Genomic DNA, 53,935 nt, shown 5'->3' with positions numbered 1-53,935 from the left:
CATCAGGCTCCACAATCAGCGCGCGCGCCAGCAAAACCCGTTGCATCTGCCCGCCCGAAAGCCCCTCAAGACTGCGCCCCTTGAGAGCCCTCACACCAACACGCTCCAAAGCCCGCTCCGCCGCGGCCTCACTGACACGCCGTGGCACATTGAGAAAGCGGCGCACTGTCATCGGCAGGCTCGCCTCAAGCTCAAGTTTTTGCGGCACATAGCCAATCGTCAAGCCTGCCGCATGGCTGACCTCGCCGCCATCAGGCTTCAGAACCCCAGCCAACATGCGCAGTAAGGTCGATTTGCCTGAGCCGTTCGGTCCCACAATGGTCACGATCTCACTGGGATTAATCGCAATGTTCACGCCTTGCAAAACAACATCACCGCCAAAGCTCTTGGCAAGCCCGCGTGCCTCAATCAAGCTCATGCGCCCGCCTCCGGAATACATTTGGGGCAAAGCCCTTCCGCCTCGATCACCAGAGACTCAATCTGAAACCCAGCCTCTCCTGCGCTTTGGCCAAACGGCCCTTGGCTCTCTGTTTCGGCAACGCGCCCACAGTCACGGCAGATCATAAACGCTGCGTCATGCGCTCGTCCGGGGTGGGCACAAGCGACATAGGCGTTGAGCTTTTCAATACGGTGCACAAGCCCTTGCTCAACCCAAAAGCCAAGCGCACGATACGCCACAGGCGGCTTTGAGCCAAGGCCTTCCGCCGCCAGCCTTGCAAGAACATCATAAGCGCCCATCGCCTCATGCGCCTCAAGCAAGATCTCCAAGACCCGCTTGCGCACAGGCGTCAGTTGCAGCTTGCGCGCAGCACAAAGAGCCTCTGCCGCCGTCATCGAGGCCGCTTTACAACGGGTATGATCATGCGTGCCAAAGCCCATCAGAGGGGCGCGCGGCGCCTTTTTGGAATTCATATCTTGACTCATGTTGTTATGTTATAACATATCTCCACTAACGTCTACTCAAGTTTTTGGAGTCCCTATGCTAAAATATCTGATCACCACAACCGCCCTTTTCGCAACACCCCTCACCGCAGATGCCTTGCGCGTTGTCGCTGACATCCCACCCTTGCATAGCCTCACCGCCCAAGTCATGGGCGATCTCGGCACACCTGAACTCCTCACACCAGCAGGAACATCTCCCCATAATCACGCCCTGCGCCCCTCCGAGGCCGCTCGGCTGCAAAATGCTGATCTTCTGGTCTGGGTAGGCCCGCTCATGTCGCCATGGCTCGGCAACGCCAAAGCAGAAATGGCCCCCGATGCAGCCAGTATCGCGCTGATGGAAACCCCGGGCACACTGCGCCTCGACAAACGCGGCGCACATGATCACGATCACGACCATAGCGAAGAAGAGCAAACAGAAACCAAAGACAGCCACGATCATGATCATGCCGATCAGGCAGAGCATGCCGATCACGATGACCACGCAGATCATGAAAATCACGGCGATGATCACGCAGAAATGGAAACAGACAAAGTCCGAAAAGACGCCCACGTCTGGCTCAGCCCCGACAACGCCATGGCCTGGCTGCCGATCCTTGCAAAAGAGCTCGCAAAACTCGATCCAGCCAATGCAGAAACCTACCGCGCCAATGCAGCAACAGCCGTCGACGCGCTCAAGCAACAAGTCGCCACGACTGAGGCCCGCCTTGCGCCCCTTTCAGGTGGTGAATTCCTCACAGCCCATGACGCCTATCAGTATTTTCAGGCCCGCTTTGGCCTCACGTCCCACGCTGCTGTCTCAGACGCCGATGATCAGGATGCAGGTCCAGCCCATTTGCGTGCGCTGCTCACAGAAGCGCCAGATCTTGGCTGCTTTGTGATTGAACCCAGCACCCCGAAAGCAAGTGTCACATTGGTGACCGAAACATTGAATATCCCTGCCGTCACCATCGATGGCCTTGGCGCTGCTCTGCCCCTTGGCGCCGACCATTACAGCGCGTTGATGGAGCACCTCACATCAGGGTTCGAAAGCTGCCTCACACGCTGATCAGCCTTCTTCTTTTCAGAAATATCCCGGGGGAGAGGTTTCAAAAGCCCCTTGGTTTTTGAAACCGAGGGGGCAGAGCCCCCTCGCCTCAGTCGGATTTTCGCAAAGCGGAAATCCGACCCCCTCAGCCACGGCCCGCCGCGATCTGGCAGAGCATTTCAAACATGATCGACACACCGAGAAACGCCGTGCCGCCGCTTGCATCAAACGGCGGCGACACTTCAACAAGATCCGCCCCGACAATGTTCACGCCGCTCAGACCACGCACCACCTGTAACGCTTGATAGGAGTTCGGGCCGCCCACTTCGGGCGTGCCTGTTCCAGGCGCAAAGGTCGGGTCGACAAAGTCGATATCATAGCTCAAATAGGTCGCACCCGTTCCTGCAATCTCGCGCGCTTCGACCATAACGTCCTCAGGCCCACGCGCATGAAACTCCTCGATCGGGACAATCCGAATGCCCTCGGCCTTGGCAAAATCACGGTCCTCGGAGTCATACTGCGTCCCACGTATCCCAATCTGGATCACGCGCTTGGGGTCAAGCAACCCCTCCTCACAGGCCCGCCGAAATGGCGTGCCATGGGTATACATCGTCCCATCAAAATAAGAGTGAAAGAGATCGGTGTGGCTGTCAAAATGGATCATCCCGACAGGTGCTTTTTCCGCCACCGCCCGCAAGATCGGCAAGGATGAAAGATGATCTCCGCCCGCGGTCAACGGCAAGATACCAGCCGCAATCACATCCTTATAAAACGCGGTGATCCGCTGCATCGAGTCCTGAATATCCGCAGGGTTCGGCCCGACATCACCAAGATCAGCGCAGTTCATCGCCTCAAACGGACGCACTCCGCTCACGCCATGCTCCGCGCGGATCATTGTCGAAGCATCGCGCAACTGGCGCGGCCCGTGGCGTGGGCCGGGGCGGTTCGTTGTTCCGCTGTCCCAAGGCACCCCGATGATGCCCACATCGACATCCGCCCAGCGCGCGTCACCGCGCGGCAGATGCGGCAACCGCATAAATGTCGGAATGCCCGCAAAGCGTGGCAGGTCCATCCCCGACACTGGCTGAAAAAAATGATCGTTCATGTTCGCTCCTTAAGTCTCTTGCGCGCGGTCACTGCCCCGTCGCCCTGTTCTTCTATCCGCTCGATTGCGGCCAAGATCGGCTCATAAGCCACAGCCATATGATACGCATTCGCGTGCAAAAGCGTCTCGCTGTCCACAACCCAAGCGACATGCCCTTTCCAAAACAGCAAATCTCCCCGCCGAAGCGCGGCATCCTCGGCAAGCGTCTCGCCCAGCGCGGCTTGTTGCATGTCGCTGTCCCCGCCACAAGCGATCCCGCAGGCGGTGCACCCCGCCTGCACCAGACCCGAGCAATCTATCCCGAAGGACGAGTTCCCCCCCCAGAGGTAAGGCGTCCCGAGCAATCGCTCCGCCACAGTCACAGGGTCGTTCTCAGGCTCCATACCGCTCAAGTGCACCAGAGGCACAAACCCTTCAGGCACCTTCGCAAAGCCTTCCTGCTCGCGCAAAACGCGAAGACGGCTGCCCATGCTCAGGCTGGCGCGATCCGCACTTTTCATATCGGCTTGCGTATAAATATGCGTCGCCCGCGCGCTCACCACATGTGTCGCGTCACGCACTGCGCCAAGGCTCGCTTCACGCACATATCCGACATAGCCATCAAGCGCGCTCACGATATAAGCCCAGCCATCAAGCTCCTCCAAGACAGTCACAGCCTGCCCCGCCAGAAGCTGACGGTCCCGCTTGCCGTCTGGCGCACGCAACAGATCCACCACAGGCAACATCACTTGCCTGGCCTGCCCTTCTACAAATTTCTCCGCCTCGACTTGCCCCTGCAAGTGCGCAGCAGCGACTCGACCGTTGTTTGGCGTGGTGCGGCGGTCGCTCATAGCTTCAGCATCACAGGCAGCGCCTCAAGCAAGGCGCGCGCCGCCATGCCCACGCCCCCCTTGGGCCGCGCTGGCTTGGCTGCAGGGTTCCAGCCATACACATCAAAATGCGCGTAGTTTATCTCACCCGCAAAGCGCCGCAAAAAGAGCGCCGCCGTAATACAGCCCGCAAACCCCCCGCTTGGCGCATTGTCCAGATCCGCAATCCCGGGTTCAATCATCGCCTCGTAAGGCTCCCAAAACGGCAGCCGCCAAACAGGGTCTTGCGCGCGGGCGGCGCCTGCCTCCAAAGCGCTCACAAACGCGGAATCGTCGGAAAAATACGGCGCCAGATCAGGCCCGACAGCCACCCGTGCCGCGCCTGTCAACGTCGCCATAGAGATCATCAAATCTGGCGTATCCTCTGCACCAAAGCTTAGCGCATCCGCCAGCACAAGCCGCCCCTCGGCATCTGTGTTGTTGATCTCAACGGTTAGCCCCTGACGGCTCGTCAGAATGTCACCAGGTCGGAAAGCATTGCTGCTGACAGCGTTTTCCACCGCAGGAATCAACACCCGCAACTGAACCTTCAGCCCCAGCGCCATAATCATCTCAGCCAGCCCCATAACAGTGGCCGCGCCGCCCATGTCCTTTTTCATCAAGGCCATGGAGGCCCCCGGCTTGAGATTCAGCCCGCCAGTATCAAAGCATACCCCCTTGCCCACAAGCGTCAGCTTCGGGCCTATCTCTCCCCAACGCATATCAATCAGCCGTGGCGCTTGGTCGCTCGCGCGGCCCACCGTATGAATCAACGGAAAGTTTTCGTCGAGCAATGCTTCGCCGCGGATGACGTGAAACTGCGCCCCATGGGCTTGCGCCAAAGCACTCGCCGCCGCTTCAAGCGCAACAGGCCCCATGTCATTGGCTGGTGTATTGATCAGATCGCGGGTCAGCGCTTCGCCCTTGGCAATTGCCTCGATGCGCGCGGCGTCCACACCCTCAGGCGCCACAAGCTGCGCTGCAGGGGCTTTCGCCTCAGCATATCGGTCAAAAATATATTGCCCCAAAAGCCAGCCAAGCGCCTCTGTTTCAAGCTGTGCTCCCGCAAGGTCACTCACCAGCTTGTATGTCCCCCGAGGCAGCTTGGCCGCAGCCCCCGCCAAACCAAATCGCGTCCGCTTGCGTGCCGCCGCTGTCCCGTAACCCGCGATCGCGCAGAGCATACTTCCATCCGTGGCTGGGACGGTTAGCGCCTCGCCAAGTGCCGCCTCAAAGCCTGACTGCAACACCCAAGCTTTGGCCGGCGCACTCTGGCGCGCAAGCCAGCCGTCAAATGCCTCGACCTCCAAAAGATAAAGCGGAATCGCGTCGGCATCGGCTGGGGCAAATTTCAAATCCACGGGTGAGTATCCTTTGGCTGGTTTCTGACGCCAGCCTAGAGCAACTCACAAAGAAGAGCGAACCACATTCTTATATCTCAGATCGAAAGATCTTGTAACTGCCAGATTTGGGTGAGTGAGCTCTCTCCCATCCGCATCAGCCGCTGAAGCACGGCCGCCAGCGCCGTGCCATCATTGGCATCAACACAAGCCAAAACATCCCCCGCGACGCGTGCCAGCGTGCCCATTCCGATCTGCCCGGCAATCGCGCCCATAGAGCGCACAGTCTTACGCATCTCGGCAATTTGCCCACTCCGATAGAGCCTGTCTGTCTGCGCGAGTTTCACAGCCAGCTCTTCCATCGCGCGACAGACCACATCTTCAGCCGCAGAATCGCCAAGCTCCTCATAGAGCTGCTCTAGTTTCTCCGCATCAAGCTGAGCAGGCTCGCTCATCGCAAGCATCGTTACCTGTTTCATTGTCTCACCCTTTGGTTCTTGCCCCACGGCAAGCGTCAATATGGCAGGCAATCCCTCGCAATTGGTTTATCGCCAAGCGCCTTTTCTCTCGAATTCTTTGACAATGCAGACTATTCAGGACTCCAAGACAGCCCAAACGCAACGGACAAGACGATCATGCACACAACAAAACCACTGCCCCAGTATCTCGTTCAGCGTTTCCAAGGCTGGAAAGCCACCACCTATACAGAAAATGAAAGCTGGTATCGCCGCCTCGCCGATGACGGCCAGCACCCGCGCGCCATGTTGATCACATGTTGCGACAGCCGCGTGCACGCCACCTCGATCTTTGGCGCGGAGCAGGGCGAATTCTTCTTGCACCGTAACATTGCAAATCTCGTGCCGCCCTATAAGCCCGATGGCGCCCAGCACGGCACCTCCGCCGCGATCGAATACGCCGTAACCGTGCTCAAAGTCGCTCATATCATCATCATGGGTCACTCAAACTGCGGTGGCGTCGCGGGCTGCCTTGATATGTGCGCAGGCCGTGCGCCCGAACTTGATCAAAAAGAGAGCTTCGTTGGCCGCTGGATGGATATCCTGCGCCCGGGCTACGAGCGCATCAAGGACCTTCCTGAAGAAGACCAGGCCATTGCCCTCGAAAAAGAGGCTGTTCTCGTCTCTCTGCAAAATCTCAAGACCTTCCCATTCGTCGCCAACGACGTGGAAAGCGGTAAGATTTCAATTCACGGCCTCTGGCACAATATCGGCGAAGGCTCGATTGAAGAGTTTCTGTTCAAGGAAGGCAAATTCTGCAAAATCTGATTTCAAAATCAGCCCCTCGGGCAGTCACCTGACAAAAAAACTCAAGAAAACTCTTCCCTGAGCCGTTTTTTCGCTTATCTAGTTAAAAATTTGTGAAAAACGAGGGATACTATGGCCGAAATCCTAAGCTTGGCAGCCAACAATCTGCTGTCGCCCATTGTTCTATGCTTTGTCCTTGGCGTCGCCGCCTCGCTCGCAAAGTCTGATCTCTCCGTCCCTGAGGCCGCCGCCAAGGCGCTCTCGATCTACCTTCTCTTCGCCATCGGCTTTAAAGGCGGTGTCAGCGTTGCAGCCCACGGCGTCGATATGACCCTCGGCCTCAGCCTCGTCGCAGGCGTCATTCTCTCAGCGCTCCTGCCACTCCTTGCCTTCGCGCTCCTGCGCGCACTCTCAGGGCTCGACAGGCTCAACGCCGCAGCCGTGGCTGGCCACTATGGCTCGATCTCAATCGTGACATTCGTCGCAGCCACCTCGGTACTCGAAAGCAGCGGGATCGCCTCCGAAGGCTATATGGTCGCCGTCGCCGCCGCGATGGAGGCCCCCGCTATTCTCTCCGCCCTCTGGCTCATCTCGCGCGGCGAAAGTGGCCGCATGGACGCAAGCCTTTGGCGCGAAATCATGCTCAACGGCTCCATCGTGCTCTTGGTCGGCGCATTCTTCATCGGCATGATCACTGGTCAGGAAGGCTTGGATGAAATCTCAAGCTTCGTTGTCTCGCCCTTCAAAGGCGTACTCTGCCTCTTCCTGCTTGATATGGGTCTCGTCGCGGGCCGCGGCCTTGCCAAAGGCGGCAAGCTTCTCGGCTGGGGCAGTATCGCCTTCGGCGTCATCATGCCCCCCATCGGCGCAGCCCTTGGCCTGATTGCCGCGCTGATGCTCGGCCTCTCGCTTGGCGGAACAGTGCTCCTCATGACCCTCTCGGCCTCGGCAAGCTATATCGCCGTGCCCGCCGCGATGCGCGTGGCCCTGCCAGAAGCCAACCCGTCGATCTACCTCACGCTCTCTCTCGGCGTCACCTTCCCGTTCAACCTCGTGCTCGGCATCCCGCTCTATCTCGCGGTCGCCAGCTTTGTCTTCGGAGCCTGATCCATGCAAACCCACAAAGCCAAACGTGTCGAAATCACCATTGAAAAAATCATGCAGTCTCGCCTGTCGGACGCGCTGGTCAAAGCCGATGTCCACGGCTTCACAATCCTCCCCGTATATGGTGGCTCAGGCCGCTCAGGCCTCTGGGATCGCACAGGCCAAGTCGGCCGCGCCGAAGGTATGGTGCAATTCATCTGCATCGTGCGTGAAGAGCGTCTCGACGCCCTGCTCACCGCTGCCTTCAAAGTCGTGGAAAAGCACATCGGCGTTGTCAACATCACCGATTGCGAAGTCCTGCGCGCCGAGCGCTTCTAGGGGCGAGGCGTCTCTAAGCATCGGTCGGATTTGGCACAGCCAAATTCGACCGCCCTATCGCAAGACTTTCCCCTCTGGCCACTCAAGCTGATACTTTAGCGTCACAGATTGCTTGCTGCCCGCGCCCAGTTCAAACGCCCACGCCAGCACACCTTGCCTGTTGTCATAATTCTGCTCGCTCGGACGTGGGCTTGCCTGCCAGTCAATCGCAAGCTCCTCCTGCTCTGAGTAAGGCACACGGTCAAACAGCTTCACAGGCCAGCTCTGCCCCGTCAGGTTTTCCACTTCAAGGACAACCTCTTCGCTCAACTCAGTCGAGCGGCTAATCATCCCGCGATCCCCCTCGTTGCGCGTCACACTCCGCATCAAGCGCAAGCCGTCAATCGCTCCAAAGGGGATATCCGCCTCCGCGCCAGCAGGGACAACCTCATTCAAACTGCTCTGGCCCATAAAGCGCCCGTCGAGATAGAGGTTCATATAGGGCGTTGGAAAAATAAGCTCGCCCGTGTCGTTGGTGATACCCGCCATCATAAAGCCCGTGGCGTCATAGAGCGGCGCTGCAAAAGCCAGCACCTCTGCGTCTGTCTCCACAGTGCCAAGCGTAATACGCAAGCTGTCGGCGCGATTGGCCACACTTACGGGCTCTGGGTAGTCATAAGTCACAGCCAGCCCGTCATAGCTCGGCGTCGCCACAGCTGCCTCCGCCACAACCATCGGCTCCCCCGCCGCGTCCTCTTCCATGCGCGCAAGACTGTTCAGCTCGATCTGCTTGCTCTGGCGCGGCATGGCCACAGGCGGTTCCATCACCCCGCGCTGCCAGCCAAAAACCTGGTTCGGCTCGATCTGTTCGCTTGGCCGCACCGTCGAAAGCGTCAAGTTCACATCGGCCCAGTCTTCCCCCGTGCCTTGACGGATCATCGCGCCCCGCTCGATCGCCAACCGCCCCTCTTGCTTATTCAGGCGCATGTCATAGGTCGGCATCCAGCCGGCGTCATAATGCGTATAGGAAATGGTGATCACACCTTCCGCCGCACTCTCTGAACTGGCCGCAATGCTGAGCTGAACAGTCCCCTCGTCTTCGGTCTGCAGCGCTGCCAGCACCTGCTCTGCCGTCGCCAGAGCCTCACGCGCCCCCCTCAAGGACCGCTCTGCTTCATCGGCGCGAAACTTCGCATCAAAGCTCGCCTGCCGCGCCGCCAAACTCTCCTCACCGATCATCACAGCCAAGTCGCGCAGCGCGCCCGCATCCATGCCAGCGGTCTTTTCGCCCTCGCCCAGTCCCCGCAGAAAAGACACCCGCGCGTCGGCAGCCTCGCTCTCCAACCGGATCATCAAGACATCAGCCTCGCCCTTGCGCAATAGCGCCGAAAGCCGCTCCACCTCGGCCTTCGCCGCCTCGATTTCTTCGCTCACAGAGGCGTCTCGCGGCAGCACATAATCACTGCGCCCCGTGATTGCGCCCATCCGCGCGCCAGTCATTTCAACACGCACACGCGACAGGTCGGTCGAGCGCGGCAAATCCGTCAAGATAAGCTCATGCCCCCCTGCAGGCATCACATAAGGAACCCGTCGCACAATGGTAGCCCCCTGCGGATAAAGCGTGACGTCAGAGACATCACTTGTGAGCGGGATGATATCGGCCATAACAACCGAAGGAAAAAGAGACAAAACAAGAGCCGTAGCGCGCATGGGAACCTCCTAAATACCGCCCCACAAGACGCCAACACAGCCCGAGGCGCAAGCCCGGCCCCTCCATCACCTCCAAGCAGACAGCTTTCTAAGCAAGCCTCCGCCGACCGAATGTCTTTTTCTTTCCCAAAATATCCCAGGGGGTCTGGGGGACTGGTCCCCCAGCCAACTCGCGGTCTGTAGGAGCGCCCCCGCGAGCCGCTAAAAAGCGTTAAAGGGCATACCCCAAAAGGAGAAGGGCCAGCCTCTCAGCCAGCCCTCCCAAATCTCGTCTCAAAGCGCTTTTAGCCCTTTTTGAGAACCTCACGGCCCAACAGCTCGGCAATCTGAACCGCATTCAAAGCCGCGCCCTTGCGTAAGTTGTCTGACACACACCAAAGGTTCAGCCCGTTATCAATCGTGCTGTCTTGGCGAATGCGGCTGATAAAGGTCGCAAAGTCGCCGACACATTCCACAGGGCTGACATAGCCACCGTCTTCGCGTTTATCGATCACCATCACACCGGGCGATTCCCGCAAAATATCGCGCGCCTCGTCTTCGTCAAGGAAGTCCTCAAATTCGATATTGATCGCTTCGGAGTGCCCGACAAAAACAGGCACACGCACACAGGTCGCCGTCACTTTGATCGACTTATCGATGATCTTCTTGGTCTCTGCGACCATCTTCCACTCTTCTTTGGTGGAGCCGTCTTCCATAAACACATCAATGTGCGGAATGACGTTAAACGCGATCTGCTTGGTGAATTTCCTCGGCGGCTTATTGTCCGTCGGATTGTAGATGCTCTTGGTCTGGTCCCAAAGCTCGTCAATGCCTTCCTTGCCCGCACCCGAAACAGACTGATAGGTGCTCACAACAACCCGCTTGATGCGCGCGCGATCGTGCAAAGGCTTCAGCGCCACAACCATCTGCGCGGTCGAGCAGTTCGGGTTGGCGATGATGTTCTTCTTGGCATAGTCATGGATCGCCTCTGGGTTCACCTCAGGCACAATCAACGGGATCTCAGAATCATAGCGATAAAGCGAGGAGTTATCGATCACCACACAACCGGCCTTCGCAGCCTTGGGCGCATAGGTCTTTGTCGCTTCCGAGCCGACAGCAAACAATGCCATGTCCCAGCCCGCAAAATCAAACGTGTCCAGATCCGTCGTCTTCAGGGTCTTGTCGCCAAAGCTCACGTCCGTCCCGATAGAACGGCGGCTCGCCAAAACGGCGATCTTATCCACGGGAAAATGGCGCTCCGCGAGGATGTTCAGCATTTCACGACCCACATTGCCAGTGGCGCCGACGACAACAACGTTATAGCCCATCAAAAAGACTCCTTATGTCTAGGACATGGCCCCATAGCCCAGTGTGCGCCCAGAATAAAGAGCCTTAACGCGTTTCAAGCAAAACGTGCGCGCTCTGGAAGCCGATAGGCCGCCTTGGATTGTTTTTAGGCCTCAACTCTCCTGCGAAGCGCCTTAGTCGGTTCGATCCTGCGCAAAGACGTAAATAAAGAGCCCAAGTGCCACAAGGGCGCCATAAAAGACAAAAAGCGCCTGATAAGGCTCGGCAGGGCTAACAGCCCCCTCGGCCACACGCGTATAAAGCCGTCCCGTCAACATCTGCATCACACCGACCCCACCAATGGCAAAAAGGTTCATCAACGTGACCCCGCGGCCCACAAGGTGCGGCGGGAAAAACGCACGCCCATGCGCCATCATCATAGGAAAAGACGCGCCAAAAAATCCGATCATTGCAAAGATACCAACCGCGAGCCAAAGACTCTGCACCGAGACAAGCCCAAGCCAGAAACACCCCACCATCGACAGGATGTTCCCACCAAAAATCACCCATTTACGCGTGCCCAACAGGCGGTCAAGCGGCCCGTACGCAAAAGTCCCCGCAATCATCGCCGCACCCATCAAAAGCGTAACATTGCCGACAAGCCCGTCCCCTGCGCCAAAAACATCGCGGAAAAATGGCCCGATCCAAAGCCCTCGCGCCCCCGCCGCGGGCGCATATTGAAACGCCATCAGAGGAAAGACGAGCCAAAGCGCAGGCATCTTGAGCAAATCAAAAAGCGAGCCCGTCACATCGGACTGCGCCGCTTCCGGATCGCGGACAATAAAGAAAAGCCCCAGTGCTGTGAGCACGCTCACAACAGCCGTGCCGGCCACAACGGCCCGCCAGCCGAAGGCCTCTACCGCCAGCGTGGTTGGCAAAGCCGACGCAAGGTTGCCCACAGAACCAACACCCAGAATAACCGCCGCCAATGTGGCAAACACAGCCGCAGGATAGGTGCGCGCAAAGATATAGTAAGACGCCATCAAGACAGGCGAACACCCGACGCCAATCAAAAGCATCGCAATCGAGATATGCACAGGCGCACTCGCCAGAGCAAACACAGCCGCGCCGCCCCCGCCCCCGATCAACAACAAAACAGACGCTGTGCGCCGCGGCCCAACCTTGTCCAAAGCCCATCCCACAGGAATCTGCATCGCTGCAAAGGCCAAAAACCAAAGCCCCGAAGCCGTCGCCAGATCCTCAGGGCTCGCGCCGACATCGCGCTCCAGAACCTCAGTCAAAACTGCCAGAAACGCCCGATAAAACTGGCTCAACACATAAGCAAAACACAGCAAAATCAAATCAACGCGCATATCTCATGCCTTTCTAGCCCTTTTTCTTTCTAAAAATATCCCGGGGGTGTGGGGGCAGCGCCCCCACTTTGGTCGGATTCTCCGAAGGAGAATTCGAACTCAAATACACCGCCCGCCATCCACTTCCATACAGACCCCTGTGATCATGCTCGCCTCATCCGAGCACATAAAACAGGCCGCATTGCCGAGGTCTTCAGGCGTCGAAAATCGCCCAATTGGAATGGTCGAAATAAATTTTGCGCGCATCTCGGGCGTGTCCTCGCCCATGAAGCTTGCCAAGAGCGGCGTCTCCCCTGCAACAGGGTTGAGCGCATTGACCCGCACGCCATGCGGCGCCAATTCCACAGCCATCGCCTTTGTCGCCGTATTCATCCAGCCCTTGGAGGCGTTGTACCAGTTCAGGTTGGGGCGTGGGCTCACACCCGCAGTCGAGGCGATGTTCAAAATCGCCCCCGCGCGACGCTGCTTCATAAAGGGCGCAAGCTCATGCGCAAAAAGATAGACCGATTTGCAATTCACAGCAAAAACACGGTCAAACTCTTCCTCGCTCACCTCTTCCATCGGCTTGGGCAAATGGGTGACGCCAGCATTGTTCACAAGAATATCCACCTCACCAAAGACTTGTCGCGCGGTCGCGACAGTCGCAGCAACATCAGCCGACACAGCCACATTCGCCACATGTCCAAAAGACCCCTCCCCAAGCTCTTCGGCCATGCCCATGGCTCCATCGTGGTTGATATCCACAATCATCACCTGCGCGCCCTCTGCCGCAAACTTTCGCGCAATCCCTGCGCCAAAGCCGCTCGCGCCGCCCGTGACAATCGCTGTTTTTCCCTCAAGTCGCATCGCGTCTTCTCCCTATTCGCTCACCGACAAGACCAAGAGCGCCCCATGGCGCGCCTTGGGCTCCATCTTCATCACAACATCTAAAAAGAACTTACCCGCAGCACAGGCCTGCGCATTGCTGACCCTCTCAAGCCGCTCAAACGCCGCAAGCGCAGCCTTCGCCGTCGGGTCCGCCTCTGCCGCTGCGCTCAAAGCCGCTGCAATCTCCTCACTCACACGTTCCTGCATGGCTGGCGAAAGCTGCTTTGGCGCGCGCGTGGCACCCAGCTTGGCTGCCTTATACTGGATACGGTAGTATTCTTTCAAAGCAGGTGTATTGAGCCGCCCCGCCGTCTCTGCTGTCCGCCGCGCCACTTCGTTGGCAGGCAAGCGATTTTTAAAGATAAGGCCACAGTCCCGCCTGCCAAGCGCCTCGACCACAACTTGCTCGACCTTAAAGAAATAAACCAGCTCGCTGGGCGCAAGATGTCCCATCCCAAGGTCCAAAAGCGGCTGGAGCAGCCCCTGCGCCGCCTGAGCATTTTGCCAGTCGCCACGCCCTGCCGCCAATATGCGCTCTGCAATATGGTTAGCAATCTGACGGTCGCCCAGCATTCGCTTCATCTGCGCCATCGCCAAATCAAGGTTTTCCCCGGCATAGCCGCTCTGCTCAATAGACTCGCGCATCCCTGGCAAAGTTGGAATTTCACCCAAAATACGCACAATCTCTGCCTTGCTTGGCCCCTCTTGGGCAAAGCCTGTTTGCGCAACGAGCCCAAAGGCAAAAATCAGAGAAGCCAAAAACCTGCGCATCACACGCCCCATGTTATAAGGGTTTGATCATTGCCCGCCTGCGTGCCAATGGAAAGCACCAATTCAGCCATGAAACGCAGCGACAGTTTTCAGCGTGGTGAAGCCATACAGCGCTTCAAAGCCCTTCTCGCGCCCATGGCCTGACTTGCCCACACCGCCAAAGGGCAGCTCCACACCACCGCCCGCGCCGTAATTGTTGAGAAAGACCTGCCCTGCCCGAATGGCCTTCGCCAGCCGCATCTGCCGCGCGCCATTCTCCGTCCAGACAGAGGCAACAAGCCCATACTCCGTCCCGTTGGCAATCGCGACAGCCTCCGCCTCGTCCTCAAACGGGATGATCACTTGCACAGGCCCGAATATCTCGTCGCGCGCCAGCGCATGGCTGGCGTTTACCCCCGCAAACAAAGTCGGCGCAACAAAGTTTCCGCCCTCGGGTGCGTCGCTCAAAACACCTTGCGCCGCCGTCTCAAGATCCGCGCCCTGCGCCAGAAAACCGCTCACAATCCCCTTCTGCTTGGCCGAAATGAGCGGCCCCACATCCAGATCGGACATCGCCTGCCCAACCTTAAGCGCACCGTAGCGCTCGGCCATCCGCGCCGTCACCTCGTCATAAATCTTGCGCTGCACCAAAATGCGTGAAGAGGCCGAGCAGGTCTGTCCCGCGTTCTGTATCCCGGCGTTCACCAAAAACGGCAGCGCCGCGTCCAAGTCCGCGTCCTCAAAGACAAGCTGGGGACTCTTCCCGCCCAACTCCAGCGTCACTGGCTTCACATACCGCGCCGCCGCCATCTGGATCATACTCCCCGTGGCGACAGAGCCGGTGAAAGAGATGTGGTCAATCCCGTCATGCCCGCTCAAAGCTGCACCCGCCTCACTGCCAAGGCCCGGAACCACGTTCAAAACCCCGTCAGGCAGCCCCGCTTCCTTGGCGAGGTCCGCAAAGGCAAGCGCCGTAAGGCACGCGTCTTCCGCAGGCTTCAGAACGCAACAGTTCCCCGCCGCCAAAGCCGCGCCAACAGAGCGCCCAATGATCTGCATCGGATAATTCCAAGGCACAATATGCGCCGTCACCCCATGTGGCTCGCGCAGCGTGTAAACGGTGTACCCGTCGAGATAAGGGATGCTTTCCCCCATCAGCTTGTCCGCCGCACCACCATAAAACTCACAGTAGCGCGCCAGCGCCAGCGCATCGGCCCGCGCTTGCTTGAGCGGCTTGCCCACATCAAGCGCCTCAAGCCGCGCCAAAGCCTCGATACGCCCCTCCACAAGCTTGCCCAGCCGCATGAGTATCCGTCCGCGCTCCGCCGCTGGCGTCTTTGCCCAGCCGCCCTCAAAGGCCCGCCGCGCGGCGTCAATGGCTGCATCAACATCGGCCTCTTGCCCCCGCGCAATCTCGCCGATCTGCTCTCCTGTCGAGGGGTTCATCAATGGCAAGGTCTGCCCACCTGCGGGTGCGATCCACGCGCCGCCAATCAAACATTTCGCAGGGTCAAACCCCAAATCCTCAAGGCTCATATCGCTCTCCTCTCAAGCGCTGCGTTTTTTCGGAAGCTGTGGCACGGCAGCAATCAGCTCTTTTGTATAAGGATGCTGCGGACGCTCGAAAACATCCGCTGTCGCGCCCTCTTCCACAATCTCCCCCGCCTGCATAACAAGGCAGCAGTCGGTCACATTTCGCACCACACTCAAGTCATGCGAGATAAAAAGATAAGTCAGCCCGAAGCGCGCCCCGAGATCCGCGAGCAAGTCGAGTATCTGCGCTCGAATGCTCACATCCAAAGCGCTCACAGCCTCATCCAGAATGATCAGCTCAGGATTGATAATCAGCGCCCGCGCAATCGCGATGCGTTGCCTCTGCCCACCAGAAAACTCATGAATGTATTTACCCGCATCCGCCGCACTCAGGCCCACCTTCTCCAGCGCGCTGATAATAGCCATCTCTCGCGCGCGCCCCTGTGGCGCATCATCAAGCAAATGAAACGGCTCACTCACCAAACGCCCGACTTTCCAGCGCGGGTTAAAGCTCCCGTAGGGGTCTTGAAACACCACATGCATCTTGCGGCGCACGGCACGGTTGGGCCGTTTACCCGAGAAAACAGGCTCACCATCAAGCAAAATCTCGCCGCCCTGGACCTCCTCAAGCCCTAGAATGGCCCGCGTCAAAGTGCTCTTGCCGCAGCCACTTTCGCCCACAAGCCCAAGGCTCTCGCCACGCTTGATGTCAAAGCTCACGCCCTTCACCGCGCGAAAATACTGTGCCCCGCCAAAGAGGCCCGCTCGCGGCAAGGCATAATCGCGCACAACGTTCCGCACGCTGAGCAAAGGTGCTTCCAACGCATGCTCTGAGCGCGCGGGCTGATGGTCGGACGCCTCCAAAAGCGCAATCGAATAGGGGTGGCTCATGGTCTCAAAAATAGCAGGGCTTGCCCCGCTCTCCACTATCTCGCCCCGCCGCATAATCACGATCTCATCAGCCATATCAGCCACAACAGCCAAGTCGTGCGTGATCAGCAACAGCCCCATCCCGTCTTCGCGCGCCAGCCGCTTCAAGAGCCGCAAAACCTCCGCCTGCGTCGTCACATCGAGCGCCGTTGTCGGCTCATCCGCGATCAGAAGCTTCGGTTGCAAAGCAATCGCCATAGCAATCACAACCCGCTGCCTCTGCCCGCCCGAAAGCTCATGTGGATAGCGGCTCAAGGGAAAGCGCTCTTCTGGCAGCTCACAGCGGCGCAAAGCCTCGCGCGCACGCTCCATAGCCTCACGGCGGCTCACATTTTCATGGATCAGCACAGTCTCCGCCACCTGCGCGCCGATGGTCTGGATCGGGTTCAGCGCCGTCATCGGCTCCTGAAACACCATGCCAACTTCATTGCCTCTGAGGCCACACAAAGCGCCCTCTTCCAGCGTCAGCATCTCATGCCCACCAAGCGCCACACGCCCCGTCGCCACGGCCCCGTCGGGCAAAAGCTGCATCACAGCCAGCGCAGTCATAGACTTGCCCGACCCGCTCTCGCCGATCACACCCACAATCTGCCCCGCCTCCACAGAGAGCGAAACATCCCGCAAAATCTCGGTCCCGTGGATGCTCACACTCAGGTTCTCAACGCTCAAAAGGCTCATCGCTTCGCCCTCCGCAAGCGCGGGTCAAGCCAGTCGCGCAAGCCGTCGCCCATGAGGTTGAGCCCCAAAACCGTGAGCAAAATGGCAAGGCCCGGAAACACCGCCAGATGCGGCTTGAAGCTGAACATCGTCTGGCTCTCCGCCAGCATCCTGCCCCAGCTCGGCGTCGGCGGCTGCGCCCCAAGCCCGACATAGCTCAGCCCCGCTTCCGCGAGGATCCCGAGCGAAAACTGGATCGTCCCCTGCACAATCAGCAAGTTGGTCACATTCGGCAGAATATGCTCAAAGCTGATCCGCGCCAGACCCTTGCCAGAGACTCGCGCGGCCAAAACGTAATCCCGCGTCCAGAGGCTCAGGGCCGCCCCGCGTACCAGCCGCGCAAAAACAGGGATATTGAATATTCCGATGGCGATAATGGCGTTCAAGGCACTCGCGCCAAACACCGCTGTGATCATGATCGCAATGAGCAGACTCGGAAAGGCAAACACCAGATCATTGCCGCGCATGATCACCTCGTCCAGAAGCGTGCCCGTCCGCGCCGCCGCCGCAAGACCAAGCGGAACGCCAAGCAGAATCCCGATGCCCACAGCCACAACCGCCACAGCAATCGAGGTGCGCGCGCCGACCATAATCATACTGAAAATATCGCGGCCAAAATGGTCCGTGCCGAGCCAATGCGCAGCACTCGGTTCTTTCAGCTTGTTCGGAATATCAAGGCCAAGGACGTCATAAGGCGTCCAAACAAAGCTCACGAGTGCGGCGAGCACAAACACCGCCGAAAGCGCAGCCCCGATGATGAGAGACCGGTTCATGCCCTGACCCTCAAGCGCGGATCGACCACAGCATAGGCCACATCAACGAGAAAGTTCACAACAATCACGGCCAAGACCAGAAGCATCACCACGCTCTCCACCACAATCAAATCCCGCGCAGCGATCGACTGAAAGACAAGCCGCCCCAGGCCTGGCAGGAAGAAGACATTTTCAATGATAATCGCCCCCGCCATAAGAAAGGAAAACTGCAAGCCGATGATCGTCAGCACAGGAATAAGCGCATTGCGCAACGCATGCCGCCAAAGCGCTTGGCGGCGGCTCAGCCCCTTGGCCCGCGCGGTGCGGATGTAATCCTCTCCCAGCGTGTCCAAAAGCGAGCTTCGCATCACCCGCGCGAGGATACTCGCCTGTGGCAAAGCCAGCGCAATCGCAGGCAGCGTCAGGCTCTTCATCGCGGCCCCAAAGCCCGCGTCCCAGCCCGCAAATCCACCCGCGCTAAACCAGCGCAAATTGATCGCAAAGACCAGAACCATCAGCATCGCAAACCAGAAATTCGGGATCGCCACCCCAAGCTGGGTAAAGCCCATCACCAAGATGTCAGCGAGGCTCCCCCGCTTGCTCGCCGCCCAAATCCCCGCAGGAAAGGCAATCAGCGTAGAAAGCGTCAGCGCATAGACAGCCAGCGGTAGACTGATCCACATCCGCTCGCCAATCATCTCGCTCACAGGTGTGCGATAGGTGTAAGACGTGCCAAAATCGCCCCGCAGCATCCCGCCGACCCAGCCCGCATAGCGCTCAAGCAACGTCCCGTTCAGCCCGAGCTGCTCGCGCAGCGCCGCCAGCGTGTCCTCCTGCGCATTCAAGCCCAGCATATAAGCGGCAGGGTCGCCAGGCACGACCTCAACAAAAAGAAAGATCACAATAGAGGCCACAACAAGCGAAATGATGAGCGAAATCAAGCGCTTTGCCACAAATCTCAGCATGCGCCCCGCCCGCTCATTCGCGCCTCACCCTGTCTTTCTGTTCGCTCTAGATATCCAAATCCAGCGCCCGCAAAATACACAGGCGCTGGATATGATTGGCTCACTCAGCCCAAGACACGGCTGTCATGTCGTTGGCCTGCGTCGGCGCATTCTCCCAAAGCCCCTGAACACCCGCCTTAGCAATCGTTGGGATCGCAAGCTGGAAGAGATAGCCGTTTACATAATCTCCCGAAATCTTGCGCTGCATCTGCTCCAGAAGGGCCGAACGCTTGGCGGGGTCTGCCTCGGCCTCAAGCGCGGTGTTCATCGCTTGGAAATCCGCATCATCATACTGGAAGTAATAGTCAGGCCGCGCGTAAATCCCGATATCCATCGGCTCCGTGTGGCTCACAATCGTCAGGCCGAAGTCCTTGCCCTTGAACACCTCTTCAAGCCACTGCGCCCATTCCAGATTGGTGATCTCGGTCTGAATCCCCACCTCTCTGAGCTGCGCCGCGATGATCTCTCCGCCGCGACGTGCATATGAGGGCGGTGGCAGTTTCAGGGTTGTCGTGAAGCCTTCGGCAAAGCCCGCCTCAGCCAAAAGCGCCTTGGCTTTCTCGGGGTCATACGCGCTCCCTGTAGTCAGATCGACATAGTCAGGATTGTGCGGCGCAAAATGCGTGCCAATCGGCGTGCCAAGGCCAAACATCGCGCCATCAATAATAGCCTGACGGTCAATCGCATGGGCCATCGCCTCACGGACCTTCACGTTGTCAAACGGCGGCATCTTGTTGTTGGTGGAGAGGATCGTCTCGCCCTCGGTATTGCCCACAATCACTTGAAAGCGCGGATCAGCTTCAAACTGTGGCACGTTCTCAGGCGCGGGATAGCCCGCAAACACATCCACATCTTCCGCCATCACAGCCGCAAACGCCGCCGTCGGGTCGGAGATAAACTTGAACGTTACCTTATCAAGCTTCGCAGGCGTGCCCCAGTAGTCAGCATTCTTCTCAAGCGTGATATTGTCGCCCTGAACCCAGTTGGCAAACTTGAACGCGCCTGTGCCGACAGGGGCCTGCTTGATGTTTTCGATGCTCTCTGGCGCGACAATCACAGCGTCACCCCAAGCCAGATTGAACAGAAGCGAGCCATTCGGCGCGCTCAGAGTAATCTTAACAGTGCTCGCGTCGACAGCCTCAACATCAGCAATGCTCGCAAACAGTGCTTTCTGCGCATTGGCGCTGTCTTCAGCACGGGCGCGATCAAGGCTAAACTTGACGTCTTCCGCGTCCATGGTGGTGCCATCATGAAAGGTGACCCCCTCGGCAAGCTTGAACGTATAGGTCATCCCGTCATCCGAAATCACCCAGCTCTGCGCGAGACCCGGAATAATCGAGCCATCAGATGCGAAGCGTGTGAGCCCTTCAAAGACGTTGGAGTACAGGACAGAGTCAATCGCGCCAGCGGCGGCACTCGTCGGGTCGAGATGTGGCGGTTCAAGCTGCATCGCCAGCGTGATATCACTCTTGGCCATTGCGCCAGTGGCCACGATCATAGCCAAAGCGCTCGCCGTCGCAAATTTGAACAGTCCCATCATCTCTCTCCCTTTGGTCAGGCCACTCCATAGCCCATTTGTGCAAGTTTGCCCCCGAACAGGCAGACTCTTCAAGTGCTAACTCCAGAACGCGCGCCCAGAACGGGCAGACAGGCCACCTGCGTTAGCCGTGCGAACGCACCATTAAGTTAACGCTCGTTCATAATTTGCCTGTTTCGGCGGTGCACGCCTTATGCACGCATTGTGCACGCAAAACACCCCCCTAGAATCAGCGCTTTTTAAGGTCGTTAACTATGCGGTACGCCGCGTTAATTTTCTCGCCCGTCCAGCAGGTCCAAAAGGCTCCTCACCATCACCTGCGCGCTCTGTACCATCTCGTCAATTCCGACATATTCATCAGGCTTATGCGCAAGGTCCAGAATGCCGGGCCCATAGGCAATACAGTTCTTCAACCGCCCGATACGGTCAATGTGTTTTTGGTCATAAGTCCCTGGGGAAACAACATAATCTGCCTCTTTCCCCATGATATCACTGATCGCGCGAGCAACAGATTGCACCACAGGCGCGCTCTTTTCAGTCATCGTCGGCAAGACCCGCTGAAGCTCGCGCACATTAAAGGTGAAGTTCTCCCGCTCCGATTGCACATGCCTGAGCAGCCCGTGAATCTCCTCCTGCACCTCGTCGATATCCTCTTCAATCAGGAACCGGCGATCAATCACCATACGGCAGCTATCAGGCACGCAAGGGCTTGGTAAACCGGTATAATCTGGGTCTTGCTCGGCTTCGCCCCCATGGATCGAGTTGATGTTCATCGTGCTCTGCTTCGCCCCTTCAGGGACAACAGGCATATCCGTGCGTTTCAGCGCCAAAGCAGGGAAAAGCGAGCGTTCCATCTCGCTCACAACCGCCCCCATATGGCGCACAGCGCAGTCGCCAAGGAAAGGCATAGAGCCATGCGCAATCTCGCCATAGGTCTCGATTTCCGCCCACCAGACACCCCTGTGACCAAGGCAAATACGGTCATGCCCCAGCGGCTCAGGGATGATCACATGATGCACTTTTTCGGGGTTGAAATAGCCTTTTTCCGCCAAGTAGGCCACGCCCCCAAAGCCGCCAGACTCCTCGTCAGCCGTGCCCGATATTTCGATAGCGCCCGCAAAATCAGGGCAAATCGCGATGAAGGCTTCGGCGGCAATGATGCTCGCCGCCAGCCCGCCCTTCATGTCACAGGCCCCGCGCCCGTAAACCTTGCCGTCGATGACCTCGCCGCCAAACGGATCAGTAGTCCAGCCGCGCCCCACTTCCACGATGTCGATGTGGGAATTGAAGTGCACACATTCCCCGCCGCGCGGCCCCTCTTTGCGGGCCACAATGTTCCAGCGCGGATAGCGATCCGAATCGCCCAAAGCACCCTTGGCGCGGATGAGTTCCGTATGGAAACCATTCTTTAACAATCGCCGATCAAGATAGTCACATATCTCGCGATAGTTTTCCCCCGGCGGATTCAAAGTCGGAATTTTTATGAGGTCCTGACACAGCTCTACAAGGTCATCCCGCCGTGCGGCAATCTCTGCGCTCAATCGGTCAGCAAGGTTCATAGCTCGTCTCCTTAGAGACGTACTATGCGAAGCTCGCTGACCATGTTCAAGAGCCGCCTTAAAGCGCGGCGTTTGCCGCCGCTTTGATCGCGCGGATGTTTTCGCCGTAAACTTCAGGTTGGCTTACAGAGCCACCCCGAAACACAGCAGACCCCGCAACAAGCACATCGGCTCCCGCCACGGCCATCAAAGGCGCAGTCGTCGGGTCCATCCCGCCATCAATCTCGATGTGAATCTCGCGGTCCCCGATCATCTCGCGCAAGCTGCGCACCTTGCCTGTCATGTCGATATACTTCTGCCCGCCAAAGCCGGGGTTCACCGTCATCACACAAATAAGGTCAGTTAAATCAAGCAGATGCGCGACAGCCTCTGCTGGCGTGCCTGGGTTGAGCGCCACACCGGCCTTCATCCCTGCACCCTTGATCGCCTGCAACGTGCGGTGAATATGTGGTCCCGCCTCGATATGCGCGGTCAACACATCAGCACCCGCATCGGCATAAGCGTCGATGTACTGATCCACAGGCGAGATCATGAGGTGAACATCCATCACCGTCTTCACATGCGGGCGAAACGCCTTCACAGCCATCGGCCCAAAGGTGAGGTTCGGCACAAAATGCCCGTCCATCACATCAATATGGACCCAATCCGCTCCTTGCGCCTCAATCGCCTGAATTTCATGGCCAAAGTTGGCAAAATCTGCGCTCAGAATAGACGGGGCAATCTTAATATTACGATCAAACATCAAGTGATCCACTGTCATAGCGTTTCGCCATCGCGTCCATGCTGAGCGGGGTAATCTTGTCCGCATTTCCAGCCGTACCAAAGCGTTCAAAGCGGTCCAGACAGACCTCTTCCATCGCCTCCATCGCAGGGATCATAAACTTGCGCGGGTCAAATTCCTTAGGGCTTTCCTTGGCAATTTTGCGCCATGTGCCCGTGATGGCCATACGATTGTCAGTGTCGATATTGACCTTGCGCACGCCTGACTTGATGCCGCGCTCGATCTCTTCGACAGGCACACCATATGTCTGCGGCATCTCTCCGCCGTATTCGTTGATCAAGTCCTGCAAATATTGCGGTACGCTCGATGATCCATGCATCACAAGATGCACATTCGGGATCTTCGCGTGGATCTCTTCAATCCGCTTGATCGCAAGGGTTTCCCCCGTTGGTTTTTTCGAGAATTTATACGCCCCGTGGCTCGTACCACAAGCAATCGCAAGTGCGTCTACCTGCGTCAGCTTCACAAACTCTGCTGCCTCGTCAGGGTCTGTCAAAAGCTGGTCTTCGCTCAGCTTACCGCTCGCGCCAGAGCCGTCCTCTTCAGCGGCCTCCCCTGTCTCAAGGCTGCCCAAAACGCCGAGTTCGCCTTCTACAGACGCCCCGACCCAATGGGCCATCTGCGCGACTTTCTTGGTGATATCGACGTTATAATCCCAGTCCGCAGGCGTCTTCATATCCGCCTCCAGAGAGCCGTCCATCATCACGCTTGTAAAGCCGTGCTTGATCGCCGAAAGGCAGGTCTGCTCGTTGTTTCCGTGGTCCTGGTGCATGCAAAGCGGAATGGCCGGGTACATCTCGGCAAGCGCTCGGATGATATGCGCAAGCATCACATCACCAGCATAGGCGCGCGCGCCCCGACTCGCCTGCATAATCACTGGCGCATTCGCCTTCTCGGCCGCCTTCATAATAGCGAGCCCTTGCTCCATGTTATTGATGTTGAATGCCGGCACGCCGTAGTCATTTTCAGCAGCATGGTCGAGCAATTGGCGAAGCGTAATAAGAGCCATCAGGAACCTCGTGATGTAAAAAAGCAGATTTGCGCCTGCTTATCACGCCTCCCGCCAAAAGAGCCAGCCCGTTAGCGAAAACAAAACACTCGAAAGCGGTTCAATCCCTGCTCTTTTTCTTTCCCGAAATATCCCGGGGGTTTGGGGGCAGCGCCCCCAACCGGTCGGATGGCCCGAAGGGCCATTCGAATTCAGGCTTCGTAATGCGCCTTCACACTCGTAACCTCATCACTTGAGCCAAAGATAAATGGCGTGCGCGCGTGCAGCTCTGGTGCAGTCTTGTCCAAAATCCGCAGCTCCCCGTCATGCGCGCCCCCCCCCGCCTGCTCAATCAAAAAGGCAATCGGCGCACATTCATAAAGCATGCGCAGGCGTCCGTTTTCATAGCCTTTGCGCGCATCTGCAGGGTAAAGAAACACGCCACCGCGCGTCAGTATACGGTGGGTTTCCGCCACAAGGCTCGCAACCCATCGCATATTCATATTCTTTCCCTTTGCCCCCGTCTCTCCAGCCTCACACTCTTCAATATAAGCCTTCGCACCCTTTACCCAATGACGACGGTTGCTCGCATTGATCGCGTATTCCTTCGTCGCAGCAGGGATTTTTTTGCCGGTCTCGACAAGGACAAACTCGCCCGTCGCGGGGTCCATCGCATAGATCAGAACACCGTCGCCAAAGGTCACAGCCATGCCTGTTTGCGGCCCGAAGACAATATAGCCTCCAGCCACCTGCTCTCGCGCAGGCCGCAAGAAGCTCTCTTCCGCGCCGTCCTTTGCTTCAAAGATCGAGAAGATCGTACCGATAGAGACGTTCACATCAATATTGGAAGACCCATCAAGCGGATCAATCGCCAAAGCATATTTCCCCGCCCCGAGATCAAGCACGCCCTCTTGTTCCTCAGATGCATAAAAGCGCACAGCCGTCTCGCGCAACGCCGCCTCAAACATCTCGTCCGCCATGACATCAAGCGCCTTTTGCCCGTCGCCATCACTGTTCTCACCCACTTCAACACTGAGCGAGTCGCCCAGCGCACCACGTGCAATGATCGCGGCAACGTCACGCCCGACACGGGTCAATGCCTCCATCACAGGCAGCAAATCGGCGGGAATATGATCGGGTGAAAGAGGCATGGACTGATTCCTTTAAACTGTCTGCTCTCCCTATCACAGATTTCTGGCAGGATTTGAATCCCATGTTCCGTCGCAACGTCACGAGCAGAGCCCCCGCGAAACAGGCTTGGAGTTCGCCCTGTCTCACGGTTAGGCTTGCGCAAAACAAACGGGAGGAGGCCCCAATGAAGGGAATGATGATGCAGCAGTCGCTGTTGATCAGTGATATTTTGAACTACGCCGCCGATGCACATGGCGACAGTGAGATCATATCAGTGCGCACCGAAGGCGACCTTCACCGCCAAACCTACCGCGAAACAGCGGCGCGCGTGGCCCAGCTTGCCCATGCGCTCAAAGCGAAAGGCATCAAGACAGGCGATCGTGTGGCGACCCTTGCTTGGAACGGCTACCGCCATTTTGAACTTTACTATGGCGTCTCGGGCCTCGGCGCGGTCGTGCACACAATCAACCCGCGCCTATCTCCCGAACAGCTTATCTATATCGTCAACCATGCCTCCGATAAGATGCTCTTCACCGATGTTACGTTTGTGCCGCTTCTGGAGGCTGTGAAAGATCACCTGCCCCAAGGCCTCACCTACGTGGTCATGACGGACCGCGCGCACATGCCTGAGAATACACTTGGCGCGCTCTGCTATGAAGAGCTTCTCCAAGGGCAGCCAGAGCATATCGACTGGCCGCAGATGGACGAAAATACAGCCGCCGCGCTTTGTTATACCTCCGGCACAACAGGCAACCCGAAAGGCGCGCTTTACTCGCATCGCTCCACAGTGCTGCACGCGCTTTTCGTCACGCTCGTCTTGGGCGCAGGGTATCCACCTGCCTCCAAAATTCTCCCCGTCGTGCCACAGTTTCACGTTAACGCATGGGGTCTGCCCTATGCGGCTCCTCTCATGGGTCACTCCCTTGTCATGCCCGGTGGTGCGCTTGATGGCCCCAGTCTCTTCAAGCTCATGGACAGCGAAAAGGTCTTCTCGGCTTGGGGCGTGCCAACGGTCTGGCAGGGCCTCATGGCCGAGATCAAAGCACAGGGCCGCAAGCCAGAAGGTTTCTCTGAAGTGGTGGTTGGCGGCTCGGCTGCACCTCGCTCTATGATTGAAGGTTTTGAGAAATTAAGCGTCGACGTCGTTCACGCATGGGGCATGACCGAGATGAGCCCAATCGGTACCCACGGCAAAATGCCCGAATGGATTAAGTCGAAAAGCTTTGACGAGCAAATCGATAAAAAGTCTCTGCAAGGCCGCCGTATGTTCGGCGTTGACCTCAAGATCAACGACGAAGACGGCAACCGCCTCCCCCATGATGGCGTCGCTGCTGGCGAGCTCTTCGTGCGTGGCAACGGGATCATCTCGGGCTATTACAACAACGAAGAGGCGAACCAATCCGCCTTTGACGCCGAAGGCTGGTTTGGCACAGGCGATATCGCCAGCATCGATGCGCACGGTTTCCTCAACATTCAGGACCGCGCCAAGGATCTGGTAAAATCAGGGGGCGAGTGGATCAGCTCGATTGATCTTGAAAACACAGCTATCTCTCACCCCGATATCGCCAGCTGCGCCGTCATTGCGATAGCTCACCCCAAATGGGACGAGCGCCCCGTTCTTGTCGCCGTGCCCGCAAGCGAGGCGAGGCCCAGCCTTGAAGAACTGCACGCGCATATGGCCGAGCATTTCGCCAAATGGCAACTGCCTGACGATCTGGTCTGGGTCGAAGCCATGCCACTTACCGCGACAGGCAAGGTGAGCAAACTCACCCTACGAAAACAATTTGAAGATTACACACTTCCGGAGCTGCGCACATGATGACCCCGTCAAACCTCTTTGATCTCACAGGCAAGGTCGCCCTCGTCACTGGTGGCGCCACAGGCATTGGCCGCATGGCCGCCGAGGGCCTTGTCGCAGCAGGTGCGCGGGTGTTTATCGCATCCCGCAAAGCTGAGGCCTGCGAGGCTGTTGCAGCGGAGCTGAACACCAAGGGGTATTCAGGAACAGCCGAGGGCTTTGGCGGTGATGTGGCGACCGAAGAGGGCATCGCCGCTCTCGTGGCCGAGGTGCAGAGCCGCACGGATGCACTTCACATCCTGATGAACAACGCCGGCCGCTCTTGGGGCGCACCGATGGGCCAGCACCCCTATGACGCTTGGGACAAGCTTCTCAAACTCAATGTGCAAGGCATGTTCCACCTGACACAATCACTCCTGCCTCTGCTCCTCAAAGCCGCCCGCTTTGAAGATCCCGCTCGCGTGGTCAATGTCGGCTCCGTGATGGGTGAAGTGCCCAAGGGCACAGCAACTTACTCCTATGCCGTGTCCAAAGGGGCTGTGCACCACATGACCCGCGTACTCTCAAACGACCTTGCACCTGAGTTCATAACCGTGAACGCCATCGCGCCTGGCCCCTTCCCCTCCAAGATGACAGACTTCGCTCTCGGCTCTGAAGAGGGCCGCGCAGAATCCGCCAAAGGCGTGCCACTTGGCCGCGTCGGTACAGCTGAAGACATCGCAGGCGCGCTCCAGTTTCTCTGTTCGCGCGCGGGGGCCTATGTCAGCGGCGCAATCCTGCCACTCTCAGGCGGGATGCAATCTGCCGCCCCCATCTCGATCTTCAACGAGGATCTCTAATGGCAAAGCAACTGACAGTAGAACAAATGCAGGCGCAGCTCGGCCAAGTGGTCGGGGTAAGCCGCTGGTATGAAATGAGCGCTGCACGCATCAAGGCCTTCGCCGATGTGACAGAAGACTGGCAACCCATCCACATTGATGACGCCGCAGGCGCGGCAAGCCCCTTTGGCAGCACAATTGCTCATGGTTTTCTGACGCTCTCGCTGCTCTCTGCCATGGTCTATGAAATGCCCGCTCTGCAAGGGGAAGCGATCGGGGTCAACTACGGCTTTGAGCGCGTGCGCTTCCTCTCGCCAGTGCCCACAGGCGCGCGCGTTCGCGGGCATTTTACATTGGCCGAGATATCCCTGCGGGCCGACGGTGGATATATGCTGACCTATGATGTCAGCGTCGAAATCGACGGGCAGACAAAGCCAGCACTCGCCGCCCGCTGGCTTGGCCTACGCTATCTGGAGCGCGCGTGATGCCCACGCTCATTCTCATTCGCCATGCCCAAGCCAGCTTTGGGGCGGCTGACTATGACGAACTCTCCCCACTCGGCCATGAACAATCTCGCGCGCTCGGGCAAGCGCTCAAAGCACTCGGGATTTCCCCCGATGCCGTCTGCCTTGGTGCGCAAAAACGCCACCGCCAGACCTGGGAAGGGATAAACCAGGCACTCGGGCATATCGTCCCGCCACGCATCCTCCCAGGCTTCAACGAGTTTGACTTTGGCGGTCTGCTTGAGGCGCGCTATGCTGGCCGCGCCCGCCCTGACAACCTGCACACAGAGCGCCGCGCACATTTCAAAGCGCTGCGCGAAACGGTATTAGAGTGGCAGAAAGGTGAAATCAGCGATCCGCCCGAAAGCTACGCCGCCTTCGCCGCCCGCGTGCGCACAGCCCGCACCGAAGCGATGAGCGAAGGTCATGAGACTGTGCTTGTCGTTTCTTCAGGTGGCGCCATCGGCCAGACTGTGGGCGACGTCATGGGCGCGCCCGCCGACGCCATGATCCGGCTGCAACTGCAGATCAAGAACTGCGCCATGGCGCGGCTCATCGTGACGCCCCGTGCCGAACACCTGAGCACGTTCAACGAAACACCCCATATCACCGCCGCCAATGAAGCGCGGCTACTGACCTATAGCTGAGGCCAAAATGACGGACGCAAACACACTTGATACAGAGGCGGTCAGCCAGTGGCTCAGCACTCACCTGGACGACTTTTCAGGCCCGTTGACGGCCGAAAAATTTGCCCAAGGCCAATCCAACCCCACCTATCTGCTCAAAACCCCAACGCGTGATTATGTGCTGCGCCGCAAGCCCGCGGGGGTGCTGCTCAAGTCAGCACACGCCGTAGAGCGCGAGTTTCGCGTGCAAAAGGCGCTGGCAGCCTCCGATGTTCCTGTCGCTCACATGCATGTGCTTTGTGAAGACACAAGCGTGATCGGCTCGGCCTTTTACGTCATGGACGCCATCAAAGGCCGCAGTTTTGGCGAACCGACAATGCCCAGCCTCGCGCCCGCCGAACGCCACGCCGTTATTGATGAGATGAACCGCGTTCTAGCGGCAATCCATGACGTAGATATCACCGCTGCGGGCCTTGCCGACTATGGCCCTGAGGGCAATTATTACGCCCGCCAGATCAGCCGTTGGGCCCAGCAATACGAGGCCAGTCAGACCACCAACATCCCGGATATGACCGCGCTCATAGACTGGCTGCAAAACAACATGCCCGAAGACGACGGCCAGCGCACCCTTGTCCACGGCGACTACCGCATCGATAATCTTCTCTTCGCTCCTGACAGCGCCCAGATCAGCGCTGTGCTTGATTGGGAGCTGTCCACAATAGGTCATCCCTACGCCGATCTTGCCGCTGTGATCATGCAATGGTCCATGCCCCAAGGCGCCGAGGGGCGCGGCCTTCTCGGGGTTGACCGCGCTGCCCACGGCCTGATGTCCGATGAAGAGTTCATCGCAGCCTACTGCGCGCGCCGCGGCCTTTCAGGCATCGACAATTTCGGCTTCTACCTGGCCTTCTCCTACTTCCGAATGGGCGCTATCCTGCAAGGCGTGCTCAAGCGCGCGTTGGATGGCAACGCCTCCTCTCCTGACCAAGCCAAGCGCCTCGGCGCTTACGTTCCCGCCTTCGCCGAAGCGGGTCTCAAAGCCGCAAGGACCGTTACATGACCTCTCTTATCGAAGCTCCATACCCCTTTCAGGAAACCCTCGGGTTTACCGTCACAGATTGGTCGGATGGCGCCTGCACACTAACCCAGCCGCTCCATGATCATCTCGGCAATCGCTATCACATCCTCCATGGCGGGGTGCATGCAACTCTCCTCGACACAGCCATGGGCTTTGCCGTTGCCTATACGGGTGATCCAGATCTGCGCCAGCTCGTCATGACCCTCTCGCTCAACGTCAATTACCTCGGTGTTGCCACGGGTGATGCCGTCACAGCCACTGGGCGCAAGACAGGCGGAGGCCGAAAAACAGCCTTCGCTTCGGGCGAGCTTCATGACAGCACAGGCGCCCTAATCGCGACAGCCACAGCCGTGTTCCGCTATCGCGGCACAGAACAAAGGACAGATACCAAATGAGCGACACGATGCAGCAAATGACCCTTGCCGCCCGCCCTGTCGGCGCGCCCAAGGACAGCGACTTCGCTTTGGTCGAAAAGCCACTGCCAATACCTGCAGAAGGCGAAGTGCTTGTGCGCCTCCATGCCTTTTCGCTTGATCCCTACATGCGCGGACGCATGGATGATGCCAAGAGCTACGCCGCCCCCGTGCCCATAGGCGGCGTCATGGAAGCGGGTGGTGTTGGAGAAGTCATTGCCTCCCAGTCCCCGCACTTTAATGTGGGCGATATCGCTTTTGGTATGTTCGGCTGGGCAAGTCACGGATGCCTTCCTGCCAACCAGCTGCGCAAACTCGATGATGCGCTGCCAACGTCAACAGCCCTTGGCGTCCTCGGAATGCCGGGCTTCACAGGCTGGTATGGCCTCACACAGCTGGGCCGCCCCAAAGCAGGGGAAACCCTCGTTGTCGCGGCTGCGACTGGCCCTGTCGGCTCCATGGTTGGCCAGATGGCCAAAGCACGCGGCCTACGCACTCTCGCCATCGCAGGCGGCGCAGACAAATGTGCACTGGCGCTTGAGAAATTCGGCTTTGACGCCGCAATCGACCACCGCGCACATAAAGATGCCAGCAGCTTGCGCAAAGCCATTGCAGAAGCGGCCCCCAAAGGCATTGATATCTACTTTGAAAATGTCGGCGGCAAAGTCTTTGAAGCCGTGCTGCCCCTGATGAACACCTTCGGGCGCATTCCCGTCTGCGGGATGATCTCGGGCTACAACTCAGGCGCGCTCGGCGGCGGAGCTGTCGCGGAGGGGCCAGACAGGCTTCCCGTGCTCTGGCGCTCCATTCTGGTCAAGCAGATGTCCGTGAACGGCTTTATTATCTCAAACCACTACGATCAGTATCCCGCCTTCCTCAAAGAGGTCGCACCGCTCGTCGCCACAGGCCAGCTCGCTTATCTTGAAGATATCGCCGAGGGGCTTGAAAATGCCCCCCGCGCCTTCATCGGGCTTCTGGAAGGGCGCAATATAGGCAAGCAGATCGTCAAGCTGACCTGAGCAAATCACCAACAGGATCTGCCGTGTCAAATCATGGCAGACCCTGCCACATTCCTGCCACAATGCAGCATCTTGGGGGTCATTCCCTCAATGCCACTACATGTGCCTAAAATTCGTCGACTCAAGCACAAAATGAAAACTTTATTCAATAGCCACGATATGTTAGCGTTTTCTCAATAAATTCGTCAGCCGAGAAAATCGGCGGCATCTGAGGCAGAAAAAGGCAAGAGCTGTGAGACAGTGTATCTCGATGGTCCGTTTGGGCCCGATCTTCTTTGCATGGATAATGATGCTGATTGCGCTTCCAATGGCCGCTGTCGCAGCACCCTATGCTGCACTGGTCATGGACGCGAGAACAGGCGAAGTCCTGCACTCCGAAAACGCCGACACGCGTCTTCACCCCGCCTCACTCACCAAAATGATGACGCTGTACATCGCTTTTGAAGCGGTCGAAAAAGGCGAGATCAGCCTCGACACAAATATCCGCGTTTCCAAGAACGCAGCCTCCGAGCCGCCCTCCAAGCTCGGGCTTCAGGCAGGCCAGCGCATCAAGCTGCGCCACTGCATCCGCGCTGCGGCCATCAAATCCGCCAACGACTGCGCCACCGCCATCGGCGAGGCTATCTCAGGGTCGGAGGCCAAGTTTGCCCGCCGCATGAACCGCACAGCGCTTGCCCTCGGCATGACACGCACAACATTCAAAAACGCACACGGCCTCACAGAAAACGGACACATGTCGACAGCGCGTGACATGAGCATTCTTGGCCGCCACGTGCTCTATGACTACCCCGAGTATTACAACCTCTTCTCGCGCAGAACCGCTGACGCAGGCATCCGCGAAGTCGCCAACACAAACCGCCGCCTTCTCGCTGCCTACAAAGGCGCCGACGGGATCAAAACGGGATACACCCGCGCGGCTGGCTTCAACCTCGTGTCCTCTGCCCAGCGCGGCAACGAGCGTATCATCGCCACAGTTTTTGGCGGCCGCTCGACAGCCACACGCAACGCCCGCATCGCTGAACTGCTAGACCTTGGCTTCCGCAAAGCGCCAAGCCGCGCGCGGATCAACAAGCCCGACACGCCTGACTACGGCACAGAGACAGGCCCGCTGATCGCCAGCAATGGCGGCTCGAACGACGGCAAGGCTGGCAAAACCATTCGCTTGGTCACCGCGGTCAAAACAAGCCTGCGCCCACAAATGCGCCCGATGGCAGAGCCCGCACCGGTGCTTGTGGCGATGAAGGATGATATCAAAGAAGCTCTGCAACAGGCCCAAGCCGCAAATATCGTGGTCGCGCCCTCCGTCAAGCCCGAAGCACGGCCCGCCGATCTGATCCTTGCCTCCGTTCAAAGCTCTGTTCAGCCCCGAGCCGCAGCACAGCCACGTGAAGTGGTCACCCGCCTCTCAACATCGGGTGGCAAACACTGGGGTATCAACGTGGGCCGCTTCAACTCACGGTATCAAGCCGAGCGCGCCCTGCTCAAGACAGCCCTCAACGAGATGGAAACCCTCGATGGCTCTCTGCGCAGTGTTGTGAAACGTCCCAAAGGCTTTGAAGCAAACTTCAATGGCCTGACGCGCGAGCGCGCAGAAACTGCCTGCCGTCGCCTTCAGGCGCGTAATGTCACATGCTTCATGATGGGGCCAGGCTAAGCCAGCCACAGGCGTCTACCCAACAAACAAACTTACACTCAGCCCGTACGGCCTAGTCCTGCTTGGGCTTGTTGTCGTACTCGTCTGACAAGATGCGGCGCGCATCCCCTTCTGGGTCGTCGTACTGGTCGGTCTTGAGTGTAAAGATAAAGAAGCCAAGCCCGACAGCACCCAAGATCAAAGAGATCGGGATCAGATAACTCAGAATATTCAAATCCTATCCTCTCAGACGCAGAGCATTGAGCGAAACTGTGATCGAGGAGGTCGACATCGCCAAAGCCGCGATGAGCGGCGTCGCCATCCCCGCTACAGCCAGCGGTACCGCGATAATATTGTAAATTGTCGCGATCTGGAAGTTCTCTTTGATACGGCGCACAGCGGAGCGCGCTGTTTCTGTCGCTTCGGCGATGGGCGCGAGATTTCCGCCCAGAAGTACAATATCGCTGGCCACACGGGCCGCATCCAGGGCGCTCGCTGGCGAGATCGAGACATGCGCCGCCGTAAGTGCCGCCGTATCATTCAGCCCGTCCCCGACCATCAGGACATGGTGACCCTCTGCCGCGAGCGCTGCGATACGCTCGGCTTTGTCACGCGGCAGCGCTTCGGCAATCCATGTTTCAATACCGAGCCGCTCTGCCATCGCCTCAACAGCAAGGCGCGTATCCCCTGACATCAAGATCACGTTTTTCCCCGTCGCCTTAAGCGCGCTCACTGCCTCTTCCGCGCCTGGGCGCAAACTGTCGGCAAATTCAAAAGCCACCGCTGGGCCTTCGCCACGTTGCAGCCAGCTACTGGTCTGCTCACCCGCGTCTGCACCAACCCACGCGGCACGCCCAAGACGGACGCGCTGCCCATCAAGCAAACCTTCCACCCCATAGCCAGGAACTTCGCTCTGCGCAGTCAGCACCACAGGCGTAACACCCATCGCTTTGCCCGCCGCCCAGATCGCGCGCGAAAGCGGATGTGAAGACCCTTCCGCAAGCGCCATCGCAAGCGCCATATCTTGCCGCGAGATTGCCGCTCCATTGGTCAGCTCAGGTGTGCCCTCAGTCAGCGTGCCTGTCTTGTCAAAAACAACAGTATCAATCTGCGCCAAACGCTCCATCGCTGTCTCATGCTTGATCAGCATCCCCTTGCGAAACAGCTTGCCGCTCGCCGCCGTGGTCACCGCTGGCACAGCCAGCCCAAGCGCACAAGGGCAGGTGATGATGAGAACAGCCGCAGCGATATTGAGCGCAACGCGCATGTCACCAGAGTAAAGCAACCAGCCCAGAAAAGCCAAAGCAGACAGGATATGAACCCCGGGCGCATAGAGCTTGGCCGCCGCATCCGCCAGAGAAGTGTATTTTGAGCGGCCAGACTCGGCAATCGCCACCAAGTCCGCCATACGGTGCAAGGATGTCTCCTCGCCCACCCCCTACGGCGAGGACCGCGGCCAGGAACAAGAAGCCCTTGTGGAAGCCTGCCTGTTCGAAGCAGGCGTGCCTGTGCTTATTGTGCCCGAAAAGCGCGCGCCCGTTGGCGCCTATGAAACCGTGATCATCGGCTGGAACGAGAGCGACGAAGCGCTCGGCGCAATCCGCGCAGCGATGCCGATCCTGAAGCAAGCCAAGAACGTGCATGTGGTCGTTATTGACCCGCCCAAACACGGGCCAAACCGCTCCGATCCGGGTGGTCTGCTCTCCGTTTGGCTCGCGCGCCACGATGTGCATGTTGAAATAGACGTTCTGTCAAAGACCATGCCACGCATCTCGGATGTGCTCCTGCGCCACGCCAGCGATATAGACGCAGATTTGATCGTGATGGGGGCCTATGGCCATTCCCGCTTCCGCGAAGCCATCCTTGGCGGCGCAACACGCTACATGCTTGAGCAATCCAAACTGCCTGTTCTTATGGCGCATTAGGCCAGCTTCGAATTTCGCTTCGCGAAATCCGACCAAGGTGGGGGACTAGTCCCCCACACCCCCTAGGATATTTTTAGAAAGAAAAAGAGCAGGCGGTCAGCTCAGCATCCCATCATCAGAATCATCGCCTGCTTCTTCGGAGAGGCGGTCAAAATCTGGTACGATCACGTGGCGCTTACCAACGAGGTCAATCACGCCATCTCGCTTAAGCGCATTGACCTGTCGGCTCACGGTCTCCAGCGTCAGGCCGAGATAGTCTGCCATCGCTTCACGCGTCAGCGGCAGATCAAACTCAAGCGGACCTTCAACGCCCGCCAGATTGAGCGTCGCATCGCGACGGGCGATAATGCTCAACAAGCTGGCAATTTTTTCACGCGCAGTCTTGCGGCCCAAAACGAGCATCCACTCGCGGGCGGCGTCAAGCTCGTCCAATGTCATTTCGAGCAAGCGTTGTGCAATATGCGGCGTGCGCATCATCATGTCTTCAAACGGTTTCTTACGAAAACAGCACATGACCAGATCGGTTGTCGCAACCACATCATAGGCCGCAGACTCGCGGCCAGGGCGGCCAACAAAGTCAGACGGCAACAAAAGCCCAACCATCTGCGTGCGGCCATCTTCCATCGCCTGCGTCAGCGAGGCCACACCCTGCACCACAGAGCCGACAAACTCCATACGATCTCCCGACCAGACCACTGTTTGGCCCGCTTCATAGGATCGATAATACTTGATTTCCTCAAGCCGGAGAAGCTCGTCGCTCTCACAACGCGCACAGACAGCTCTGTGTCTGATAGGGCACTCGCCACACTCACGTGGCACATCAACCGTTACTGACTTCTGCATTCATTCACGTCGCGCGCTTGATCTGTATCAATGACGATACAGACTCGTCCCCATAAATCTACTCGGATGATGACAAAAACTCAACTCGCCAGCATGGGGCTATTTGACGCGAAGGTGCCGCGTTACACAAGCTATCCAACGGCCCCGCAATTCACCCCAGCAATTACAAGCGATATGTTCGCCAAGTGGATCACTCTGATCCCTGCTGGAAGTGAAATTTCTTTATATATCCACGTGCCTTTCTGCCGCAGGCTCTGTTGGTTCTGTGCGTGCCGGACCCAAGGCACTCAAAAAGAAGAACCCGTGCGCGCCTATCTTGAAATTCTCAAAGCAGAGCTGGCCTTGCTCAAGCAAACGCTTCCCAAAGGCGTCACTCTTGCGCGCCTGCATTGGGGCGGTGGAACGCCCACACTCCTGAGCGCCGATATGATGCGCGATCTCGCCGCCGAGATTGCCTCGGTTGCGCCTTTTGCGCCCAATTATGAATTCTCCGTCGAAATCGATCCAAATGAAATCGACAGCACACGCCTTGATGCGCTCGCCGCCGCAGGGATGAACCGCGCCTCCATTGGCGTGCAGGATTTTGACGATGAAATCCAGCAAGCCATCGGTCGTATCCAGAGCTTTGAAGCCACCCGTAGCGCGATCGATATGATCCGTGCCCATGGCGTGGAAAGCCTCAATGCCGATATCCTCTTTGGCCTGCCTCACCAGTCCCAAGCGCGGATCACAGAAAGCGTGCAGAAGCTTCTTGCGCTCTCGCCTGATCGTGTCGCCCTTTATGGCTATGCGCATGTGCCGTGGATGGCCAAGCGCCAGCAGATGATCCCGTCTGACGCGCTCCCAACACCAGAAGAACGGCTTGATCTCTTTGAAACAGCGCGCAAGCTCTTCGTCTGGGATGGCTACGCCGAAATCGGGATTGATCATTTCGCCCGCCCCGAAGACGGGCTAACCCGTGCCCAAAAAGCAGGCACCCTGCGCCGCAACTTTCAGGGCTATACCGATGACACGAGCGATGTGCTCGTCGGGCTCGGAGCCTCTTCCATCTCACGCTTCCCGCAAGGCTATGCGCAAAACGCGCCTGCCACTTCGGCACATGCCAAGAAAGTTTCCGAAGGCAGCTTCTCGACATCCCGGGGCCATGTCTTCTCCGCTGAAGACAAGCTGCGCAGCCGTATCATCGAGATGATCATGTGCGATTTCCGCGTCTCTTCTGCCGAGCTTCTGGCAGAGCACGATATCGCGCCTGCCGCGCTCGCAGCGATGCTGAACGAGGCCAACACAAGCTTCGGCAACCGCCTCAAAACCTGCGCAGAAGGTCTCTATATTCCCGAAGAGATGCGCCCGCTCACCCGCCTGATCGCCCGCGCCTTTGACGCCTATGATCTGAGCAAAGCGGGCCACAGCTCAGCCATCTGAGCAAAACGCAACCCAACGCTTCAGTCGAGCGTTGGGCCGCCTGCCTTCAGCTCGAGCGCTGCACTCAAAAGCGTCTTGGCGTAGTCTGTCTGTGGGCGCTCGAATAGGTCATCCGACTTGCCCGCCTCGACAATATCGCCCTGACGCATCACAATCATCTTGTGGCTCATCGCGCGCACCACGTTGAGATCGTGGCTGATAAAAAGATAGGCCAGTCCATATTTGCGCTGAAGCTCGCGCAACAGATCCACAATTTGCACCTGCACAGTCATATCAAGCGCGCTCGTCGGCTCATCAAGCACAACAAGCTTGGGCCGCAATATCATCGCCCGCGCAATCGCGATCCGCTGGCGCTGCCCCCCCGAAAACTCGTGCGGGTAGCGGTCCATCGTGGCAGGGTCGAGCCCGACCTCTTCCATCACCTCAGAGACAAGTTCACGCGCGCTCTTCCCCTCAGGCTTGCCATGAACGCCAAGCCCCTCGGAAATAATCTCGGCGCAGCTCATACGTGGACTGAGCGAGCCATACGGGTCTTGAAACACGATCTGCATTTCGCGGCGCAGGCTGCGCAGTTTCTTGGTGCTCCAGCGGCGCACATCCTCGCCCTGATAGGTGATCCCGCCTTCAGAGCTGATCAGTCGCATGATCGCCAGTGCCAGCGTGGTTTTGCCCGATCCGCTCTCCCCAACAATGCCAAGCGTCTCGCCCGCACGCACAGACAGGCTCGCTTCATTGACAGCCTTCACATGGCCTGTGACCCGCTTCATCAACCCCGACTTAATCGGGAACCAGACCCGCAGCTTGTCTGCCGCAACAATCTCTTTCGCCCCCGCAGGCACTGGTGTCGGAACCCCGACAGCCCGCGCCGCGAGGAGCTTTTTGGTATACTCATGCTGAGGCGCATCAAACACCGCCTTGGCCGGCCCCTGCTCGACGATCTCACCGTTTTTCATGACACAGACCGTGTCAGCAAAGCGCTGCACAACGCCAAGATCATGGGTGATGAACAAAAGCCCCATATTCTCGCTTTCCTTAAGCTCGTTCAGAAGCTCAAGGATCTGCGCCTGAATCGTGACATCAAGTGCCGTGGTCGGTTCATCCGCAATCAGAATGTCAGGCTTATTCGCCAGCGCCATAGCAATCATCACGCGCTGCCGCTGCCCGCCCGAAAGCTCATGCGGATAGGCATTGAGACGGCTCTGTGCATCACGTATGCCAACCTTCTCAAGCAGTTCAAGAACGCGCGCCCGCGCGGCACCCCGCGTCAGCCCCTGATGTAGCTCAAGACTCTCGCCAAGCTGCTTTTCAATCGTGTGTAGCGGGTTGAGCGAAGTCATCGGCTCCTGAAAGATAAAGCTGATATCGTTGCCACGCACTTGGCGCAGAAGCTTGTCTTTCGCCCCGATCATTTCCTGCCCGTCATAGGTGACAGAGCCGCCCACTTCCGCACTATCACCAAGCAAAGCAACGGTGCTCAAGGCGCTCACAGACTTGCCAGAGCCGCTCTCCCCCACAAGCGCAACAGTCTCCCCGCGCCCGACAGAAAAGCTCACACCTTTCACAGCCTGATTGGCCTTGCCGTCTTGGCGGAAGGTCACTGTGAGATCGCGGACGTTTAGCAAGCTCATCGGAAAGTCTTTCTCGGGTCAAACGCGTCGCGCACGCCTTCAAAGATGAAAACAAGCAGCGACAACATGACGGCAAAAGTGAAAAATGCGGTAAAGGCCAGCCATGGCGCCTCAAGGTTCTGCTTGGCCTGAAGCGTCAGCTCGCCAAGGCTCGGTGCACTCGAAGGCAGGCCAAAGCCGAGATAATCCAGCGCCGCCAGCGACGAGATCGTTCCCGTCACAATAAACGGCAGCATCGTCAGCGTCGCAACCATCGCATTGGGCAGCATATGACGGAACATAATCGTTGTGTTGCCAACGCCAAGCGCCTTGGCCGCGCGGACATACTCTAGGTTGCGCGCCCGCAAGAACTCGGCCCGTACAACGCCCACAAGTGACATCCAGCCAAAGAGCACCATGAGAAACACCAAAAGCCAGAACGACCGCCCCAAAATGGCAAACATAATGATGATCACATAAAGCTGAGGTGTAGAGGTCCAGATTTCGATGATCCGCTGAAAAACAAGGTCAATCCAGCCACCAAAATACCCCTGCACAGCCCCCGCCGCGACCCCGATGATCGAGGCGAGACCCGTCACAATCAGCGTAAACAGGATAGAAAGGCGGAAGCCGTGGATCACCCGCGCCATCACATCGCGCTTCGTCGCGTCCGTACCAAGCCAGTTCTCGCCATTGGGCGGCAAAGGCGCAGCCCCGGGACGCTCGACAGCCGTATCAAAGGAATACGGAATAACCGGCCAGATCGCCCAGCCCTCCTCAAAGCCCCCGGCCGTAAATGTACCCGCATCAATCTCACTGACAATTCCCTCAGGGTCGTCAAAGCAGTCCTCTAGCCCACCCGAGGCAATCAAACAGCGCACCTCAGGGTCGCGATAAACCGCCTCTGTCTGAAAATCCCCGCCAAACTCTGTCTCGGGGTAAAAGTTCCAAATCGGCGCGTAATATTGGCCGCGATAGTTCACCAGAATGGGTTTGTCGTAGGCCAGAAACTCAGCAAACAAACTCATCACAAAAAGAACTGAAAAGACCCAAAGGCTCCAAAGCGCGCGGCGGTTGGCCTTGAAGTTACGCCAACGGCGCGCATTGATTGGCGAGAGTGTCAGCAAAGCCATTATCCCTCCCTCCGCTCAAAGTCGATCCGCGGGTCTACGAGAACATACATCAGATCCGAGATGATCCCGACCACAAGACTGATCAAACCGAAGATAAATAGCGTTCCGAAAACAATAGGATAGTCCCGCGCCACAGCCGCCTCAAAGCCAAGCCGCCCAAGGCCATCCAGCGAGAAAATCGTCTCGATGATCAGCGACGCCCCAAAAAAGACTCCGATAAACACCGCAGGAAACCCCGCAATCACAATCAGCATCGCATTGCGGAACACATGCCCATACAGAACCGCCCGCTCAGACAGGCCCTTGGCCCGTGCAGTCATCACATATTGCTTTTTCATCTCGTCCAGAAAGCTGTTCTTCGTGAGAAGCGTCAGCGTCGCAAAACCCGCAATACTGGACGCCAGCACAGGCAGCGTAATGTGCCAGGCATAATCCTTGATTTTGCCCCAAGCGCTCAACGTTTCAAAATTGTCGCTGGTCAGCCCGCGCAGCGGGAATATCTGCCAGTAAGAGCCGCCCGCAAACAGCGTCAGCAACAGGATCGCAAACAAAAACCCAGGGATCGCATAGCCCGCAATAATCGCGCCACTGGTCCAAGTGTCAAAGGGCGTACCGTCCTTCACAGCCTTACGAATGCCCAGCGGGATCGAGATCATATAAGCAATCAAAGTCGACCAAAGCCCAAGCGTGATCGACACAGGCAGCTTTTCCTTGATCAGCTCAATCACCGTCGCCGAGCGGAAATAACTCTCGCCAAAGTCAAAGCGCATGTAATTGCCCAGCATCAGGAAAAAGCGCTCCACTGGAGGTTTGTCAAAGCCAAACTCGCGCTCAAGCTCGGCGATAAACTCAGGCGGCAAGCCCCGCGCGCCCACATATTCGCTCGTCCCCGTGCCGAGCGTGCTTTCAGAGCCATCCTGCCCTGCGAAGCTGCCAAAGACATTGCCCTCGCCCTGCGCCCGCGCAATCGCCTGTTCCACAGGCCCACCAGGAACAAACTGCGTGAGCGCAAAGTTGATCAGCATAATGCCAAACAGCGTCGGAATAATCAGCAGCAAGCGCCGCAGGACATAAGCACCCATAAGGCTACCTCAGCGCCCCCTGCTCTTTCAGGGATGCCCCTTTGACCGCGTCATACCACCAGAAATCAAGTGTCCCGAGCGCATAGGGCGGGATCATTTCAGGCCGCCCGTATTGGTCCCAATACGCAACCCAGTGATCTGCCACATACCCTGTCGGGATCAAGAAAAACTCATGTCTCAGCACACGGTCAAGCGCCCGCAGCATCATATCTTCTTCTTCCTGCGTCTCGCTCAAAAGCGCCTTCTCGATGATCTCGTCCACAACAGGGCTGGCAAGTGAGGCGGGGTTAAACAAAAGTTTCGCCGCTTCCGAGCCAAAGCGCTGTTGAAGCCCTGTGCCCACACCAAACAGTGCGGGATAGCCATCCAAAACCAGATCATAATCATGGTCGCGCTCGCGCGAGGTATATTGCGAGGGGTCCACCACTTCGAAAGTCGCCTCAATCCCCATCACTTGCAGATTGCTGACAAAGTTCTCCGCCAAGGCCTTGTTGGTTGGAGTGTCCGAGGAATTGAATAAAAGGTTCAGGCTCAGAGACGCGCCGTCCGCGTTGCGCCGCTTGCCGTCATCGCCCACAGCCCAGCCAGCCTCGTCCAGAAGCTTCATGGCCGCGCGCAAATTGCGGCGATCATTCAGGCGCTCTTTTTGTGAGACATGCGGCAAGCGTGGCTCGTCTGTCAAAACCTCAGGATCAGGCTGCGCCGCCAGCCCCTGCAAAAGCGCAAGCTCTTCACCCTCGGGCGCGCCCTTGGCCTCAAATTTTGTACCTGTGCTGAAAGAATGCTGCTGGCTTTGCAGCCCGTAGAGCAGCGAAGCATTGGTCCACTCAAAGTTAAACCCAAGCGCCACAGCGTCGCGCACGCGACGGTCTTTAAGGACCTCACGATCAAGGTTCATAATAATTCCCGTGTTGGCAGGCGGCATCCCGTCAGGGATTTCCTCAAGCTTCACAAAAGCATCATTTACGGCAGGAAAGTCATATGACGTCGCCCAGCGCTTCGGGTCGCTCTCGCTGCGATAGGTCACAGACCCCGCCTTGAAGGCCTCAAAAGCCGCGGTCGCATCGGCAAAATACTCGATACGGATGGTATCAAAATTGTGGCGGCCCTTGTTGATCGCCAGATCGTTGCCCCAATAGTCGGGGTTGCGCTTATAGATCACCGAGCGGTTCACATCGACTCGGTCGATCACATAAGGCCCCGAGCCGGGCGAAACTTCGAGCCGGCTCTCATCAAGCCGCGCTCCCGTTTCCTCATACCATTTCTTGGACCACGCAGGCACAAACCCCACTTGGTCAATCAGAGAGCGCCGCGAAATGCCCTCGGCAAAGTAAAACTTGATGGTGTGGTCGTCGATCACTTCAACCTTGGGGATGCGCTTGCGCACCGCATCAGCATAAGACTTCAGGCCCTGATCCAGCAAAAGGTTGTGGCTAAAGGCAATATCATGCGCCGTCAGAGGGCTGCCATCGGAGAACTTGGCCTCAGGGCGCATATGAAAAATCACCCAGCTTTTGTCCGCAGGGTATTCCAGCGTATGCGCAAGCAAGCCATAATACTCCCCGTCCACATCCGCGGGCAATTCCCCAGACCCCGCCAAAACAGAGCCCAAAAGCGATTCGTACCCCACAGTCGCCAGCGCCGCAGCACGCCCCTTGCGCGTGTAAGGGTTCATGCTGTCAAACGTGCCCGCCACCGCGATGGAGATTTCCCCGCCCTTGGGCGCATCAGGGTTCACATAGTTAAAGTGCGTATAATCTTCAGGGTAGCTCAAATTGCCGAAGTAAGAATACCCGTGGCTCTTGATCATTTCGCTCTCCGCTCGCAGCACGAGCGCCGAGGCGGTCAGAAAAACAAAGCTCACAAGCGCCAGAGACGCCACATCTCTCACCTGCCGTACGGCAGCTTTCGCGCCAATGCGTGATCTCAACATGCCAATGCCTCCCTGAGCCAGACAAACTTATCAGGCCTTATTTATAATTGGTCCACCCTAGTTTCCAAGGCCTATGACATTCAAGTTGAGAATTCGTGATAGGCCGCCCCACAAAGCAAAACCGCCAGCCCGTTGCGGGGCTGGCGGCTTCAAAGTCTGGTCTGTCGCTCGATATCAGTCGTCGAGACTGTCAAGATAGGCGATCACATCCGCACGATCAGATGATTTCTTCAGGCCCGAGAAGCTCATGCTTGTTCCAGGAGCCGTTTTTTTCGGGTTCTCAAGAAAGGCGTAGAGGTTTTCAGGGGTCCAGTCCGCGCCGATCTGCTCCAGCGCACCCGAGTAGCCAAAGCCCTCAGCTGAGTCGATTGCACGACCAACAACACCGTGAAGGTATGGGCCTGTGGCGTTCGCGCCCTTTTCAACTTTGTGGCACGCCGAGCATTTTTTGAAGATTTTCGCGCCTGAAGCAACATCGGCTGATGCCATGATGGTTGCAAAATCGGGGCCTTCTTCTTCGACTTCGGCTTCGGCACTCTCTTCTACTTCAATCAGGTAGCCCGCAACATGCTCTTCGCCGTGCGCGCCATGACCGCCGTCAACGGTGTAAAGCGCATCAGCGCCCCACTTGGCGAAAAGAAACAGCAGGAGCGCGCCACAAACCGCGCCAAGGATTTTGGTGGATGTCATTGTATCAAACATGGGCCAGATTCCGTTTGGTAGCTTTTGGCGGTTTCTATCCGCTTCCACTCCCTTTACGCAAGGTGTAGTTTCTGCGGCCAAACGCCCCTTCTCTCTCGGGGTGCATCAAAAAGGTTAAAATATGTCTGAACGGATCGCATTTCAGGGCGAATTAGGCGCCTACAGCCACGAAGCCTGCACAACAGCTCGCCCCGATGCTGTCCCTGTGCCATGTGCCTCCTTTGAAGCTGCCATCGAGGCAGTCAAATCTGGCCAAGCCGATTTTGCCATGCTCCCTGTCGAAAATACGACTTATGGCCGCGTCGCAGACAATCACCGCCTTATTCCCGATTGTGGCCTTTTCATCGTCGATGAAGCTTTCGTACGTGTGCGCATCGCGCTCATGGCCAACGCGGGTGTGCCCCTCTCTGCTGTCAAAAGCGTGCGCGCGCACCCTGTCCTGCTGCCGCAGTCCGCCACGTTCCTGAAAAAGCACGGTATCGCGCCGATTTCTGCGGCCGACAGCGCAGGCGCCGCCGCCGAGCTCGCCGCCTCAGGCGCACAGGATCAAGGCGTGCTCGCATCAGAGCTGGCCGCCGAAATTCATGGCCTCGAAGTTCTGGCCTCCGATATCGAAGACCACGGCCACAACACGACCCGCTTTGTCATCATGGGCCGCGAACCTGACATGTCGCGCCGTGGCAAGCTAAACATGATGACAACCTTCGTCTTTGAAGTGCGCAACATCCCTGCCGCGCTCTACAAAGCCATGGGCGGCTTCGCCACCAACGGCGTCAACATGACCAAGCTCGAAAGCTACATGGTTGATGGATCCTTCACCGCGACCCGTTTCTACGCCGACATCGACGGCCACCCAGAAGACCCCAACGTCAAATTGGCGCTGGAAGAACTCGACTATTTCACATCCTACGTCCAAATCATCGGCGTCTACCCCGCCGACCGCGAAAGATAATACCCATGACCAAACGCATCGCCCTCTCAAGTGACCACGCCGCAATCGAATTGCGCCAAGCCATTGCCGCGCACATCACGGCTCAGGGCTATGAGGCTGTCGATATCGGGCCAACAAGCCCAGAAAGCACCCATTACCCCAAGCACGGCCAAGCTGCAGCAGCGCTTGTCGCCTCAGGTGACTGTGATCTTGGCATCATCCTCTGCGGCACAGGCCAAGGCATCATGATGGCGGCCAACAAAGTCAAAGGCATCCGCTGCGGCGTTTGCTCGGAGACATTCTCGGCCCGCATGATCCGCCAGCACAACAACGCCAACATGCTCTCGATCGGCGAGCGCGTCACAGGCGCGGGCCTCGCCCTCGATATCGTTGACGCCTTCCTCTCTGCCGAGTTCGAAGGCGGCCGCCACGGCACGCGTGTGGACATGATCACCGAGATCGAAGGCTAAGCCTACTCCCACTCCATCTGCTGAAACGCCGTCTGCGCGTTGCGCCCTGCGAGCGCGTCAAACTGCTCCAGCGTTGCAAAAGCGGATTGGTCAACATTCGGGGCGGCGATGATATCGCCGCCTTCTTCAATCAGAGCGCCAATCTGCCCTCGCAGGTTCATCAGGTAGTCATAAGTATGCGCCCGTGCCTGCGCCAGCGTGGTCGGCGCACCGTGCCCCGGCACAACATGCGCAGCAGCCGTGGCCTCGACAGCTTCAAAGGCCAGAGGCCAGCCCGCGATAGAGCTCTGATCGCCCACGCCCAAGATGCGCTCCACATAGACAATATCACCCGTAAACACAGTGTCACGCGCCGGTAGCCAGACAAAGGCATCCCCCGGAGTGTGCGCAGGCCCGACATGGCGGATTTCAAAGCTGAACCCGCCCAGCTCAAGATTATACTCCGCATCAAAGCTCACATCGGCCTCTGTAGGCTCTGTCCCGTCGAGCCCTGCACCAATCAGCTGGCGCAGCCCCGTCATTTGCATGGAGCCGCGCGTGCGCTGGTCCTCGATGGCCGCATTTGAGGCAATCACGGTTGCGCCCTCAGCCTGCCAATAGCTGTTGCCAAGCCAGCGGTGGTCCTGCCCGCCCGTGTTGATCACATATTTCACAGCCGCGTCCGTCACACTGCGCACCGCCGCATGCAGCGCCTCCGCGCCCTTCCATGATCCGCCCGGATCAATCAAAACAGCACCCGCCGCACTCACAACAAGGCCAAAAGTGGCGTTGTTGCCAAGGTTCTCAGGGCTGCGTTGTTCCTTTTCGCCGACAATAGCCCAGACGTCCTCAGCCACAGGCACAACCTCAAGCGCGCGCACCAGACTCGGCAGCACGAGCAGCATCGCCGTCACACAAGACGCGCGCATCATGCCGAGAGCCAGTCTTTGAGCTTGCCGGCGTCGGGCAAGCCGCCTGCATGCACAAGCGTACCCTCCACAGAAATCCCGGGGTCGACATCACACCTGCCATGGCAATCGCCCGTGCATCAGTGACTTTCTCAACGTCGACCTCAAGCCCAAGCTCGGCCGCCGCCGCCTTGACCATCTCCGCCGTGGCCTCACAGCGCTTACAGCCGGGGCCAAAAACCTTAATCGTTTTCATTGTGTTTCCCTTCAGAGAAGTGCGTTAAAAAGATAACCCGTCGCAAGGATCCCAGCCGCCACGACGGCAATAAAAATCGCGATGAGCCGCAGGGTCAGAACCTGCTTCAAAATGATCATCTCAGGCAGCGACAGCGCAATCACCGACATCATAAACGCCAGCGTCGTGCCCAGCGCCGCACCCTTGCCCAGAAGCGCTTCGACAATCGGGATGACCCCCGCCGCATTCGTATACATCGGCACGCCCAGCGCCACAGCCGAGGGCACAGACCACCAAGCCTCGCCGCCCATCACCTTGAGCATCATCGCCTCAGGCACATAGCCATGGATCACCGCGCCGATCCCGATCCCGACAAGCACCCAGATCCAGACCTTCCCGACAATCTCGCGCACCTGCTCAACGCCGATCTTGAGGCGCTCGACCAGCGTCAGCGCCTCCTCTGGCGGTTCGCCCACAGGCCCCGCATTCAGCTCGCGCACCCAGTCCTGCAAATAGCGCTCAAGGCGCATCTGACCAAGCACATAGCCCGACACCGTGGCAATAGAGAAGCCAAAGACCAGGTAGATCGTCGCAATCTTCCAGCCAACAAGCCCGTAAAGAAGCCCAAGCCCCACAGGGCCAACCATCGGCCCCGCAATGAGGAAAGCAAAGGTCACGCCCAAAGGGATACCCGCCGAGACGAAGCCGATGAACAAAGGCACCGAAGAGCAGGAGCAAAACGGTGTCAAAACGCCCAGAAAAGCCGCGAGCGGATAACCCCAAATCTGGCGCTTGCCCGCGAGAATGGCGCGGGTCTTTTCAGGGCTGAACCAGCTGCGCAATACACCCGTCACAAAGACAATCCCCGTCAGCAGAAAAAGCACCTTCGGCACGTCATAGACAAAAAAAGCAATCGCCTCGCCTGTATGGCTCGTCCGCGACACAGGCAAAAGCCCTGTTATCCATTCGGAAAACGGAACGAGCTGCCCATAGAGAAGCCAGAGCACAGCCCCCACCAAAGGCACACCCAGATACCAAAGCCAGTCAGGCGCACCACTGTGGCGCTCAAGTGTTTCGCTGCTCACGCGACGTCCCTTTCCGATGTCCGCTCTGCCGCCAAAACAGCGGCCACAACAGCGCGTCTTTCCGCTGCCAACTTCGGGTTCAGCCGAAAGCGCACCCACTGCGCATCGCGCCGGTCAGTGACCAACCCCGCCTCACGCAGCACCTTCATATGACGTGACATGCGGCTCTGGCTCGCGTCCAGCCGCGCCATAAGCTCGCAAACACAATGCTCCCCGCCATCCCAAACAATGGCAAGTGCGGCGCGGCGGGTCGGATCATTCAAGGCGGTCAATAAATCTTGCATGGCCCATGCTTATGCGCCCGTCCGCATATGCGCCTTGATTCATATCAAGCCCGCAAACCGCCCTGCCACATCCGCGCAAAAAGAAGCCACCTGTGCAGGGTAAGGCTTTGCGCGCCGCCTATTTGGCGCTAAAGCCTGACAAATGCGATATCAGGGCCAAGATTTTTTAACTGCCCCCGCCCGCCAAAGCCCTGAGCTCTGGCGCTTTGGCTTGGGCTTGGCGCTTGTGTGGGCCTGCCACCTCGCCTTGGGTCACAGTTACTTCACGTTGCTCGCCGAAATGGTCACACCACAAGACTGGCCGCTTCTAGCCGCCGAAATTGACCGCGGCAGCAGCCCCCGCGGGATGCTGGCCATTCTCGCCTCCTTCGGCTTTATCATCATCGCCCTCGGCCTCGTGCTCAAATTCTTGCACCAGCGCCCACTCGCCACGCTCTTTGGCAGAGGCGCCGTCTTCCTGCGTCACGGCCTGCGCGTCAGCACAGCGCTTGGCGGCTTTGCCGTTTTGCTCTGGTTTCTTCCAGAGCCCGATATCCTGAAGCCCTTTCACAATCTGGATTATCTGCGCTGGCTCGCACTTCTGCCGCTCGCCCTGCCGCTTCTGTTTATTCAGGTCACTGCCGAAGAACTGCTCTTTCGCGGCTATGGCCAAAGTCAACTCGCCGCACGGTTCTCCAATCCATTGGCCTGGCTCGCCCTGCCTGCACTGATCTTTGGTGCGCTGCATTTTGAGCCTTCGGTCGCGGGCCCAAACGCGTGGTTCCTTGTGCTCAGCGCCACGCTCTTCGGCCTCGCCGCAGGCGATCTGACCGCCCGTTCAGGCACTCTCGCCCCCGCCATCGCGCTGCATTTCTTCCTTAATTTCAGCGGCCTGCTCTATGTCTCCCCCGGGGATACGCTCTATGGCCTCGCGCTCTACACCTACCCGTTCGAACTGTCCGACCCCACGTTTCTTCCCATGTGGATGCCCTATGATCTGATGATACTGCTCTGTGCATGGCTCACTGCGCGGCTCTCGCTCGGACGCTGACGCATGCGCCGTTCTCCCTACGCCGCACACCGCGCCTTTGTAGCCCCTGCTCTTCTGAGCGGCGCACTGTTTACCGTGGTCCTCGGCTACTGCCTGATCGAATTTGGCTACTATCTCACCTATGATGTGATCGAAGCGCTGTTGCTTGCGCTTCAGCCCGATTGGATTGCCGCTTTCTTCACAGGATCGACCCCTCTGGGCCTCGGCGCACAACTCGCGTCCTTTGGCATCCTCGCCGCGATTGTCATGTTCGTGGTGCGCAGGCTCCATCACCGCGCCCCCAGCGGTCTTATCGGCCCGCCGCGCGCGGCCCTACGCCAGTTTTTCGCGGTTCTCACCCCCGTAACCCTACTTTTGTTTGCGCTGGAGTTTGTCCCGCCGTGGTGGAGCGCCGACGCCCTGCAAGCCACACGCCCACCACTTCTCTGGCTGGCGCTCCTGCCACTCTCTCTTGGGGCGATCTTCGTGCAAATTGCGGCCGAAGAGCTGCTCTATCGTGGGTATCTACAACAGCAGCTCGCCGCGCTTTTTGCGCATCCCGCCAGCTGGCTCATCCTGACAAACCTCGCCTTCGGCTTCGCCCATTGGGATATAGAGAGTGACCTCGTCCACAACATGCAATACGCCACATGGGCCTTCTTCTTCGGCCTCTGCGCCTCTGATCTTACCGCCCGCGCAGGCACACTCGGCCCCGCGCTCGCCTTTCATCTGGCCAACAATGCTTTCGCGTTTTTGCTCTACGGTGAGGCTGGCGGGCCGTCATCTGGCTTTGCGCTCTTCCTGTTTCCGCCAGAATCCATGGGTGACACCTTCACAACTGGCTCAAGCGCCAGCATCAGCTGGCAGCTCGCGCTTGAGCTCCTCCTTCTCGGTCTCATGTGGCTTGCCGCACGCATTGGCCTGAAGCGCTGATTGCATTTCCCGCCCGTCCTGATTATCTGGACCCTAGACAAGTGAAACGGCAAAGGCCTCTCTATGAACTGGATCACAAACTACGTTCGCCCCCGCATCAACTCAATCTTCTCGCGCCGCGATACGCCTGAGAATCTTTGGACAAAATGCGACGAATGCGGAACCATGCTGTTTCACCGTGAACTCGCAGGCAATCTCAACGTTTGCACCTCTTGTGGCCACCACATGGGCATCACGCCGCGTGACCGCTTCACAGCGCTGTTTGACGGCGGCATCTTCACAGAGGTTGATATCCCCCTGCCGATCGAAGACCCGCTCAAATTCCGCGATCAGAAAAAATACCCCGACCGCATGAAAGCCGCTCAAAAATCGACCGGCGAGAAAGAGGCCATGCTAGTGGTCCAAGGCGAGATCGGCCGCACGCCGATCATCGCAGCCGCGCAGGACTTTTCCTTCATGGGCGGCTCTATGGGCATGTACGTCGGCAACGCCATCATCGCGGCCGCCGAACGCGCCGTAAAGCTCAAGCGCCCCCTCGTGCTCTTCTCCGCCGCTGGCGGCGCACGCATGCAAGAGGGCATTCTTAGCCTCATGCAAATGCCGCGCACGACAGTCGCGGTCCAGATGCTCAAAGAAGCAGACCTGCCCTACATCGTCGTTCTGACACACCCGACAACAGGCGGCGTCACCGCGTCCTATGCCATGCTGGGCGATGTCCAGATCGCCGAGCCAAATGCGCTGATCTGCTTTGCTGGCCCCCGCGTGATCCAACAGACCATTGGCGAAAAGCTTCCCGAAGGCTTCCAGCGCGCTGAGTATTTGCTGGATCACGGCATGCTTGACCGTGTCACGCCCCGCACAAAGATGCGCGAAGAGCTGGTCCAAATCATTCGCATGCTCATGGATATGCCGCCGGCCGTCGCAGGCGATCTGCCCGCGCCAAATGCGGGCGATGCAACCGAGACAAAGGCAGACGCCAAGACATGAACACAGGATCGGATGTCATCCTTGAGCGGATGATGGCGCTTCATCCCAAGATCATCGACCTCACGCTGGATCGCGTGTGGAAGCTGCTCGACGCGCTCGGCAACCCGCAGGACAAACTCCCCCCCGTGATCCATATCGCAGGGACCAATGGCAAAGGTTCGACGCTCGCTATGTTCCGCGCCGGTATCGAAGGCGCTGGCCTCACAGCACACGCCTATACCTCGCCCCACCTAGCCCGCTTTCACGAGCGCATCCGCCTTGCAGGCGAGCTGATTTCCGAGCCTCATCTCACTGAGGTTCTGAACGAATGCTACGATGCCAACAATGGCGACACGATCACCTATTTCGAGATCACAACTGTCGCTGGCCTCCTTGCCATGTCGCGCACGCCTGCCGACTATACGCTGCTCGAAGTCGGTCTCGGCGGGCGCCTTGACGCCACCAACGTCATCAAAAAACCCGCCCTCACAGTGATTACCCCGGTCTCTTTTGATCATCCGCAATTCTTGGGTGACACCGTCGCCAAGATCGCCTCTGAAAAAGCAGGGATCATCAAACGTGGCGTGCCGCTTGTCCTTTCGGCACAGCCCGAAGACGCCGCAGAGGTGATCGAAGCCAAGGCCGCAAGCCTTGGCGCGCCGCTGATTGCCCAAGGCCAGCATTGGCATGTTTCTGAAGAGCGCGGCCGCCTTGTCTATCAAGACGAGACTGGCCTGCTTGATCTTCCGCCGCCCTCGCTGATGGGCGCACACCAATTCCAAAACGCTGGCGCCGCCCTCGCAGGCCTGCGTCACCTCGGCCTGCCTGCAAGCAGTTATGAGGCGGCAGTCACACGCCCAACTTGGCCCGCTCGGATGCAAAAACTCGCCCAAGGCCCGCTGATTGATGCCGCCCCCGAAGCCGAGCTTTGGCTTGATGGCGGCCACAACGCCGCCTGTGGCGCAACGCTTGCCGAAAGCCTCACGCGCTTGCCCAAGCGGCCCACCTATATGATCTGCGGCATGCTCAACACCAAAGACATCGCAGGCTATCTCGCCCCCGTCGTACCGCACATCAAAGCGCTGCATGCCGTCTCGATCCCGGGAGAGGCCAACACCCTCCCCGCCGAAACAACAGCCGCCGCCGCCACAGAAGCGGGTATGAGCGCCCATGCCGCAGACAGCGTGATGAGTGCACTACGCGATATCCTGCGCGACGCCCCTCAGGCCCGAATTCTCATCTGTGGATCGCTTTATCTCGCGGGTCATATCCTACGCGAGCACAGCTAAAACGGTCCGCTTTGGCCAGCTCTGCCAAAACAGACGCCCAAATCTTGTGTTGCCATATGAAAAAATGCGAATCACTTCCAAGGACTTAGCCCAAAGCTACCCCCGATTCGCTGAATTCTGAATCACTTTATGTTGACCGATTCGCGTTGATTCGCCTATATATTGAGCCAGCAGTCTAAGCATGCCCTGCGCCACAGATTGAAGCATGCTATGATTTGGGGGATAGTAATGAGACGCCTTTTGGGCCTTTTTTTCGCTGGCGCGTGCCTTATGCCAGCAGTGACCATCGCACAGGATGTGCGCCTCACACCTGACATTCCGTCAAAGTCGATCACACTCGCAACAGGCGAAACACTCGTGATCGAGCGGAACCAAGACACCGCCCACCAGCTCTCGGGCGAGTTCACAAAAACATCGCGCGCCTGCCCACCCTTCTGCATTCAGGAGATGAGTGCGGGCGAAGGCGTCGAGACGGTTGGCGAGATAGAAGTCATTTCCTTCCTCGAAAACTCGGTCGCCGCAGGCAACGGCCTCTTGCTCGACAGCCGCATGCCTGAGTGGTTCGCCAAAGGCACCATTCCGGGTGCAATCAACGTGCCCTTTGCCACGCTCGAAGCAAGCAACCCTTACCGAGACGAAATCATCAAGGCGCTCGGCGCACAGTCCGACGGTACAACATGGGATTTTGCCGCCGCCAAGGAACTTCTGCTCTTCTGCAACGGCCCGTGGTGTGAGCAATCTCTTCACGCGATCACAGCCTTGCGCAGCGCAGGATACCCCGCCGAAAAGATCAAATACTACCGCGGCGGCATGCAAGTCTGGCTCCTCCTCGGTCTCTCGATACAGCAGCCAACATCATGAAGCAGCACACCCCGCCAAACCCGCATCTTGTCCGCCTGCTGATCATCGGCGCGGCCTTTCTCACCGTCACGCTGGCGCTCATTCTGATGCAGCCATCCAACAGCGCTCTGGCCGAACTTCCCGAAATCGAGACGCCCTACAGCGACACGCCTGACGACAACACAGTCGCGCGGGCAGATACGGGCCTGATCAATCTGATGCAGACGGCCACAGCGTCACAAGATGCGCCGGTCGACGAGATCACGGCAGGCGTTCTTGCCAGCCTCTCAGTCGCTCCCAAAGCCGCCACCACAGCACCCGCCCAAGACGACCCGCTGCGCAGCATGACAGCAGGTGTGCTCGCCAGCCTAACAGGTCCAGCGCCGAAGCGCCCCGCCACAGGCGCAAGCATGCAAGACCTCGTGACCCAAGCCCTCAAGCAGGGCCAATCCGACGCCTACATCGACGCGCTGATCAATGAAGCCGCCGCCACAGGCAGCATCGCCGTACCCAGCGCACTGCGCACGGAGGCAGGCCGCGTCGACACAGCAACGCTTCTCGCCGCGCTCGTTCGCAAATCCAATCCAGAGGCCGCTATCACACCGACAATCGACACCAACAGCAATGGTGTCGAAGTCCGCGTGGTCCAGCGCGCAGGTGAAACCAAACGCTACAATTTCTACACAGTTCAGTCTGGCGACAGCCTCGGCGCAATCGCGCACCGCTTTTATGGCGACGCTGCGTTTTACACGTCCATTTTTGACGCCAACCGCCAGATCCTATCTAGCCCCGACCGCGTCCGCGTGGGCCAGCGGCTGAGTATCCCCGAGATCACCTCGGGGTAAGAGTTTACGAGGGCAAGAGTGTTATCTCTTAATCTATCGGCAGGAGAAAGAGGGGCCGAGCCAACGGCCCCCTTTCTTTCCCGATAGGGCAAACGCGGCCTAGGCTTCGCCCCAGCCGTCGCCCTGCATCTCGCGCAAACGGCTCGCTGTCCGCTCAAATTCAAACGTCCCCTCGCCCTCAAGATAAAGCATCTCAGGCTCGGCCGCCGCACTCGCAATGAGGCGCACCTTGGCTTCATACAAAGCGTCAATAAGCGTCACAAATCGCTTGGCTTCGTTAAAGTTGCTGCGCGATAGGCTCGGGATATCCTCAAGGATCAAGACCCGCACCGCCTCGGCAATCGCCAGATAATCCGCAGGGCCAAGCATCTTGCCGCAGAGCTCGTGAAACCGCGCCCGTCCAACCCCGTTGTGGAATGCGGGCAAAACAACTTCGCGTTTGTTCACGCTGAGGCGCAAGGGCTTGGCCTGCGCCCCGCCCATATCCGCCCAGATCGCCGCAACAGACGCGCGCGCCGCCTCATTCGCGGGGGCAAAATACGTCGCCTCTCCTGCCAGCCTGTCCTGTCTGTAGTCTGTCGCACTCACCAGCTCGTGGACCTGAAGCCGCTCCTTGATAAGGGCAATAAAGGGCAGAAAAAGCTGACGGTTCAGACCATTCTTGTAAAGATCATCGGGTACACGGTTGGATGTGGTGACAACAACAACCCCCGCCTCAAACAGCGCCTCAAACAAGCGCCCGACAATCATCGCATCGGTGATGTCTGTGATCTGCATCTCGTCAAAGGCCAAAAGACGCAGAT

53 protein-coding genes and 2 pseudogenes are annotated in these 53,935 nt (G+C 58.3%); 22 read left to right on the top strand and 33 right to left on the bottom strand.

Annotated features, from left to right (window positions below; genetic code table 11):
* Positions 1–418 (bottom strand): metal ABC transporter ATP-binding protein (locus P8O11_RS11745; protein ID WP_300294380.1); only part of this gene is annotated, 418 nt, incomplete at its 3' end.
* Positions 415–912: a Fur family transcriptional regulator gene (locus P8O11_RS11740; protein ID WP_300294378.1), complete on the bottom strand. Its 498-nt coding sequence runs from the start codon at positions 910–912 to the stop codon at positions 415–417. The genes P8O11_RS11745 and P8O11_RS11740, both read right to left, overlap by 4 nt.
* A 67-nt stretch (positions 913–979) precedes the next feature.
* Between P8O11_RS11740 and P8O11_RS11735 the strand changes: the two genes are divergently transcribed.
* On the top strand, positions 980–1,990 hold the full coding sequence (locus P8O11_RS11735) for a zinc ABC transporter substrate-binding protein (RefSeq protein ID WP_300294376.1): 1,011 nt from the start codon (positions 980–982) through the stop codon (positions 1,988–1,990).
* Positions 1,991–2,114: 124 nt separating this feature from the next.
* Here P8O11_RS11735 and speB read toward each other — a convergent pair whose 3' ends face one another.
* From speB to P8O11_RS11715, 4 genes are all read right to left on the bottom strand, one after another.
* Positions 2,115–3,074 (bottom strand): agmatinase, encoded by a 960-nt coding sequence (speB, locus tag P8O11_RS11730; protein WP_300294375.1) that lies wholly within the window; start codon positions 3,072–3,074, stop codon positions 2,115–2,117.
* Positions 3,071–3,904 (bottom strand): NlpC/P60 family protein, encoded by an 834-nt coding sequence (locus P8O11_RS11725; RefSeq protein WP_300294374.1) that lies wholly within the window; start codon positions 3,902–3,904, stop codon positions 3,071–3,073. Before P8O11_RS11725 ends, speB begins: the two co-directional genes overlap by 4 nt.
* The gene (locus P8O11_RS11720; RefSeq protein ID WP_300294373.1) at positions 3,901–5,283 is read right to left on the bottom strand and encodes a M17 family metallopeptidase; all 1,383 of its coding nucleotides are present in this window, start codon (positions 5,281–5,283) and stop codon (positions 3,901–3,903) included. The genes P8O11_RS11725 and P8O11_RS11720 overlap by 4 nt, the downstream gene beginning before the upstream one ends.
* A 77-nt stretch (positions 5,284–5,360) precedes the next feature.
* A complete protein-coding gene (locus P8O11_RS11715) occupies positions 5,361–5,741 on the bottom strand; it encodes a hypothetical protein (protein WP_089892452.1) in 381 nt (126 codons plus the stop codon).
* 156 nt (positions 5,742–5,897) lie between these two features.
* Here P8O11_RS11715 and P8O11_RS11710 point away from each other — a divergent pair, with 156 nt between their 5' ends.
* The 3 genes from P8O11_RS11710 to P8O11_RS11700 all read left to right on the top strand — a co-directional run bounded on the left by P8O11_RS11710 (position 5,898) and on the right by P8O11_RS11700 (position 7,946).
* Entirely contained in the window at positions 5,898–6,545 is a 648-nt protein-coding gene (locus P8O11_RS11710; protein WP_300294372.1) for a carbonic anhydrase, read from the top strand.
* A 111-nt stretch (positions 6,546–6,656) separates the two neighbouring features.
* Entirely contained in the window at positions 6,657–7,631 is a 975-nt protein-coding gene (locus P8O11_RS11705) for a sodium-dependent bicarbonate transport family permease (RefSeq protein ID WP_089892454.1), read from the top strand.
* A gap of 3 nt (positions 7,632–7,634) precedes the next feature.
* Entirely contained in the window at positions 7,635–7,946 is a 312-nt protein-coding gene (locus P8O11_RS11700) for a transcriptional regulator (protein WP_089892458.1), read from the top strand.
* 54 nt (positions 7,947–8,000) lie between these two features.
* Here the strand turns inward: P8O11_RS11700 and P8O11_RS11695 are convergent, their stop codons facing one another.
* The 14 genes from P8O11_RS11695 to P8O11_RS11630 form a co-directional block, all read right to left on the bottom strand.
* On the bottom strand, positions 8,001–9,635 hold the full coding sequence (locus tag P8O11_RS11695; protein WP_300294371.1) for a DUF4139 domain-containing protein: 1,635 nt from the start codon (positions 9,633–9,635) through the stop codon (positions 8,001–8,003).
* Between the two features lie 284 nt (positions 9,636–9,919).
* The gene (locus tag P8O11_RS11690) at positions 9,920–10,942 is read right to left on the bottom strand and encodes an aspartate-semialdehyde dehydrogenase (RefSeq protein WP_300294370.1); all 1,023 of its coding nucleotides are present in this window, start codon (positions 10,940–10,942) and stop codon (positions 9,920–9,922) included.
* A gap of 153 nt (positions 10,943–11,095) precedes the next feature.
* Entirely contained in the window at positions 11,096–12,274 is a 1,179-nt protein-coding gene (locus P8O11_RS11685; RefSeq protein ID WP_300294369.1) for an MFS transporter, read from the bottom strand.
* Positions 12,275–12,373: 99 nt separating this feature from the next.
* Positions 12,374–13,120 (bottom strand): SDR family oxidoreductase, encoded by a 747-nt coding sequence (locus P8O11_RS11680; RefSeq protein WP_300294368.1) that lies wholly within the window; start codon positions 13,118–13,120, stop codon positions 12,374–12,376.
* A gap of 12 nt (positions 13,121–13,132) precedes the next feature.
* The gene (locus P8O11_RS11675; RefSeq protein WP_300294367.1) at positions 13,133–13,912 is read right to left on the bottom strand and encodes a hypothetical protein; all 780 of its coding nucleotides are present in this window, start codon (positions 13,910–13,912) and stop codon (positions 13,133–13,135) included.
* A gap of 63 nt (positions 13,913–13,975) precedes the next feature.
* On the bottom strand, positions 13,976–15,427 hold the full coding sequence (locus P8O11_RS11670; RefSeq protein WP_300294366.1) for an aldehyde dehydrogenase family protein: 1,452 nt from the start codon (positions 15,425–15,427) through the stop codon (positions 13,976–13,978).
* Positions 15,428–15,439: 12 nt separating this feature from the next.
* Positions 15,440–17,032, bottom strand: a complete 1,593-nt coding sequence (locus P8O11_RS11665) for an ABC transporter ATP-binding protein (RefSeq protein WP_300294365.1) — start codon at positions 17,030–17,032, stop codon at positions 15,440–15,442.
* Entirely contained in the window at positions 17,029–17,844 is an 816-nt protein-coding gene (locus P8O11_RS11660; RefSeq protein ID WP_300294363.1) for an ABC transporter permease, read from the bottom strand. Before P8O11_RS11660 ends, P8O11_RS11665 begins: the two co-directional genes overlap by 4 nt.
* Complete coding sequence (locus P8O11_RS11655; RefSeq protein ID WP_300294361.1) at positions 17,841–18,788, bottom strand: ABC transporter permease; 948 nt, start codon at positions 18,786–18,788, stop codon at positions 17,841–17,843. The genes P8O11_RS11660 and P8O11_RS11655 overlap by 4 nt, the downstream gene beginning before the upstream one ends.
* Before the next feature lie 100 nt (positions 18,789–18,888).
* Positions 18,889–20,367 carry an ABC transporter substrate-binding protein gene (locus P8O11_RS11650; RefSeq protein ID WP_300294359.1) on the bottom strand — a complete coding sequence of 493 codons (1,479 nt, stop codon included), beginning with the start codon at positions 20,365–20,367 and terminating at the stop codon, positions 18,889–18,891.
* A 266-nt stretch (positions 20,368–20,633) separates the two neighbouring features.
* A complete protein-coding gene (locus P8O11_RS11645) occupies positions 20,634–21,923 on the bottom strand; it encodes an acetylornithine deacetylase/succinyl-diaminopimelate desuccinylase family protein (protein WP_300294357.1) in 1,290 nt (429 codons plus the stop codon).
* A 58-nt stretch (positions 21,924–21,981) separates the two neighbouring features.
* Positions 21,982–22,668: a ribulose-phosphate 3-epimerase gene (gene rpe / locus P8O11_RS11640; protein WP_300294394.1), complete on the bottom strand. Its 687-nt coding sequence runs from the start codon at positions 22,666–22,668 to the stop codon at positions 21,982–21,984.
* A complete protein-coding gene (fba, locus tag P8O11_RS11635) occupies positions 22,658–23,713 on the bottom strand; it encodes a class II fructose-bisphosphate aldolase (RefSeq protein ID WP_300294355.1) in 1,056 nt (351 codons plus the stop codon). The genes rpe and fba overlap by 11 nt, the downstream gene beginning before the upstream one ends.
* A gap of 191 nt (positions 23,714–23,904) precedes the next feature.
* Positions 23,905–24,843, bottom strand: a complete 939-nt coding sequence (locus tag P8O11_RS11630) for a class 1 fructose-bisphosphatase (RefSeq protein ID WP_300294353.1) — start codon at positions 24,841–24,843, stop codon at positions 23,905–23,907.
* A 164-nt stretch (positions 24,844–25,007) separates the two neighbouring features.
* On the opposite strand from P8O11_RS11630, the gene P8O11_RS11625 reads away from it, so the two are divergent.
* The 8 genes from P8O11_RS11625 to P8O11_RS11590 all read left to right on the top strand — a co-directional run bounded on the left by P8O11_RS11625 (position 25,008) and on the right by P8O11_RS11590 (position 32,732).
* Entirely contained in the window at positions 25,008–26,642 is a 1,635-nt protein-coding gene (locus P8O11_RS11625) for a long-chain-fatty-acid--CoA ligase (RefSeq protein ID WP_300294351.1), read from the top strand.
* Complete coding sequence (locus P8O11_RS11620; RefSeq protein ID WP_300294392.1) at positions 26,642–27,460, top strand: SDR family oxidoreductase; 819 nt, start codon at positions 26,642–26,644, stop codon at positions 27,458–27,460. Before P8O11_RS11625 ends, P8O11_RS11620 begins: the two co-directional genes overlap by 1 nt.
* The gene (locus tag P8O11_RS11615; protein WP_300294350.1) at positions 27,460–27,924 is read left to right on the top strand and encodes a MaoC family dehydratase; all 465 of its coding nucleotides are present in this window, start codon (positions 27,460–27,462) and stop codon (positions 27,922–27,924) included. Before P8O11_RS11620 ends, P8O11_RS11615 begins: the two co-directional genes overlap by 1 nt.
* Positions 27,924–28,589 (top strand): histidine phosphatase family protein, encoded by a 666-nt coding sequence (locus tag P8O11_RS11610; protein ID WP_300294348.1) that lies wholly within the window; start codon positions 27,924–27,926, stop codon positions 28,587–28,589. Before P8O11_RS11615 ends, P8O11_RS11610 begins: the two co-directional genes overlap by 1 nt.
* A gap of 7 nt (positions 28,590–28,596) precedes the next feature.
* Positions 28,597–29,628: a phosphotransferase family protein gene (locus P8O11_RS11605; RefSeq protein ID WP_300294346.1), complete on the top strand. Its 1,032-nt coding sequence runs from the start codon at positions 28,597–28,599 to the stop codon at positions 29,626–29,628.
* Entirely contained in the window at positions 29,625–30,041 is a 417-nt protein-coding gene (locus P8O11_RS11600; protein WP_300294344.1) for a PaaI family thioesterase, read from the top strand. The genes P8O11_RS11605 and P8O11_RS11600 overlap by 4 nt, the downstream gene beginning before the upstream one ends.
* Entirely contained in the window at positions 30,038–31,078 is a 1,041-nt protein-coding gene (locus P8O11_RS11595) for an NADP-dependent oxidoreductase (protein WP_300294342.1), read from the top strand. Before P8O11_RS11600 ends, P8O11_RS11595 begins: the two co-directional genes overlap by 4 nt.
* 289 nt (positions 31,079–31,367) lie before the next feature.
* Positions 31,368–32,732 (top strand): D-alanyl-D-alanine carboxypeptidase family protein, encoded by a 1,365-nt coding sequence (locus P8O11_RS11590; protein WP_300294390.1) that lies wholly within the window; start codon positions 31,368–31,370, stop codon positions 32,730–32,732.
* A 52-nt stretch (positions 32,733–32,784) separates the two neighbouring features.
* Here the strand turns inward: P8O11_RS11590 and ccoS are convergent, their stop codons facing one another.
* Entirely contained in the window at positions 32,785–32,946 is a 162-nt protein-coding gene (gene ccoS, locus P8O11_RS11585) for a cbb3-type cytochrome oxidase assembly protein CcoS (protein ID WP_089892511.1), read from the bottom strand.
* A 3-nt stretch (positions 32,947–32,949) separates the two neighbouring features.
* Positions 32,950–34,146, bottom strand: a pseudogene (locus tag P8O11_RS11580) (heavy metal translocating P-type ATPase); the annotation flags it as partial.
* Here P8O11_RS11580 and P8O11_RS11575 point away from each other — a divergent pair.
* Positions 34,142–34,636: pseudogene (locus tag P8O11_RS11575) on the top strand (universal stress protein); the annotation flags it as partial. The pseudogenes P8O11_RS11580 and P8O11_RS11575 overlap by 5 nt on opposite strands.
* A gap of 96 nt (positions 34,637–34,732) precedes the next feature.
* Here the strand turns inward: P8O11_RS11575 and fnrL are convergent.
* Positions 34,733–35,479, bottom strand: a complete 747-nt coding sequence (gene fnrL / locus P8O11_RS11570) for a transcriptional regulator FnrL (RefSeq protein ID WP_300294340.1) — start codon at positions 35,477–35,479, stop codon at positions 34,733–34,735.
* A 66-nt stretch (positions 35,480–35,545) separates the two neighbouring features.
* Between fnrL and hemN the strand changes: the two genes are divergently transcribed.
* Complete coding sequence (hemN, locus tag P8O11_RS11565) at positions 35,546–36,901, top strand: oxygen-independent coproporphyrinogen III oxidase (RefSeq protein ID WP_300294388.1); 1,356 nt, start codon at positions 35,546–35,548, stop codon at positions 36,899–36,901.
* A 20-nt stretch (positions 36,902–36,921) separates the two neighbouring features.
* Here hemN and P8O11_RS11560 read toward each other — a convergent pair whose 3' ends face one another.
* From P8O11_RS11560 to P8O11_RS11540, 5 genes are all read right to left on the bottom strand, one after another.
* Entirely contained in the window at positions 36,922–38,529 is a 1,608-nt protein-coding gene (locus P8O11_RS11560) for an ABC transporter ATP-binding protein (protein WP_300294338.1), read from the bottom strand.
* Positions 38,526–39,632, bottom strand: coding sequence for an ABC transporter permease (locus P8O11_RS11555; RefSeq protein ID WP_300294386.1), 1,107 nt, complete (start codon positions 39,630–39,632; stop codon positions 38,526–38,528). The genes P8O11_RS11560 and P8O11_RS11555 overlap by 4 nt, the downstream gene beginning before the upstream one ends.
* 8 nt (positions 39,633–39,640) lie before the next feature.
* Positions 39,641–40,723 carry a microcin C ABC transporter permease YejB gene (locus P8O11_RS11550; protein ID WP_273498283.1) on the bottom strand — a complete coding sequence of 361 codons (1,083 nt, stop codon included), beginning with the start codon at positions 40,721–40,723 and terminating at the stop codon, positions 39,641–39,643.
* A gap of 4 nt (positions 40,724–40,727) precedes the next feature.
* Positions 40,728–42,533, bottom strand: a complete 1,806-nt coding sequence (locus P8O11_RS11545; protein WP_300294384.1) for an extracellular solute-binding protein — start codon at positions 42,531–42,533, stop codon at positions 40,728–40,730.
* 297 nt (positions 42,534–42,830) lie between these two features.
* The gene (locus tag P8O11_RS11540) at positions 42,831–43,358 is read right to left on the bottom strand and encodes a cytochrome c family protein (RefSeq protein ID WP_300294335.1); all 528 of its coding nucleotides are present in this window, start codon (positions 43,356–43,358) and stop codon (positions 42,831–42,833) included.
* Between the two features lie 121 nt (positions 43,359–43,479).
* On the opposite strand from P8O11_RS11540, the gene P8O11_RS11535 reads away from it, so the two are divergent.
* The gene (locus P8O11_RS11535) at positions 43,480–44,310 is read left to right on the top strand and encodes a prephenate dehydratase (protein WP_300294333.1); all 831 of its coding nucleotides are present in this window, start codon (positions 43,480–43,482) and stop codon (positions 44,308–44,310) included.
* Entirely contained in the window at positions 44,310–44,759 is a 450-nt protein-coding gene (gene rpiB / locus P8O11_RS11530; RefSeq protein ID WP_300294382.1) for a ribose 5-phosphate isomerase B, read from the top strand. The genes P8O11_RS11535 and rpiB overlap by 1 nt, the downstream gene beginning before the upstream one ends.
* 2 nt (positions 44,760–44,761) lie before the next feature.
* On the opposite strand, the gene P8O11_RS11525 is transcribed toward rpiB, so the two are convergent.
* The 4 genes from P8O11_RS11525 to P8O11_RS11510 are packed head-to-tail and all read right to left on the bottom strand — an operon-like array spanning position 44,762 to position 47,250.
* Positions 44,762–45,670 carry an MBL fold metallo-hydrolase gene (locus P8O11_RS11525; protein WP_300294331.1) on the bottom strand — a complete coding sequence of 303 codons (909 nt, stop codon included), beginning with the start codon at positions 45,668–45,670 and terminating at the stop codon, positions 44,762–44,764.
* Positions 45,606–45,902 (bottom strand): thioredoxin family protein, encoded by a 297-nt coding sequence (locus P8O11_RS11520; protein WP_300294329.1) that lies wholly within the window; start codon positions 45,900–45,902, stop codon positions 45,606–45,608. Before P8O11_RS11520 ends, P8O11_RS11525 begins: the two co-directional genes overlap by 65 nt.
* A gap of 11 nt (positions 45,903–45,913) precedes the next feature.
* Complete coding sequence (locus tag P8O11_RS11515) at positions 45,914–46,966, bottom strand: permease (protein WP_300294327.1); 1,053 nt, start codon at positions 46,964–46,966, stop codon at positions 45,914–45,916.
* Entirely contained in the window at positions 46,963–47,250 is a 288-nt protein-coding gene (locus P8O11_RS11510; protein ID WP_300294325.1) for a metalloregulator ArsR/SmtB family transcription factor, read from the bottom strand. The genes P8O11_RS11515 and P8O11_RS11510 overlap by 4 nt, the downstream gene beginning before the upstream one ends.
* A gap of 142 nt (positions 47,251–47,392) precedes the next feature.
* On the opposite strand from P8O11_RS11510, the gene P8O11_RS11505 reads away from it, so the two are divergent.
* The 6 genes from P8O11_RS11505 (at position 47,393) to P8O11_RS11480 (ending at position 53,132) form a co-directional block, all read left to right on the top strand.
* The gene (locus P8O11_RS11505) at positions 47,393–48,280 is read left to right on the top strand and encodes a type II CAAX endopeptidase family protein (RefSeq protein ID WP_300294323.1); all 888 of its coding nucleotides are present in this window, start codon (positions 47,393–47,395) and stop codon (positions 48,278–48,280) included.
* A gap of 3 nt (positions 48,281–48,283) precedes the next feature.
* Positions 48,284–49,192: a CPBP family intramembrane glutamic endopeptidase gene (locus tag P8O11_RS11500; protein ID WP_300294322.1), complete on the top strand. Its 909-nt coding sequence runs from the start codon at positions 48,284–48,286 to the stop codon at positions 49,190–49,192.
* 63 nt (positions 49,193–49,255) lie between these two features.
* Complete coding sequence (gene accD, locus P8O11_RS11495) at positions 49,256–50,179, top strand: acetyl-CoA carboxylase, carboxyltransferase subunit beta (protein WP_300294320.1); 924 nt, start codon at positions 49,256–49,258, stop codon at positions 50,177–50,179.
* Entirely contained in the window at positions 50,176–51,447 is a 1,272-nt protein-coding gene (locus P8O11_RS11490) for a folylpolyglutamate synthase/dihydrofolate synthase family protein (RefSeq protein WP_300294318.1), read from the top strand. The genes accD and P8O11_RS11490 overlap by 4 nt, the downstream gene beginning before the upstream one ends.
* 228 nt (positions 51,448–51,675) lie before the next feature.
* Positions 51,676–52,308: a rhodanese-like domain-containing protein gene (locus P8O11_RS11485; protein ID WP_300294317.1), complete on the top strand. Its 633-nt coding sequence runs from the start codon at positions 51,676–51,678 to the stop codon at positions 52,306–52,308.
* Complete coding sequence (locus P8O11_RS11480) at positions 52,305–53,132, top strand: LysM peptidoglycan-binding domain-containing protein (protein ID WP_300294315.1); 828 nt, start codon at positions 52,305–52,307, stop codon at positions 53,130–53,132. Before P8O11_RS11485 ends, P8O11_RS11480 begins: the two co-directional genes overlap by 4 nt.
* 99 nt (positions 53,133–53,231) lie before the next feature.
* On the opposite strand, the gene zapE is transcribed toward P8O11_RS11480, so the two are convergent.
* Positions 53,232–53,935: cell division protein ZapE (gene zapE / locus P8O11_RS11475; RefSeq protein WP_300294313.1), on the bottom strand; the 704-nt coding region annotated here is incomplete at its 5' end.

Origin of the sequence: Lentibacter sp., assembly GCF_029254145.1 — a bacterium.
Lineage (GTDB): Bacteria > Pseudomonadota > Alphaproteobacteria > Rhodobacterales > Rhodobacteraceae > Lentibacter.
This window is presented reverse-complemented; position numbering and strand designations above follow the sequence as displayed.

Coding starts and splice junctions, on each gene's coding strand:
- hemN (WP_300294388.1), top strand. CDS start 35,546: ATGATGACAAAAACTCAACTCGCCAGCATGGGGCTATTTGACGCGAAG.
- fba (WP_300294355.1), bottom strand. CDS start 23,713: ATGGCTCTTATTACGCTTCGCCAATTGCTCGACCATGCTGCTGAAAAT.
- P8O11_RS11510 (WP_300294325.1), bottom strand. CDS start 47,250: ATGCAAGATTTATTGACCGCCTTGAATGATCCGACCCGCCGCGCCGCA.
- P8O11_RS11520 (WP_300294329.1), bottom strand. CDS start 45,902: ATGAAAACGATTAAGGTTTTTGGCCCCGGCTGTAAGCGCTGTGAGGCC.
- P8O11_RS11615 (WP_300294350.1), top strand. CDS start 27,460: ATGGCAAAGCAACTGACAGTAGAACAAATGCAGGCGCAGCTCGGCCAA.
- P8O11_RS11620 (WP_300294392.1), top strand. CDS start 26,642: ATGACCCCGTCAAACCTCTTTGATCTCACAGGCAAGGTCGCCCTCGTC.
- P8O11_RS11665 (WP_300294365.1), bottom strand. CDS start 17,032: ATGAGCCTTTTGAGCGTTGAGAACCTGAGTGTGAGCATCCACGGGACC.
- P8O11_RS11590 (WP_300294390.1), top strand. CDS start 31,368: ATGCTGATTGCGCTTCCAATGGCCGCTGTCGCAGCACCCTATGCTGCA.
- P8O11_RS11525 (WP_300294331.1), bottom strand. CDS start 45,670: ATGATGCGCGCGTCTTGTGTGACGGCGATGCTGCTCGTGCTGCCGAGT.
- P8O11_RS11685 (WP_300294369.1), bottom strand. CDS start 12,274: ATGCGCGTTGATTTGATTTTGCTGTGTTTTGCTTATGTGTTGAGCCAG.
- P8O11_RS11545 (WP_300294384.1), bottom strand. CDS start 42,533: ATGATCAAGAGCCACGGGTATTCTTACTTCGGCAATTTGAGCTACCCT.
- P8O11_RS11680 (WP_300294368.1), bottom strand. CDS start 13,120: ATGCGACTTGAGGGAAAAACAGCGATTGTCACGGGCGGCGCGAGCGGC.
- P8O11_RS11655 (WP_300294361.1), bottom strand. CDS start 18,788: ATGCTGAGATTTGTGGCAAAGCGCTTGATTTCGCTCATCATTTCGCTT.
- P8O11_RS11705 (WP_089892454.1), top strand. CDS start 6,657: ATGGCCGAAATCCTAAGCTTGGCAGCCAACAATCTGCTGTCGCCCATT.
- P8O11_RS11690 (WP_300294370.1), bottom strand. CDS start 10,942: ATGGGCTATAACGTTGTTGTCGTCGGCGCCACTGGCAATGTGGGTCGT.
- P8O11_RS11600 (WP_300294344.1), top strand. CDS start 29,625: ATGACCTCTCTTATCGAAGCTCCATACCCCTTTCAGGAAACCCTCGGG.
- P8O11_RS11660 (WP_300294363.1), bottom strand. CDS start 17,844: ATGAACCGGTCTCTCATCATCGGGGCTGCGCTTTCGGCGGTGTTTGTG.
- P8O11_RS11625 (WP_300294351.1), top strand. CDS start 25,008: ATGAAGGGAATGATGATGCAGCAGTCGCTGTTGATCAGTGATATTTTG.
- P8O11_RS11630 (WP_300294353.1), bottom strand. CDS start 24,843: ATGCCTCTTTCACCCGATCATATTCCCGCCGATTTGCTGCCTGTGATG.
- P8O11_RS11505 (WP_300294323.1), top strand. CDS start 47,393: ATGCGATATCAGGGCCAAGATTTTTTAACTGCCCCCGCCCGCCAAAGC.
- P8O11_RS11735 (WP_300294376.1), top strand. CDS start 980: ATGCTAAAATATCTGATCACCACAACCGCCCTTTTCGCAACACCCCTC.
- P8O11_RS11485 (WP_300294317.1), top strand. CDS start 51,676: ATGAGACGCCTTTTGGGCCTTTTTTTCGCTGGCGCGTGCCTTATGCCA.
- fnrL (WP_300294340.1), bottom strand. CDS start 35,479: ATGCAGAAGTCAGTAACGGTTGATGTGCCACGTGAGTGTGGCGAGTGC.
- P8O11_RS11535 (WP_300294333.1), top strand. CDS start 43,480: ATGTCTGAACGGATCGCATTTCAGGGCGAATTAGGCGCCTACAGCCAC.
- P8O11_RS11480 (WP_300294315.1), top strand. CDS start 52,305: ATGAAGCAGCACACCCCGCCAAACCCGCATCTTGTCCGCCTGCTGATC.
- P8O11_RS11490 (WP_300294318.1), top strand. CDS start 50,176: ATGAACACAGGATCGGATGTCATCCTTGAGCGGATGATGGCGCTTCAT.
- P8O11_RS11605 (WP_300294346.1), top strand. CDS start 28,597: ATGACGGACGCAAACACACTTGATACAGAGGCGGTCAGCCAGTGGCTC.
- speB (WP_300294375.1), bottom strand. CDS start 3,074: ATGAACGATCATTTTTTTCAGCCAGTGTCGGGGATGGACCTGCCACGC.
- P8O11_RS11710 (WP_300294372.1), top strand. CDS start 5,898: ATGCACACAACAAAACCACTGCCCCAGTATCTCGTTCAGCGTTTCCAA.
- P8O11_RS11715 (WP_089892452.1), bottom strand. CDS start 5,741: ATGAAACAGGTAACGATGCTTGCGATGAGCGAGCCTGCTCAGCTTGAT.
- P8O11_RS11700 (WP_089892458.1), top strand. CDS start 7,635: ATGCAAACCCACAAAGCCAAACGTGTCGAAATCACCATTGAAAAAATC.
- P8O11_RS11740 (WP_300294378.1), bottom strand. CDS start 912: ATGAATTCCAAAAAGGCGCCGCGCGCCCCTCTGATGGGCTTTGGCACG.
- P8O11_RS11670 (WP_300294366.1), bottom strand. CDS start 15,427: ATGAGCCTTGAGGATTTGGGGTTTGACCCTGCGAAATGTTTGATTGGC.
- accD (WP_300294320.1), top strand. CDS start 49,256: ATGAACTGGATCACAAACTACGTTCGCCCCCGCATCAACTCAATCTTC.
- P8O11_RS11595 (WP_300294342.1), top strand. CDS start 30,038: ATGAGCGACACGATGCAGCAAATGACCCTTGCCGCCCGCCCTGTCGGC.
- P8O11_RS11610 (WP_300294348.1), top strand. CDS start 27,924: ATGCCCACGCTCATTCTCATTCGCCATGCCCAAGCCAGCTTTGGGGCG.
- P8O11_RS11675 (WP_300294367.1), bottom strand. CDS start 13,912: ATGCGCAGGTTTTTGGCTTCTCTGATTTTTGCCTTTGGGCTCGTTGCG.
- P8O11_RS11645 (WP_300294357.1), bottom strand. CDS start 21,923: ATGAACCTTGCTGACCGATTGAGCGCAGAGATTGCCGCACGGCGGGAT.
- P8O11_RS11695 (WP_300294371.1), bottom strand. CDS start 9,635: ATGCGCGCTACGGCTCTTGTTTTGTCTCTTTTTCCTTCGGTTGTTATG.
- P8O11_RS11500 (WP_300294322.1), top strand. CDS start 48,284: ATGCGCCGTTCTCCCTACGCCGCACACCGCGCCTTTGTAGCCCCTGCT.
- P8O11_RS11550 (WP_273498283.1), bottom strand. CDS start 40,723: ATGGGTGCTTATGTCCTGCGGCGCTTGCTGCTGATTATTCCGACGCTG.
- P8O11_RS11725 (WP_300294374.1), bottom strand. CDS start 3,904: ATGAGCGACCGCCGCACCACGCCAAACAACGGTCGAGTCGCTGCTGCG.
- P8O11_RS11560 (WP_300294338.1), bottom strand. CDS start 38,529: ATGAGCTTGCTAAACGTCCGCGATCTCACAGTGACCTTCCGCCAAGAC.
- P8O11_RS11650 (WP_300294359.1), bottom strand. CDS start 20,367: ATGATGGGACTGTTCAAATTTGCGACGGCGAGCGCTTTGGCTATGATC.
- P8O11_RS11540 (WP_300294335.1), bottom strand. CDS start 43,358: ATGTTTGATACAATGACATCCACCAAAATCCTTGGCGCGGTTTGTGGC.